Source organism: Vibrio neptunius (assembly GCA_019339365.1).
Taxonomy (GTDB): domain Bacteria; phylum Pseudomonadota; class Gammaproteobacteria; order Enterobacterales; family Vibrionaceae; genus Vibrio; species Vibrio neptunius.
This window is the reverse complement of the sequence record CP079859.1, coordinates 2018504-2076174: the sequence shown is the minus strand read 5'-3', so window position 1 is coordinate 2076174 and position 57671 is coordinate 2018504. Positions and strand designations below refer to the sequence as shown.

General features: G+C 45.4%; 30 protein-coding genes, 2 tRNA genes and 8 pseudogenes (1 of these 40 cut by a window edge). 22 read left to right on the top strand and 18 right to left on the bottom strand.

The features are described 5' to 3' along the window. The 18 genes and pseudogenes from KW548_09820 to KW548_09735 all read left to right on the top strand — a co-directional run. Positions 1–1110 (top strand): annotated as a pseudogene (locus KW548_09820) (SLBB domain-containing protein) (it extends 997 nt beyond the left edge of the window). Continuing rightward, complete coding sequence (locus tag KW548_09815) at positions 1110–1805, top strand: chromosome partitioning protein ParA (protein QXX05531.1); 696 nt, start codon at positions 1110–1112, stop codon at positions 1803–1805. The pseudogene KW548_09820 and the gene KW548_09815 overlap by 1 nt, the downstream one beginning before the upstream one ends. 9 nt (positions 1806–1814) lie before the next feature. Further along, positions 1815–2614: pseudogene (locus KW548_09810) on the top strand (phosphate/phosphite/phosphonate ABC transporter substrate-binding protein). Between the two features lie 17 nt (positions 2615–2631). Then, complete coding sequence (locus KW548_09805; GenBank protein QXX05530.1) at positions 2632–4932, top strand: response regulator; 2301 nt, start codon at positions 2632–2634, stop codon at positions 4930–4932. A 20-nt stretch (positions 4933–4952) separates the two neighbouring features. Beyond that, complete coding sequence (locus KW548_09800) at positions 4953–6437, top strand: sigma-54 dependent transcriptional regulator (protein ID QXX05529.1); 1485 nt, start codon at positions 4953–4955, stop codon at positions 6435–6437. Next, a complete protein-coding gene (locus KW548_09795) occupies positions 6415–7476 on the top strand; it encodes a glycosyltransferase family 4 protein (GenBank protein ID QXX05528.1) in 1062 nt (353 codons plus the stop codon). Before KW548_09800 ends, KW548_09795 begins: the two co-directional genes overlap by 23 nt. Positions 7477–7594: 118 nt before the next feature. Further along, positions 7595–8786: pseudogene (locus KW548_09790) on the top strand (glycosyltransferase). Next, positions 8779–9975, top strand: a complete 1197-nt coding sequence (locus tag KW548_09785) for a glycosyltransferase family 4 protein (protein QXX05527.1) — start codon at positions 8779–8781, stop codon at positions 9973–9975. Before KW548_09790 ends, KW548_09785 begins: the two are co-directional and overlap by 8 nt. Positions 9976–9985: 10 nt before the next feature. Then, the gene (locus KW548_09780; protein QXX05526.1) at positions 9986–11437 is read left to right on the top strand and encodes a lipopolysaccharide biosynthesis protein; all 1452 of its coding nucleotides are present in this window, start codon (positions 9986–9988) and stop codon (positions 11435–11437) included. After that, the gene (locus KW548_09775) at positions 11434–12813 is read left to right on the top strand and encodes an O-antigen ligase family protein (GenBank protein ID QXX05525.1); all 1380 of its coding nucleotides are present in this window, start codon (positions 11434–11436) and stop codon (positions 12811–12813) included. Before KW548_09780 ends, KW548_09775 begins: the two co-directional genes overlap by 4 nt. A 92-nt stretch (positions 12814–12905) precedes the next feature. Next, positions 12906–13632 (top strand): annotated as a pseudogene (locus tag KW548_09770) (acyltransferase). Further along, positions 13632–14746 (top strand): annotated as a pseudogene (locus KW548_09765) (glycosyltransferase). The pseudogenes KW548_09770 and KW548_09765 overlap by 1 nt, the downstream one beginning before the upstream one ends. Beyond that, positions 14743–16179 carry a chain-length determining protein gene (locus KW548_09760; GenBank protein ID QXX05524.1) on the top strand — a complete coding sequence of 479 codons (1437 nt, stop codon included), beginning with the start codon at positions 14743–14745 and terminating at the stop codon, positions 16177–16179. Before KW548_09765 ends, KW548_09760 begins: the two are co-directional and overlap by 4 nt. A 118-nt stretch (positions 16180–16297) precedes the next feature. Continuing rightward, positions 16298–17389 (top strand): glycosyltransferase, encoded by a 1092-nt coding sequence (locus KW548_09755; protein ID QXX05523.1) that lies wholly within the window; start codon positions 16298–16300, stop codon positions 17387–17389. Further along, complete coding sequence (locus KW548_09750) at positions 17386–18570, top strand: glycosyltransferase family 2 protein (protein QXX05522.1); 1185 nt, start codon at positions 17386–17388, stop codon at positions 18568–18570. Before KW548_09755 ends, KW548_09750 begins: the two co-directional genes overlap by 4 nt. Before the next feature lie 13 nt (positions 18571–18583). After that, entirely contained in the window at positions 18584–19222 is a 639-nt protein-coding gene (locus KW548_09745) for a sugar transferase (GenBank protein QXX05521.1), read from the top strand. Positions 19223–19381: 159 nt separating this feature from the next. Then, positions 19382–19458: transfer RNA gene (locus KW548_09740), tRNA-Val, on the top strand. Between the two features lie 33 nt (positions 19459–19491). Further along, positions 19492–19568, top strand: a tRNA-Val gene (locus KW548_09735). A gap of 70 nt (positions 19569–19638) precedes the next feature. On the opposite strand, the gene KW548_09730 is transcribed toward KW548_09735, so the two are convergent. From KW548_09730 to KW548_09670, 13 genes and pseudogenes are all read right to left on the bottom strand, one after another. Continuing rightward, positions 19639–19815 (bottom strand): hypothetical protein, encoded by a 177-nt coding sequence (locus tag KW548_09730; protein ID QXX05520.1) that lies wholly within the window; start codon positions 19813–19815, stop codon positions 19639–19641. 183 nt (positions 19816–19998) lie between these two features. Further along, positions 19999–20469 (bottom strand): DUF2127 domain-containing protein, encoded by a 471-nt coding sequence (locus tag KW548_09725; GenBank protein QXX05519.1) that lies wholly within the window; start codon positions 20467–20469, stop codon positions 19999–20001. 174 nt (positions 20470–20643) lie between these two features. Further along, on the bottom strand, positions 20644–21435 hold the full coding sequence (locus KW548_09720) for an NPP1 family protein (protein ID QXX05518.1): 792 nt from the start codon (positions 21433–21435) through the stop codon (positions 20644–20646). A 220-nt stretch (positions 21436–21655) separates the two neighbouring features. Continuing rightward, entirely contained in the window at positions 21656–22948 is a 1293-nt protein-coding gene (locus KW548_09715; protein ID QXX05517.1) for a lysine N(6)-hydroxylase/L-ornithine N(5)-oxygenase family protein, read from the bottom strand. 76 nt (positions 22949–23024) lie between these two features. After that, positions 23025–23993 carry an acetyltransferase gene (locus tag KW548_09710; protein ID QXX05516.1) on the bottom strand — a complete coding sequence of 323 codons (969 nt, stop codon included), beginning with the start codon at positions 23991–23993 and terminating at the stop codon, positions 23025–23027. Then, complete coding sequence (locus tag KW548_09705) at positions 23983–26193, bottom strand: TonB-dependent siderophore receptor (protein QXX08028.1); 2211 nt, start codon at positions 26191–26193, stop codon at positions 23983–23985. Before KW548_09705 ends, KW548_09710 begins: the two co-directional genes overlap by 11 nt. Before the next feature lie 152 nt (positions 26194–26345). Further along, positions 26346–31766, bottom strand: a complete 5421-nt coding sequence (locus KW548_09700; GenBank protein QXX05515.1) for an amino acid adenylation domain-containing protein — start codon at positions 31764–31766, stop codon at positions 26346–26348. Beyond that, positions 31763–42647: pseudogene (locus KW548_09695) on the bottom strand (amino acid adenylation domain-containing protein). Before KW548_09695 ends, KW548_09700 begins: the two are co-directional and overlap by 4 nt. Positions 42648–42720: 73 nt before the next feature. Beyond that, a complete protein-coding gene (locus KW548_09690) occupies positions 42721–42924 on the bottom strand; it encodes an MbtH family NRPS accessory protein (GenBank protein QXX05514.1) in 204 nt (67 codons plus the stop codon). A 57-nt stretch (positions 42925–42981) separates the two neighbouring features. Beyond that, complete coding sequence (locus KW548_09685; protein QXX05513.1) at positions 42982–44637, bottom strand: multidrug ABC transporter permease/ATP-binding protein; 1656 nt, start codon at positions 44635–44637, stop codon at positions 42982–42984. A gap of 99 nt (positions 44638–44736) precedes the next feature. Then, positions 44737–46713: pseudogene (gene fhuB, locus KW548_09680) on the bottom strand (Fe(3+)-hydroxamate ABC transporter permease FhuB). Further along, on the bottom strand, positions 46710–47591 hold the full coding sequence (locus KW548_09675) for an ABC transporter substrate-binding protein (protein QXX05512.1): 882 nt from the start codon (positions 47589–47591) through the stop codon (positions 46710–46712). The pseudogene fhuB and the gene KW548_09675 overlap by 4 nt, the downstream one beginning before the upstream one ends. Beyond that, positions 47585–48349 (bottom strand): ABC transporter ATP-binding protein, encoded by a 765-nt coding sequence (locus KW548_09670; protein QXX05511.1) that lies wholly within the window; start codon positions 48347–48349, stop codon positions 47585–47587. The genes KW548_09675 and KW548_09670 overlap by 7 nt, the downstream gene beginning before the upstream one ends. A 190-nt stretch (positions 48350–48539) precedes the next feature. Between KW548_09670 and KW548_09665 the strand changes: the two genes are divergently transcribed. Continuing rightward, entirely contained in the window at positions 48540–49262 is a 723-nt protein-coding gene (locus tag KW548_09665; protein ID QXX05510.1) for a 4'-phosphopantetheinyl transferase superfamily protein, read from the top strand. Positions 49263–49298: 36 nt separating this feature from the next. On the opposite strand, the gene KW548_09660 is transcribed toward KW548_09665, so the two are convergent. Beyond that, complete coding sequence (locus tag KW548_09660) at positions 49299–50435, bottom strand: glycerate kinase (GenBank protein QXX05509.1); 1137 nt, start codon at positions 50433–50435, stop codon at positions 49299–49301. Between the two features lie 122 nt (positions 50436–50557). Beyond that, positions 50558–51661, bottom strand: coding sequence for a helix-turn-helix domain-containing protein (locus tag KW548_09655; protein QXX05508.1), 1104 nt, complete (start codon positions 51659–51661; stop codon positions 50558–50560). A gap of 777 nt (positions 51662–52438) precedes the next feature. On the opposite strand from KW548_09655, the gene KW548_09650 reads away from it, so the two are divergent. Together KW548_09650 and KW548_09645 are read left to right on the top strand one after the other, a co-directional pair. Continuing rightward, on the top strand, positions 52439–53077 hold the full coding sequence (locus tag KW548_09650; GenBank protein QXX05507.1) for a winged helix-turn-helix domain-containing protein: 639 nt from the start codon (positions 52439–52441) through the stop codon (positions 53075–53077). Further along, entirely contained in the window at positions 53070–53525 is a 456-nt protein-coding gene (locus KW548_09645; GenBank protein ID QXX05506.1) for a hypothetical protein, read from the top strand. Before KW548_09650 ends, KW548_09645 begins: the two co-directional genes overlap by 8 nt. A 27-nt stretch (positions 53526–53552) precedes the next feature. On the opposite strand, the gene KW548_09640 is transcribed toward KW548_09645, so the two are convergent. Continuing rightward, a complete protein-coding gene (locus KW548_09640; protein QXX05505.1) occupies positions 53553–54479 on the bottom strand; it encodes a LysR family transcriptional regulator in 927 nt (308 codons plus the stop codon). 146 nt (positions 54480–54625) lie between these two features. Here KW548_09640 and KW548_09635 point away from each other — a divergent pair. Beyond that, positions 54626–55002, top strand: a pseudogene (locus tag KW548_09635) (MFS transporter). Between the two features lie 43 nt (positions 55003–55045). Here KW548_09635 and tnaA read toward each other — a convergent pair. Together tnaA and KW548_09625 are read right to left on the bottom strand one after the other, a co-directional pair. Further along, a complete protein-coding gene (gene tnaA, locus KW548_09630; protein ID QXX08027.1) occupies positions 55046–56452 on the bottom strand; it encodes a tryptophanase in 1407 nt (468 codons plus the stop codon). 265 nt (positions 56453–56717) lie between these two features. Beyond that, positions 56718–57629 carry a VirK/YbjX family protein gene (locus KW548_09625; GenBank protein ID QXX05504.1) on the bottom strand — a complete coding sequence of 304 codons (912 nt, stop codon included), beginning with the start codon at positions 57627–57629 and terminating at the stop codon, positions 56718–56720. Positions 57630–57671: the final 42 nt, after the last annotated feature.

The window sequence follows — 57671 nt, the reverse complement described above, 5'->3', positions numbered from 1 at the left end:
ACGCAGAATCCCGTCAAATTCGCCTCATCAAGGCGAACGGGCAAGTCATCAAGTTTGATTTAACGGCTTACACAGAAGGTTTAACCACCAAAGCGCCACCTCAAATCAACCCAGGTGACGCGATATTTGTGCCTGAAAAAAACCGACATGAACGAGAAATCGTGGTTAAAGATCTCACCAGATCGCGCTGTCAATGTCATCGGTGAAGTCGTTCGGCCAGGACGTATAGAGTGGTCTGATGAAATGGACATGATGCACCTTCTGGCACATGTAGGTGGGCCAACTCTGCGGGCCGACACATCAAAAATAGAGGTGGTGACACCCAACGGCAAAATGGAGACATTCAACCTAGATGAGTTTATCATCAACGGAGCACCGATGTCGGAACTGCCTACTATCAGCGCCGGCACCATCATTCGCATCCACGATTTACCACAAGATCCTTCTGACAACAAATCACAATGGGTACGCCAAAGCTCTGATGCCTCCATATATGTCTTCGGTCAAGTCAACGCTCCGGGTCGCTATCGTTTTACAAAAGACATGCATTTTCTAGATATTCTATCTGCAGCCGATGGCCCAACCAAAGATGCCGACATTCATAACATCAAAATCACTCACAGAGACAAAACCTACTCAAAGGTCAGCAAACTTAATCTGTCCCTTTATTTCGAAACTGGAGATGAGAGCCTACTACCCAAAGTGACTATGGGTGACACAATCTACATCCCAGAGAAAGACAAAATTTGGCTGGATACCAGTAAAGAGTCAACAGTTCGCGTGCTTGGCGCAGTGAACAGCCCTGGGCGCTATGTGTTTGATGACAACATGACCATTCTTGACATTCTTGCAGAAGCTGGAGGGCCGTCGGAACGAGCCTATTTAGAAAAAATTTCAATCGTCAATATGTCCTGTTGCCAAGGTCAAGCTCGCACTTTTGACCTCGTAGACTTCAGCAAAACAGCCAACATTTACCAACTTCCCGTGCTACGTGCAGGTGACACAATTTACATTCCAGACCGTAGCGAGAGCATCCTTGAAAGAGCGCGAGTAGGCCTTGAAGACATCCTACGATTGACAACCACCATTGTATTGATAGGAGCGTTGTAATGATTATTCCTGCTACATTGACCGAGGTAGAGCAGATCTACCTCGCGGCTGAGTTGGCCGAGGCACGTTCTGTGTGTCTCACGGGTTGCAACTCAGGTGACGGCGTCACGTCCATTGCTTCTGCGTTGGCTGAGCGCTACTTACTCGGCGGACATAAAACCCTCCTGGTGGATCTGAACTTGTTTCATCCAGCGTTTGAGCCCGCACTCGACGTTACCGCTCAAGGCGATGATATAGGTGTGTTGCTGGAACACAAATCTTCCCACCAGCTTTTCACAGGTTTACCCGTACCGGAGCAAACGTCGACTCTCCTCGCTTACAAAGATCCGAGTGTGTTGAGTGGCTCCGTTGATAAATGGCTACAGCACTACGATAGAGTCATTTGTGACACCTCACCTTTACTTCATGTAAACCGTGGAAACATTCCCGCTCAGGTCGTTGCAAGTGCGTGTGACCAAACCGTATTGGTCGTCATGGGTGGGAAAACATCGACTGGTCAAATTCAGAAATCGCAACAACTGCTCCAAAGCCCAAAGATCTCACTGTTAGGTTCCATTTTGAACTTAAAGAACCAAGCGACATTGGGGCAGGAAATGGCGAGAGAAGTCCGAAGATTAAGGTTTATCCCCCAATCATGGAGAGAAAAGTGGGCACAAAAACTGGTTACTAACGAGTTTCTCGCACACTCTGGCTAAGGATTGATTATGAAAAACTTTTCTTACTTTGCTCTATTAACATTCCTTTGTGTGCCCTTGCATGCTGAGCCCATTACTTTCGGTGTTGTTCCCCAGCACTCTGCGAGCAAGCTTGCTAAACAATGGGCGCCCATCATCGAATACCTCTCCGAGACAACAGGAAAAAAGATTCTATTTAGCACAGCATCGGACATTCCAACGTTCGAAAAACGTTTGAAAAATGGTGAGTATGATATCGCTTATATGAACCCCTACCATTACACCGTATTCAGCGAAACGACAGGGTATAGCGCGATTGCAAAAGCCAAAGACAAACAACTCAAAGGCATCATTGTTGTCCGCACAGACAGCGATATTTCCCAACCTGAACACCTGAATAATGCTCAACTGGCCTTCCCCTCACCGGCAGCTTTTGCAGCGACTGTATTGACTCAAGCTTATCTACAACAGAACAACATAACGTTTGAACCATCTTACGTATCATCTCATGATTCAGTTTACTTGGCTGTTGCCAAAGGCTTCTTCCCTGCGGGGGAGGAATATTAAGAACCTACATGGCGTTACCCGAGGAAACTCGGCAAAAACTGACTCCAATTTGGACCACCAAAGGCTATACCCCTCATGCCATCGCCGTTCATCCCAATCTCAATAACAAGGTAAAAGACAAACTTCAGCAAGCGCTTATGGAATTTGGCGCATCCCCGGAACGGTTAGCACATCTAGAGACACTTAAACTCAAAGGTTTTGTACCCGCACAAGATAGCGATTGGAACGACGTTAGAGCGCTCAACATTAGATTATTAGATTAGTCACGGGAGTACCCGCTATGTCATTTAGAATGAAAACCATACTTGGGATCGCCTTTATTGAGATCGTTATGCTCGTAGTACTCACGGTCAGTGCGATGAGCTTTCTCTCCAACTCTAATGAAAAACAACTCATCCAACGAGCAAGTTCGACTGCTTCCATGTTTGCCCATGCAGCAAAGGATGCAATGATCGCCACCGACCTTGCGACCTTGGATGACTTGGTAAAAGAGTTTATGACCATAGAGGACATCGCGTATATAAGGGTGATGCGTGATGATAAAGAGCTCTCATGTGACGGTGATAAAGCCCTGCTACAAAGAATGATGTCCGTTGATTACACTCTAGATTCCGTCAATGATGGCATCTTCGACACTCAGGTTCAGGTTATAAACGGAGGGACAAGCTACGGCACGATAGACATTGGTTTTGAAATTTCCGCAATCAACTCCATGTTGACCAGCGCTCAAAAGGCAATAATAGGCATTGCCTCTATCGAAGTCGTATTGGTCGCCATCTTCTCGTTCTTCCTGGGGACCTATCTGACCAGAAGCTTAGTGAAACTCATTGAGGCAGCCAATACGGTCAGTGAACAAGGGCCAGGATTCCGACTTAACGATCAATCAAAAGACGAGCTAGGGGACGTCGCACGAGCCTTTGACGATATGTCTGTAAAACTCGAAAGAAGCTATCATGATCTTAAAAACGCTCGATTCGAAGCCGAACAGGCAAACGTCTCGAAAAGCCGTTTCTTAGCGTCGATGTCACATGAAATCCGCACACCGATGAACGGCGTTTTAGGCATTTTGAACATTCTTGAAGAGTCTCGACTCACTCGAGAGCAAAAGAAACTGGTCAACACAGCCACAGAGTCAGGTCAGTTTCTCCTCAGTATCATCAATGACATTTTGGATTTCACAAGAATGGAGTCCAACACACTGCGGTTAGAGCACAAGCCATTCAATTTTCGTCAATGCGTCGAAAATGTTGTTGAAACCTTTCAACCCTCTGCAAAAATTCGTTCTCTTGATTTGAACTGTATTCTTGATGGCTCTGTGCCCGCGAATGTTCAAGGCGATGAAAACCGCGTTAAACAAATCCTTCACAACTTGATTGGCAACGCACTGAAGTTTACCAAGGAAGGTAGCGTTACAATTCAAGTCAGCACTGAGATCGTCGAAGGGAATCAAGTCAAGATCGTGTGCAAAGTCATTGATACAGGCGTTGGAATAAACCGTAGCGCAATGGATTATCTATTTGACGAATTCACTATGGTCGATCAAACCTATTCAAGGAGCCAAGAAGGCTCAGGATTGGGTCTCGCGATATGCAAGCGTCTGTGTGAGCTCATGGACGGGAGCATTGAGGCCGAGAGCACACCATTAATGGGCAGCACTTTCTCCTTTTCAATCAAACTTGAACTCGCAGACCAGCTTATTTGTTCCACTCACCACAATCAAAGGCACAACGAATTACAGGTATCAGATGTCAGTATTCTAGTGGCAGAAGACAACAAAGCGAATCAATTGGTGATAAGCGAAATGTTTAAGCGCATGGGTCTCTCGATGGACATCGCTGAAAATGGCCTGCGCGCTTTAGAGATGGTCGAACAGTACCATTACGACCTTATTTTTATGGATATATCGATGCCAGAAATGGACGGCATGGAAACCTGCAGAACCATACGCTCAATGGATGACGAAAAAGTTCGTCACATACCCATCATTGCATTGACAGCCCATTCTCTATCTGGAGACAAAGAGCAGTTCCTCAATGCAGGGATGGACGACTATTTGTCAAAACCGATTCGTTTGTCACAACTAATTGAAAAAATTAATCTATTCTTAAGTGATGGTGCGAACAACTCTGATGAAAAATCTGATAATTTAGAGCAGGAATCGCAAATTCTCGAACAAACCGTTAGCAATCATCCTATGAATCAGGACACACAAGTGGATTTAGAACTCGTCGACGAACAAGTTTTAGAGCAAATGATAGAAGACACCAGTGCTGATGTTCTCCCAATGCTGATCGATCATTACATACAGGAGTCTAACGCACGCTTGGTTAAGATATATCAAGCAATGGAAGAGCGAGATAAAGAAACCCTCGAGTTTGAAAGCCATACATTGGGCAGTTCTTCTCTGGCACTGGGGAATCGAGTATTGTCTAATCTTGCACGAAAGATTGAGTGCATGTGTTTAGAGAATCATGAACAACAAGCATTTGAACTCTCTGAAGAACTCAAAGAGCTGGCTGAAAAATCACTGACGGCTCTTGAATACAGAAAAACGCTGGGCTTCATCGAACCAGCTGGCTAGATACAACAAGGTAACGTCACATGAGAGCAAAAGTACTACTTATTGAAGACTCCACTTCTCTGGCAGTCCTTTACAAACAGTACGTTAAAGATGAAGCGTTTGACCTGTTTCATGTTGAAACGGGTCGTGATGCTAAAGCATTCATAGAACGAAACGTACCCCAGCTTGTGATTTTGGACCTCAAGCTTCCGGACATGAATGGCGAAGATATCTTGGACTGGATCAACGAGCACCAAGTGCCGACCTCTGTCGTCGTTGCAACCGCACACGGCTCAGTAGATATCGCGGTAAGCTTGCTCCAGAAGGGGGCGAAAGACTTTCTCGAAAAGCCAATTCAGGCTGACCGACTCAAAACGTCGATAAACCTTCACTTACAACAAGCCAAACTCGAGCACCTAGTCGAAGATATCGAAGCGAAATTCGATAGAAATCGTTTCCATGGATTCATTGGTTCCTGCCTGCCCATGCAGGGGGTTTACAAAATCATCGACTCTGTTGCTCCAACATCAGCGAGCGTCTTTATCATAGGAGAAAGCGGTACCGGTAAAGAAGTGTGCGCGGAAGCGATCCACAAAGAAAGTAAACGAAACGATAAGCCTTTTATTGCCATCAATTGTGGTGCCATCCCTAAAGATCTGATGGAAAGCGAAATTTTTGGCCATGTCAAAGGGGCATTCACAGGTGCGACTACCGACAGAAAGGGAGCGGCATCGTTAGCGCATGGTGGCACACTTTTTCTTGATGAACTATGCGAGATGGAACTCGAAATGCAGAAAAAACTGCTGCGATTCTTGCAAACGGGTACTTTTACTCCACTTGGTGGTTCAAAAGAAATGAAGGTCGACGTGCGTATCATTTGTGCGACCAACCGTGACCCACTGTTAGAAGTCGAAGAAGGACGATTCCGCGAAGACTTGTACTACCGTGTTCATGTCGTGCCGATTGAGATGCCACCATTAAGAGAGCGTGGAACTGATGTCGCCACGCTTGCAACGCATTTCCTTAAGTTGTTCGCCAAAGAAGATGGTAAGAAGTTTAATGGTATCAACCGCGATGCAGAGTCTTTGCTTAAGCACTATTCCTGGCCAGGTAATGTGAGACAACTGCAGAACGTCATTCGTAACATCGTCGTTCTCAATGACGAAACAAAGCTCTCTGTGGCTCATCTACCTGAACAGATATCCAAGAGTAATAAAACCACTAAGCCCAAAGTGCAAGCCTCAAACAGCTACAAAACCCCTGCGCCAACTGAACCAGTTACAGCGATAGACACGCCTATACCTGTTTCCAATGCACAGCCTGAAAATCTCGACACACAAAGTGCCACGCCAGTAACGATACGCCCGATGTGGCAGATCGAAAGAGAAACCATTCAGCAGGCAATTGATTTTTGCGATGGTAACGTCCTCAATGCCGCGGTGTTACTCGAGTTAAGTCCATCAACTGTATATCGTAAAAAGCAAGCATGGGAAGCAGAAGAAGATGAGCAGCAATACGCCGATTAACGTATGGCTTGTCATTGATAGTCTAACGTTTGGAGGGATCGAAACCTATGTGCTTGAGCTTGCTAAGGGGCTCAAGCAACACGAAGTGAACGTCGAGGTACTCCTAGTAAAACGTTATCATCGACATTCTGCCCTTGTCGAAAAGTTGGATAAAGAAGCCATTCCCTTCCGTTACTTATCTGACCTATCTTTTCTGCCTTTGCTCGCTCTTATCCAAAAAATCAGGCGATCGCCACCGACGCTTATTCATGCGCATGGGTATAAAGCGAGCTTACTGTCTAAATGTGCACGTGTTTTTACAGGCGTGAAACAAGTCACCACTTACCACGCAGGTGAAACACCTACAGGTAAAGTATGGTTCTATGATTTTGTCGACCGATACACCGCTTTTGTTTCTACACTATCACTTGCCGTGAGTGAGAAAGTAAGTCACAAAATTCCCACAACTACCCTTATGGTCAACAATTTCATGGACGATTCAAAATCCAGTCTCAGCAACGGAGAACAAATCGCTTTTGTCGGTCGATTGAGTCATGAAAAAGGACCAGATAGGTTCCTTCAGTGTGCGAAAAGTCACCCAGAGTTATCCTTTCATATCTACGGCTCTGGCCCTTTAGAATCAGAAATATCCCAATTAGCGCCACAAAATGTTCAACTGCACGGCCATCAAGATGATATGGACGTCGTATGGGAACAAATACATGTGCTCATTATTTGTTCTCGATTTGAAGGCTTACCCATGGCAGCTCTTGAAGCTATGTCAAGAGGGTGTATTGTCATAGCGTTAGACGTTGGCGACCTACCAAAGCTTATTATCAACGGAAAAAATGGTTTTTTAGTCGAGAAAACCGAGCAAATCACTCATGTACTACACGATTTAGAGCAGCTAACCAACGAAGAAAAACTGAAAATGTCCGAACAAGCCATTTACACTGTTCGAAACCGATACTCCTCCTCTGCCATCATTCCTACATTGCTAAAACTCTATAAGGAATCTGGTCGTCAATCTGCTTCTCATATTGAGAAAAGTCCCTTTTAAAAATAGTACTCTTTATTTTTCTCGCTTATTCATATAGTTAGATTACCTTAGATCTTGGCATCTCAATTGCGTTATCCCTTATTAAAATGGCATAGGGGAAGAGCAATGAAGAAAAAAAATACTGTTTGTTCACTACGGTAATGACTGGATTCGTGGCAGTGAACAATGCCTCATTGACCTTATGGAACAATGTTCCAACCTAGGGTTTGCGGTACACCTTTGGACCAATAATTCTTCATTACACCATTACGCTTTACGCAATAGCATCGCATCCGAAACCGACACATTCCCTATTCTACTCGGGTGGCTTGCCCCCAGATTCGACTTTCTTGGTTGGGGCTACTTAGTTCGTAAAGCCTGCAAAATCCTTACAAGAGAACGTATCGACATCGTTCATGTCAATAGCGGGGCCCCTTGTCAATGGATGGTCCTAGCGGCTCGAATCAAACAAGTACCTATGGTGACCCAGCTCCACAGCCCCTACCCGGCGAGAGATCGAATGACATTAGGGTTGCACTTGTCACCACATATCATCTCAGTGAGTGCGTATGTCGCCAGTCAACTCAAATCAGAAGGGTACCCAAATGCACATTTGTCAGTGGTTCACAATGGACTGCACGTTGACAAGCTTGGCCAACAACCGATGATTGAAACAAAAAAAAGTGCTGGGGATCAGTGACAATGATTTCTTGTACGCGACCGTTGGTTCTCTCATTCATCGTAAAGGCATCGACCGGATTCTTGTCGCTTTGAAACATCTGAACTTCGAATATCCTAACACCCATCTTGTAGTGATTGGAGACGGCCCATTAAGAAACGAACTTGAGAAGCACGCCAAACATTTATACCTAGAAAACAGAGTGCATTTTGTCGGTGAACAACGCAATGTTGTGGGTTGGTTGAAAGGTTGTGATGCCTTCGTCAGTGGAGCGAGAAGTGAAGCTTTTGGACTTGTTATTGCCGAAGCAGCTATTGCTCAAATTCCTGTTGTCGCACCTTTTGAAGGTGGTATCCCAGAGTTTGTTCAACACGGCAAGACTGGAATTCTCTACCCAAACAGCGGGGTGGGTCCGTTGAGTAAGGCCATGCGAGTATTAGTGGACAACCCTGACTTTGGACAACAGCTCGCCAGTCATGCCAGTCAACACATTGCAACCAAATTTAATGTTTCGCTCTCAAGCCGTCGCATCATCGGTGTTTACAAGAAAATTATGCTATCCCACCAACCCTCATTCTCTTTCTGGCGCACATTTATCCCGCTAAAAACCTATTTGGCCAAGCGCATTGCGATGGGAGGTCAGCATGGCTAATTCAAACGTGACTAAAACACTTGTCTTCGACCCAATAACATTCAAGGGCGGTTCAAAAATTGCCACTGTAGAGGCGTTAAGTTTGTGCAGAGCAGATATCAACCAATTCGTTATCGTCACAGCAGATGCCGATTACTGGAATAGCACGAAACTTGTAGCATCGCACTCAGTTGATATCGTTGCATTACCGCTGATAAAACCTTTGGCTAAGCAGCATTATGGGCTCTTATATTGGCTAAACCAGTGTTATATTGCCCTTTGCCTTCTCTTTATCTTAGTCAAGTATAAGGGCATTGAAAGAGCCATCGGTGCATCTGGCCCTGGTATGGACATGGCACTTTACATTGTAAAGTGTTTAAAAAACATTGAAATAGTTCAATTTATCCATGGCCATATTGGCAATTCAAGATCTATTGGCTATTGCTTAACCGTAGCTGACAACGTGTTTTACTTACCGTCCTGCAGACCGAGTATTTCTTCAGCGCTGAGCACTTACTTGGAAAATAAAACGTCCATAAAAGACTCTGGTTCTGTTGTGGAAATGTACCTGATGTCCCCCAAATACCATACCTTCGTTAACGGTCTACCCGTAGACAGATGGCCAACACGCTGCCAAATAGATTTTCCCGTCTGCTTTTGGGCAGCATCTCTGCTCAAATGGAAAGGACTGGATTTGTTTGTTGAGGCACTTAAACACGCTGCAACCATAAAGCCAATCGCATCTAACATCTGCTACATCAGACCCGTTGATACTGCGATTCCGACAAGTACCGCACCGGTTGTGCTCAAACACACCAACTGGTACCAAGATCCTCAAGAGCTTGATACGATTCGAAGCCAATCCAACATTTTTGTTTCCACCAGCCATCAAGAGCCGTTTGGTTTGTCCATTCTAGAAGCGTTGGCTGCAGGAATGTGCGTGGTAATTCCTCAAGATGGTTCGTACTGGGACGAACAGTTGACACACAATCTCAACTGTATCAAGTATGTAGCTGGTGACGCTGCTTCGTTATCTGACGCCCTGATATATGCCGTAAAAAATCGCGACATTTTCAAACGCTGTATAGAGAATGGATTAAAGATAGCCCAAGAGTACAGAGCCGAACAACACTACTTCGACTTCGTCAAGATCATCGATCCTAATCCCTATCTCAAACTATCTCGTGACCCTAACCCTCAGAGCCACTAAGGAAGTTGTTATGCGACATAAAATTTTGCAGTGGTTGAAACAAGACAAGGTCACCAGCATCATGCTTTATGCTGTAAGCCTACTTATGATGAAAGGCGCATCACTCTTCATGCTGCCCCTGATGACCAGTTACTTAACACCATCGCAATTTGGCCACCTTGAACTACTGTCTATTACTACGGTTTTTTTTAGTCTGATGGTTGGTTTAGCAATGCACGAAAATCTGTATCGATTCATCGGTACCGAAAAGAATGAAGCACTTCGTTTCTCTAGAGCGCGCGAATTGTACTCAAGCTCTCTGTTCACATCCTTTGTAATAGTCGGGTTATTGGCAGCTGGTTATTTGGCAATATCCCCAACGGCTTGGACCATCAATACCGAACAAATGGTGCTGCTTGCGGTAGTGATAACCATCGAGGCTCCCCTCGCAATTTGCTTAGCGTGGTTAAGACTAAACAACAAAGCCGTCACCTTTTTTAAGATAAGCTGTGTCACTTTGTTGATCCAAGTCTCACTGGTCATTTTGATACTCACCAGCAAGCCAGATGTCACCTTACTCTTTAGTGTTGGCGTTCTATGTGCCTTAATTCAGATAACGTACCTCCATTGTCACAACAAGTTTTCTTTTAAGCTGCCAACCCTGACCCAGTACAAAGGCTATATCCGATACTCGTTGCCATTGATGCTATCAGCAGCGGTCGCATTTGGGCTTTCTGGTGCCGAACGATGGATCATCGCTGAAGCACACTCTTTGGAGAGCTTAGGTATCTATGCGGTTGCTGCTAAGTTTTCCCTTGCTTTAGGGATACTGATTCAGCCATTCCACATGTGGTGGATGCCAAAGCGCTTTGAAGTCCTAGAGACTCATGGCAAAGAAACCGCCGCCAAAAACACCCAACTTGGTATCATCGGTTTGTGCATGTTGAGTGTCATTGTTATGTGGGTCAGTCAATGTTTTATCGTTCTCACTGTGCCAACGAGTTATCAATCAGCGGGTCAACTTGTTGTTCTGTGTATTGTGATTATGTTGCTCAAAGAAATGGTAGAAATGCTCAATATCGGTATCTTGTATGCTAAGCAGACAAGTAAACTTTTTGCCATCAACGCAGCTGCGACAACAGTAGCACTGATCATCGCTTGGCTGAGTAGAGAGGCGGGTGTTGCCGCTATCTTACTCAGTTTGTGTATGGGCCAGCTTATTCGCCTTGCTCTCATCTACCGCCTAAGCCAGTCACTGTGCCATGTTCCCTATCGACATGGCGCATTGTTAAGTTTTGTTCTAATTAGTGCTCTATTCACGATCAGCGGGTGGTTCAATCATTCTTTGGAAACAGCAGGACTCATGCTTGTGCTTCAACCTGTAGCGCTTATCGCACTACTCCACAAGCTAAAATTCATTGCTTTGACTGCAAACGTTGCACAAAAGGTTCGTCGCCACAATCAGTTGGAGCGACCGTTATGATACAAGCAGATAAGCTCTTTCCAGCCGTTATCACCTCAGGGGTGTGTCTATTTGTCGCACTTATCTGGAAGCTCATCCCTCACCCTGCCTTAGCCATTGTGCTCTGCATGATGCCTCTTGGAATACTGTTCGTTCTCAACCAGACTTTTTGGTTGGTCAGTTTGTTCGTCCTATTTTCATTTTTCAGAATTCACGAAGCCATTCCAGCCCTTTACTCACTCAAGATCCCTTTACTACTTTCAGTTGGCGCATTGAGTGCTCTGTTGTGGCACAGCTTAATCAGCAAAAGTCTTCAGATGTTCTGGCATCAGAGCTTAACTTGGTTTGCAGTGTTTTGGCTATTGGTCCTCGTCGGTGCAATCTTGTCCTCCAACCCCGGATTGGCCATTACCTACTTCAAATCAATCTATTGGAAAATTATCGTCATGACTCTGGCCATCGCATGGCTCGTGAATAGCGTTCTAAATGTCAAACGCATCAGTATCCTCATTGTGTTAGCAGGAAGCCTAATCGCCCTTGTTGCGCTATCGAATTCGATCAACGGTATAGGCCTAGTCGAAGGAACACGTGTCACCATTGGTCGCCAGCTTGGCTCAGTTTTAGGTGACCCAAATGACTTGTCACTAGTACTTATGTTTCCCCTAGCCTTTGCCATCAGTTTAATGACCACAAAAAATCTTGGCAGCGTTCGAATTCTCGGTTTAGTCGCGACGATCTTGGCATTGAGTGCTGTTATCGCCACCCAAAGCCGAGGTGGATTGCTCGGTTCAATCGCGGTATTTGGAATATTCGGCTTACGTATTATACGTTCCAAGTTTCTGCTCGCTTTGATTGGAACTGTCGGCTTACTTATTCTGTTTGCAGCTGCGGGGATTTCGGACAGACAATCAGGCGGTGCTGCTGAAGAAGGCATTGATGCTTCCGCCATGGGCAGACTCTATGCTTGGGAAGCCGCTTTCGGTATGGCTGTCGCCAACCCGTTAACAGGCGTTGGACTGAACAACTTTTACGCCAATTACTTTTTCTATAGCCCTCATTGGGACGGACTAAATCATGCCGTGCATTCTACCTGGTTTGGTGTACTTGCAGAAACAGGCTTCCTTGGCCTGATTGTATTTATTGGGTGTATCTATTCACTGGTAAAGACAAGCAAACAAACGCTATCACTTTTAGATGCTGTGCCAGATAAATACTCCCCTTACCTTCATGCGACGGCAGCAGCCGTATATGCTGGCATCATGGGAACCATAGTATCAGGCACATTCCTCACTCAAGGCTTTACCTGGCCAATTTACATCCTTGCCGCTCTATGTATCGCCCTGAATCGTATTGTTCAAAACCATTCTCAAAATGAGAATACGCCAAAAACTGAATAAATTAATATCTAAGCTTCTGTTTTACAATAAGTTAATTTTTGGCACGTTCCGTGTAACACCTCCAAGGTAAACATTCAAAGTTGGAGGCCGTTATGCTGGCGACACACATTAACGAAGTCAAAATTTGGCTCAAAGAGAATCCAAACCCCATTTATCGCAAATTGTTTGTCATTTTGAAAAACATTCGCGCCTGCGATCTCCCAACCCCAACTCTCTTCAACAAGACTATCCGTTTTCTATACACAGGCGCTCAATCCCTTTTTGCCAATGTGATGCGAGTATTAATTCATACTCCTGCCTTTAAAGGGCGTCTGACTCAATTTGGCAAGCGACTTTATCTGTTTGGTGGTGTACCACTCGTCACTGGCCCCCTGAAGATTTATTTAGGTAACGATTGTAGGATTTCAGGCCACAGCACCTTTAGCGGCCGCACTCAATCATTAGAGACAGAACTTATCATCGGCAGTAACGTCGATATCGGTTGGCAAACCACCATTGCGGTGGGTCGGCGCATCGTCATCGGCGATAATGTGAGAATGGCCGGAAGAGCGTTTCTTTTTGGGTACTCAGGCCATTCGCTACACGCCGAAAAAAAGGGCATTGGGTGCAGGCGACAGCGAAAAGGACGTGGGCAACATCACTTTACATAGAGATGTTTGGCTAGGTACAAATGTCACTGTTTGCCCAAACGTTACAATCGGCCAAGGTACCATTGTGGCGGCTGGTAGTGTCGTAACGAAAAGCCTTCCTCCCTTCGTTGTTGCTGCTGGCAACCCCGCCAAAGTGGTGCGTAAACTCTCGCGTAAGGAGATGGCATAATGCGTGACTTAATCGTATTTGGCGAAGACTTCGGGGCTTGCCTTCAAGTACACAGCATATTGTTTCTCGACTCGCCACTGATCGGAAAGTGCTGTGGGTTAACTCAATCGGCCTGCGTCAGCCTAAGTTTAATAAAAAAGACTTAGTTCGTGCTTTCACAAAGCTCCTCGGCCAAGGCAAGCAAGGCTACTCGTCTAGCAACGAGCGACTAAGTACTAATATTACGGTCGTGAACTTAAAAACCATCCCTGCTCCAAAATCTTCGTGGGCAAGGGAAATAGCAAAGTCCATGCTACTCACTCAACTCAAACCTATTATCGAAAAGCTGAGGCTAACCAAACCAATCTTGTGGACTTCTCTTCCGACTGCAGCAGATTTATGTGGCAACCTAGATGAAGCTGCAGTTGTGTATTATTGTGGCGATGATTTCAACTCTCTTGCTGGTGTTGATCATGAGACAGTGAGTAGTCATGAGAGAAAACTGGCTGAGAAAGCGCATCTTATCTTGGGTGCAAGCAAGGAAATCTGCAAAAAGTTCGACGCGACAAAGACCGCTTACATCCCTCATGGCGTAGACTACGAATTGTTTAACACCTCAATAAGCCGTGCCCGAGACCTCCCCTTAGATGGCAAGCCTATCGCTGGTTTTTACGGCAGTATATCCCAATGGCTGGACTATACATTGATCGCTCAAGTCTGTTTGGATAACCCACACTGGAACTTCGTTTTTATCGGACCGTTGGAGCTAAACCACAATCCTCTGCCGAATTTCCCAAATGTATTTTATTTAGGCCCAAAACCACACTGTGAGTTACCTAGCTATAGCCAACACTGGGATGCTAGCATGCTGCCTTTCTTGTTCAATGATCAGATTCAAGCTTGTAGTCCATTAAAATTGATGGAGTATCTTGCAACTGGAACACCGGTTGTCACGACACCGTTTCCAGCGCTTGAACCTTATCGTTCACACGTCAGAATTGCCAACAACGCAACGGAATTTAGTCAATCACTCAATAAGGTTCTCAGTCAAGGTAATACTGATACCGAGATTGTTCGTCGCGACAGCTGGGATGCTCGAAGTCAAGTTGTTAACCAGCTTCTGGAGTCACTATGAATGAACTGAAACTGCGCTTTATCATTATACTTAATGCCGCTTGGAGACAAAGGTACGTGATTGTTTTACCGATGTTGCTCATGCCTTTTGCTGGGTATTTCGTCGGTAAAATGGCGCCAGAGAAATACGTATCTCACACCAGTATGCTGATTCAGGAAACGGCAAAAATGAATCCTTTTCTGGAGGATATCGCGGTTTCCACCATGCTAAAAGAGCGTTTAGCCGCCCTGAGTACCTTACTCAAAAGTAGGCACATTTTAAAATCCGTCGCCAAAGAGCGCGGGATGATTAACGACTCAATGTCCCCTTTTCAAGTCGATCAAGTCATCGCCGAACTTGCAGCGAGTTTAACGGTAACCCAGCCAGGCAAAGACTTTCTTAAAATTCAACTATCGTCTAAACAACCTCTAGGTATGAAAGAGCTATTAGAATCGGTCAGCGAACACTTTATAGAGCAAATGTTGGCTCCAGAACGCTCATCTATCAAAGATTCAAGCGAGTTTCTTACCATGCATATTGATAAGCGAAGGGAGGAGCTCGATTTAGCAGAAACAGCACTTGCTGATTTTAAGAACAGAAATGCTTCCGCAACACCTGAAATGCAGGGCCAAAGTCTGGCAAGACTAGCCAGCCTCAAGCAAAACCTAGCCGAGAAAGAGGCAGAACTTTCTGGCGTCGAGCGTAGTCTGGGCTCGCTCGATCAACAACTCTCTAAAACCAACCCTGTGGTTGGCAAAATTGAAGACCAAATCATTGAGATTCGCAGTGAACTGACTTTGCTAAGGGCAAAATACACGGATAGCCACAGCGCTGTACTCGGTAAACAGAGGGAGCTTCGCCGACTCGAGAACGAACGTTCAGAACTGCTCAAAGTTGAGCAACCAAACATCAGTAGCGAACAACTATGGGATATTGCAAGTAGCAATACTTTGTCTGACATTGGTGATATTCAGCCTTTACTCGTTACCCAGCTACATAGTCTTCAGTTAGTGCGAGGTAGATTTGAATCCTTGAGTGAAGAAACCAAAAGCTTACGCAAAATGATTGAAGAGCTTGAGCAGCAAGCCAATTACTTCGGCGATAAAGCAAAAGATATGTTCCAGTTGCAAAGAGATGTTCAAATCAAGAGACAACTCTATGATGAGCTGGTTCAAAGGTATGAAATGGCTCAGCTTACTGGCTCACTGGGCATCTTTGAGCAAAACAAGCGAGTCAAGATCATTGATTTACCTTATACACCAAGCTCACCTGCCAACCTTCCCATCATCATATTTATCATCGCTGGGTTCGTCGCTGGTATTGGCCTTGGCTGCGGTATCGCGACAATTATTGAGCTTTTTGACACCTCCGTTCGAAGCGCGAGTGAGTTGCAGTCGCTAACAGGCAAGCAAGTGATCACAGCAATTCCCAAAATAAAACCATTTCAATCATAACGAATCTCAAATTAAAACACCTCACACATAAAAACTTAACACGCTGTTATATAAGAACATTTTTTTGGCACAGGTTATGCAGATTCTAATTTAAACCATCGCACACCAAGGAAATCGCATGATCAGTCAACCGAAAACAACCATTCATGTTGTTCAGCATTTGGCACCAGGCGGATTAGAAACATTGGCTATCAACATGCTCAAGTTCGCTCAATCAGACGAAGACGTTTTCCTGATAAGTCTCGAAGGAAATCGCAGAGAAACATTGGCAAACTGGCCCAGCTTAAAGCAAGTTGAAGATAAACTTATCTTTCTAACTAAGAGGCCTGGTTTTGATTTCGAGGCGATATCTAAACTGCGTAAACTTTTCAAACAGATGAAACCGAGAGTCGTTCACACTCACCACATTGGACCTCTAATTTATGGAGCGACTGCAGCTAAACTTGCAGGTGTTCAGCACATAGTCCACACAGAACACGACGCTTGGCATCTTAACAACCCAAAACATCTTATTTTGCAGAGACTTGCCTTAAAACTATCCCGACCCAATCTGGTAGCAGATGCAGGGCTAGTTAAAGAGCAATTAGATGAGAAGCTTAACTATGCCAATATCACTTTAATAAAAAACGGCATAGACTGTGAAAGATTCAAGCCGGGATCTCAGGCACAGGCACGCTGTGAGCTTGGACTACCTGCGCATGGAAAAATCATAGGTTCCGCTGGGCGCCTCGAAAAAGTAAAAGGCCATGATATTCTTCTCAAGGCACTCCCTCTCATTAATAGCAATGTGACTCTCGCTATTGCTGGCATAGGAAGCCAAAAAGACGCATTAACACGACTGGCTGAAGACTTATCTATATCTCATCAAGTGCAATTTCTCGATTTGGTGGACGACATGCCAACCTTTTATCGGGCTCTCGATGTGTTTTGTATGCCATCAAGATGTGAGGGTTTCCCCCTCGCACCACTGGAAGCACAAGCGTGTGGCGTTCCTACCGTCGCGACAAACGTTGGTGGTACCAATGAAACGTTATGCCCTATAACAAGTCAGCTTGCCCGAGCAGAAAATAGTAGTGAGCTTGCTTTGAAGCTATCCCAAATGCTGCTTGAGTCCCCTCAATCCTCACCACGCCAGTTTGTTGTCAACAATAATGACATTCGGAAAATGGTGGATGCCTATAGAGCAATAACACAGGAGGAATACGCATGATTGATCTGACTATTGGAATTTTCTTCACAATATGTGCAGGGCTCATTGTCTATCACCATGTCGGCTACCCGCTTGTGCTTGCTTGGTACTCTAAACGTCACCCTGTGGAAGAAGTAAAACAAATTGAACGAGGCTACAAGAGCGCTCGTTCAGATAGACAATGTGCTGACATTACTATTCTTGTTCCTGCATATAACGAGGAACAGTGGATCGCAGACAAAATCCGCAACTTAGCTTGTCTGGATTACCCAAAAGAGCACTACAACGTCATTATCGCTTGCGATGGGTGCACAGATAATACTGCTCAAGTGGCTCAGGACACGATTCAAGAAGCCTTTTGCTGTGATACACATTTCGAAATTCGAGTCTTCGAACAGAACCGCGGCAAGGTCGCACTAGTGAATGAACAGATGTTAACAATATCAAGTGACATTACTGCATTGAGCGATGTGTCAGCTCTGATTTCTGTCGATGCCCTGCTGGTCGCCAACCAGCACTTCAAAGATAAAACTGTTGGTGCTGTAAACGGACATTACCAGTTACTCTCTAATGGCAGTGAAGGTGAAAGCAAATACTGGCAATACCAAAGCAGAATGAAACTGCATGAGGCGAGTTTAGGTAGCACACTTGGCGCTCATGGTGCTTTCTATTTGTTCAGAACTCACTTGTTTGAACCGCTCAAGCAAAACGTTATCAACGACGATTTCATTATTCCGATGGAGATTATTCGTAAAGGATACCGAGTCGATTACGACAAGGACATGATTGCATTAGAGCTTGAAGCAACCAATACCGACAACGATTTTAAACGTCGACTCAGAATTTCTGCTGGCAACATGCAACAAGCACTGCATTTGGCGGAATTGTTTTTGCCACGATACAAAGGCGTCGCTTTTGCCTTCTTTTCAGGCAAAGGTTTAAGGCTGATAACACCGTACCTCATGATTGTGTGTCTGGTGCTTTCTGCCGTACTTATTCACCACCCAATATTTTTCATCGGAACCATTGCACAACTCGCTGTTTACTCAATTGCGATTATGGGGCATGTGTTCCCACACATATTTAGCCATAAATACTGTCAGTTAATCGCATACATAGTAGCAGGACACTTTGCCAACCTAATTGGTGGCTTACGCTATTTGTTCGGTTTCGAAGCCACTCGTTGGACAAGAATTCAATGATAAGGAGCATCTTATGAGCAACGTATCTTCTTTATATTCAATCTGGTTAGCAAAACGTATCTTCGATTTTCTATGCGCTGTAATCGGGCTTTTGATGCTGTCACCTATCTTGCCCGCAATTGCCTTAGCCATAAAAATCGACTCCAAAGGACCCATTTTCTATAAGCAGCTGCGTGTGGGTAAATCAACACCAGAACAAATGATGTTCTTTGAAATCATTAAGTTTCGTACCATGTATGTCGATGCAGAAACGCGTACAGGTGCAGTCTGGGCGACACAGAACGATCCAAGAATTACTCCAGTCGGTCGTTTCCTGAGAAAGACACGCCTAGATGAGATCCCGCAGTTGTTTAATGTCATCCGCGGCGATATGTCATTAATTGGCCCACGCCCTGAACGCCCTAGCTTTTATAACAAGCTAGAAACGGCCATCCCTTACTTTGCTGACCGTACCTATGGAGTAATGCCAGGCATTACTGGGTTGGCGCAAGTTAATCAAGGTTATGACACCTGTATCGATGACGTTCGCAGAAAAGTCGGTTTTGACCATAGTTATGCCTTATCACTGCGTTCGCTAAAATCTTGGATTCTGATGGATATCAGCATCATTACCAAAACACTCATCGTCATGGTTGACGGACGGGGACGATAAATTAACCACTCACAGGAGAGCTTTCCCGCTCTCCTTTTCTCTTTCTGGTATAAAAAATCGCCAATTCGATTAGTTGTGAAGCAAACAGTTTAAAAACCAATAATTTGCTCTTGCACGACTCAAAAAGTCTCGGTAATATCCATCTCGTTCTTAAGGAATGGGTCCGTAGCTCAGTTGGTTAGAGTACTACCTTGACATGGTAGGGGTCGGCGATTCGAGTTCGCCCGGACCCACCACTCCCTGCTTAAATGCAATAAGAACAAAAATTTGGGTCCGTAGCTCAGTTGGTTAGAGTACTACCTTGACATGGTAGGGGTCGGCGATTCGAGTTCGCCCGGACCCACCAAATTTTATAACAAAGCCCGCTTATAGCGGGCTTTGTTGTTTTTGGAGATAGCGTATTAGATTGAGTTAATCTAATGCGCTTCTTCTAGCCTTTTTTCATTGTCGAGTAATGTAAACTCACGGCTAGAACGCTCAACCGTGTTCTGATATCCATCATAAGAACACTCTCCAATATCGTTTCTCGGACATATGGAAACATGATTCTTATCGATCATCTCTATTCCACAGTTCGGGCAATATCTATCCATGGCAACCTCCTGACGTTGTCTGCCTTGTACATACAGGTTCATAACCCTGCATTAGTCACTCTAGCTATTTTCAGATTCGAAACCAGCGATACCGCTCTCGGTTTTACAGCTTTTTATACTCTATTACAGTATCTGCTGTACTCATCATCATGTTTGCATAACAAACATGATTTAAAGCACAAGCTAACTTTCGATTGCAAATTCAGGCTTGGCTTGTAACGTTCTTGCAATATAGGCAATGATCAAGAGATTAACGATCAGTACTGCCACTCCAACTATCCCCGGGTGATAAATCAGACCATAGACTTCAAATGGCACGTAGATGACGCAACCGATCAATGCTAACCATTCCGTCCAACGAAGCCCTTTCCATAAGCCATAAGCCTCAACCCATCGAATAGTCGTGTATGCCAATGCACCCAGCATAAACCATTGAACATTGCCTTGCGGAAACCGCCCCATCGCTTCTATAAACACACCCGGTAAATGATGGGCAGGGTTTAAATGAGCATGCAATACCAGAGATTCAGCCCACTGCTGCAAATCTTTCCCGGCTAAAAGATGTAACCCCAATGCAACCACTAAAGACAATAGCCCTTTCAGCGCTTCGAGAATCGCAATCAGTTTTAACCCAGGCTTCACTTGTATTTGCATCTATCTCAACGTCCTCTCTTCATCCGCTCTCATACATTACCCAACAAAAAGTAACACGTTGATAAATTGCTTCATGAAGATTGTGTCAATTTTTCAATTTGACCGAACATGCTGGATCACGCATAGAAGAAGAGAAATGGCCTAATACGAATTAGGCCATTCGATTTACTACCTTTAATAAGGATTGGACGCTTCGACACTCTGCTGGGTAAATGGTGGGAATCCAGCGGGTCGCCATTGATTAATGTGAGTCAAAAATGAGCTGTCTTTCACTTTGATTGACGCTTTTCCATAGTCAAAACTATTAAGTTTATTGCGCATGGCTTCATTAGAAAGACCATCGCCGGCAAGTTCGTACCAAGAAGTAATTGTTGGGGTAACAAACCGTCCATAATGATTTTCTGCAATCTCGTTGTCTTTAGCGAAACGAATACAGTGCGTCAGAATACCATCTTTGTGGTAAACCACTTTAAGATGCTGGGCCTCCATTGGTAATTGCTCTCTTGGCCGAGTGTCCATATCGCCATGACAACTCACTGAGCCATACGCTACAGCGCCATCCATTGTCCAGACGATCACCGACTCCCAATCATGGCGATGGCCACCTAACCCAATCCCCGGAATTGCCTGATCTTTTTCATAATAGGTATCATAGGCATGAGCGCAATACTCCTGCCCATCATTTCCTTTCATGCACGCGTAACGGTGAAGAGTATTTGAGATATCGAGAAAACCGGCATCTCTGCAATTTCCATTGAGTGCACCAGATGGTTTCAGCCCTGGGTTCATTTCTCCATAACGACTGATACCCGCTGCGGGATAGCAGCCATCTCCATCCCAATCAAAAATAGGAACCTGACTCGATATATCCATTAAACTGGGCAGTGCTTCATCTAATCGCGGTAACTCCGCTGCATTAAGAGAAGTAGCAGCAATGAATAAAGCGATTGTTATGGTTTTTTTCATATAAGCCTCTGGAGCAACGTCGTGTAAAGTGGTGTTTTTGCAACCAGAACAAACATAGGCATGATAAGAGTTAATCGCCAGAGCTCTCTCTCAATTCTTTAATTCTTCATATTTGTGCAACAACTTCTAGTTCATAAGGTGGATTGTTATCTGTCAGCAGATCCATAAACAAAAAGGCCGTAACACGCAATGTTACGGCCTTTATCGTCAGTATGACGCTTTACGCCTCTTCAACGACTTTCTCTGTTTCGATGTTCGCATATAGTGAGTCCACTATCTCTTTAGAACGAACAGCAAGTACTGAAAGCAAAGTATCGCTCAGACCATGCGATGACTCGCAACAACCTTGAAGGAAAACATTCACTTTACATGATTCCTGCATAGGTAGACGATAATGGCGCTCAACCTGCTTGTCCGACATTAGTGGTTCTAGCTTGTTCAACATTTGATTGAACTGGTCATAACGATAGCCAGTGGCAAGGACAACCGCATCGTAATCGTGCCACTTTTGCTCGCTATGAATGCGATCATTAAAACGGAGTGCAATCTTACCTTCTTTCTGCCCGATTTCTTGAATATCATGACAGCGTAGATGTTGGTGCTTGCCCTCGCCAGTTACGCGCTGAAGATATAGACGCTCATAAATCGCGCTAAGCTCTTCTGTATCGACAACTGAATAGTTTGTGCCATTGAAACGAGAAAGGATGGTTTTACGCTCTTCATCCGTGCTCTTGTATACGTGATCGGTAAACTCAGGGTCAAAAATCTCGTTTACGAATGCACTGTCATCCGCTGGATGTAGGGCAAAGTTACGGTTGACTAAGTGTACTTCACCTTCTTCATAACGGTTTGTCAGATCAACGAAAATCTCGGCAGCACTTTGACCAGCACCCACAACCGCAATCTTAGGTGTCTCTGTACCCGCATTAAACTGTTCACGCCACACCTTATATTTCGAGGAATGGATCACCTTCTCGTCGTTCAAGCCATTAAACAGCTCAGGGAGTTTCGGCATCCCGCCCATACCAATCAATAGGTTTTTCGCCACTCTTACGGTTCGTTTACCGCTAATATCCGTTGAGACAACGCGAACTTTAGTAATTTCGCCATCGACTTCAATCGGTTCGATATCGACAACGCGTTGACCGTAGGTCACGACTGAATCAAACTGGTTTGCAACCCAAGTCAGATAGTCATTAAATTCCACACGTGAAGGATGAAGAGAACCCAAGTTGATAAATGAACTCAAGCGGTCGTGTGAATGTAGGTAGTTTACAAACGTATAAGGGCTGGTTGGATTGCGTAACGTCACCAGATCCTTAAGGCAAGAAATCTGCATTCGAGTGCCATCTAGCAACATACCACCATGCCATTCGAAATGAGATTTTTGCTCTAAGAAGCAATAGCTTAATTTTTGGTTCTGCGCCGTTTCTTCCAACGCAATCGCAATTGACAGGTTAGCAGGGCCAAAACCCACGCCAAGCACATCATATTCCTTAATCTGGTCTGTCATTTTCTGTAACCTCATGTTTTTCCATTGAGCTCTTTGGCTCTCTATCCCCGAGATACCCTAAAACTGGGTTGCGATACTAAAAGCAATCGGCAAAGAAGGTATCTCTCAACTGACACATTAGAGCCGCCCTCTTATGAGGGAAGTCGAATTCTTTTAATTTGGCGAAGCCGAATTTCTGTAGATAGCCAATCATCTTAGCGTTATCTGCTCTCGGCTCGCTGACGATTTTCTCTGTCCGTGGATCGGACAGATAAAGGAAGTGGCATACTGAAGGAAGCCAAGCCGCTACCTTATGGTTGCCACGGTGATGCTCTTCACCAACGAGCATGTGGATACCGCGATCGTAATCGCCTGCTGCATAATATGGCGCGATGCGATCTTCTTTTGTCCAGTAGGCTTCAATGTAGGCAAAGGGTTCGTTATTAAGGCATACAATCAATAGCTGGTTTTTATCATTGACCAACTGCTCTTCCAAATACGCTTTATGCTCTTCTAAAGTGCCTGTCTGCTCCCAAAACGCAGCCACACGTTGACTGTTTTGCCATTTTGAAAACAGCTCAGCATGTTGCTCTACATCAAGACCAATAAGAGACAATGTTTGCTCTAGCTCAGGAATGTAACGGCTGTACAACTCGCCTTTTTGCGGTCTTGGACGAAGAGGATGATAGCCATTAGAAGCAAGTATCTGCTTATGTGGAATCGCGCGGCGCTGCTGTTTTAGCCAAAGCTCTGGCAACTGCATTAACGCTTCTCGCCAAACCAAGCGAATACCTTCACGGGTGACATGAGTGATGTCGTTTAATGATGGGAAAACAAATTCACCAAGGTCAATACAACGAATATCCGTACGGTGCTCAAGCAAAACAACAAAAGCTTGAACCACTTCCATATCGTTGTTCTCACTGCTGGTCACGCGCCAATAACCGCCACTTTCCTTGCTCAGTGTTAACGGACCACTTGGCATTTCAACGCAACATGTATCCCCTTGCTGCTGAACACTCTGCCCAAAGGGCAGAGTGTTGAGGGTATAACGGTTACCAGTCATAGCTCAGGCTCGCGATAATATTGCGGCGGTCACCGTAGAAGCAATTGCTGCTAGTACAGGTGGCGATATATTCCTTGTCAAAGATGTTTTTTGCTGCAACTTGGAACTTATAGTCATCAAATCGGTAACTCACTGTTGCATCGTACAGTGTGTATGAAGGTACGGTATTCTGGCCATTATTGCTCGAATAAGTATCACCGGTATAACGCAGGCCGCCACCAACACTTAGTCCATCAAGAGCACCACCAAAAAACTGATATTTTGCCCACGCAGAAGCCAATTTGTCTGCGACTTGCTGTGGTTGCTTGCCAATGAGTGCAGCATTCTTGTCGTCTTTGATTTCAGAATCAACATACGACAAGTTCCCTATTAGGGTTAAAGCTTGAGTGACGTTCGCAACAGCTTCTAATTCCAAACCGCGATTACGGATTTCGCCAACTTGTTTGATGTCAGTACCATCAACTTGCACAACATCCTTCTTAGTGGCTTCATAAACAGCAACATTGAAGTAACCATCAAAGCTACGAGGTTGGTATTTAACACCGGCTTCGTACGCTTCACCACGTTCAGGTTTTGCTGGTTGGTTATTTACAGTCTGAAGCTTAGGCTCAAATGACTGCGCATAACTAACGTATGGTGTAAAGCCATTAGACATTACATAAGCAATACCCGCATTTGCTGTCCATTCTTCGTAATCCGCTTTATACGTCGCCATTGTTGATTGGTTGGTTTGCTCGTTAGAAGTATCATCATAGCGAGCACCTATCTGAACGACCCAATCTTGGTAACGAATTTGATCTTGAACATAAAGGCCAAACTGACTGTTATCGGTTACAGTCGTTTGCATATCCGCTTCACTTAGTTGACCCAAGGTCCCTGAGTTAGAATCGAGTAAAACAACATTGTTACTGTAACTAGGATTGAAAACGTTAAACGATGGATCAGCTCTCGGGCCTACAAGCGGAATGGTGACGCTACCGTTGCCGTCTGCAACCAAAGGATCACTAGCGTAGTCTTTACTGTCAATTTCGATCGCTTGGTAATCGATTCCAGCAAGCAAAGTATGACTCACTTCACCAGTGTTAAAATTGAATAGCAAACGGTTGTCTATGTTAAATGCATCAGAGTGACCTTGCTCTGTCGTCACCCCTCTCAAGATGGTCTGTCTTGAACTTGTTGGGTCCAGCAAAGCTCCTAGAGCACTATCTGCCGCGTAACCCGCAAAATATATATGACGCAGATCGATGTCCAGGCGACTATAACGGGCAGACTGAGCAAAACTTATTGCGTCACTAAACTGGTGTTCAAACTCGTAGCCAAAAGAAAGTTGTTCACGTTCAAACTTTTCCCAGTCTGGATTACCCACGGCTAGATTGTCACTTATCTGACCATTAGGATTGCTGGTCAATGTGCCTTCAATAGGCAAAAACTGCAGATAAGGGTTGGAATCGTCTTTCTGATAACTGGTCAAAAAGGTAATACTGTTACTATCGTTGATATTCCACGCTAATGATGGTGCAACTAGAATACGCTCTGCATCTACATTGTCGACTTTAGTACCATTCTTACGCCCCATAGCGACTAAACGGAAAGCAAAATCTTCATTTAGTTCACGGTTAACGTCCAAGCTAATCTGAGTTCTGTCATATGAGCCATACTCAACGGCCACTTGACCAGAACCACCATCAAACTGAGGGCGTTTACTTACTGTGTTGATAACGCCACCCGGTGGGTTTTGTCCATACAAAACCGAGGCTGGACCACGAAGAATTTCTACACGCTCCAAACCAAATGGATCAATCTGCCAGCTATAAAAACCTGCTGAATATAGGCGCGTACCATCTTGGTAAAGACCGTTATTCGCTTGCTGAAATCCACGTATAACAAACCAATCTTGCTTGTTGTCATCGCCGTAGAAATTGGTCTGAATGCCAGGGGTATATTGAAGCGCGTCTGAGATGCTGATTGACGCGCGATCATCCATTTGTTCGCGAGTAACGACCGAAACCGCTCGTGGCGTTTCATGGATGGCTAAATCTGTTTTGGTGGCTGTACGACTTTTTTGTCCTAAATAACTGAAATCTGGGCCAACGGCGCTATCGTGCTCCTGACCGACTACCACTACTGTTTCGTCTTCCGCTGCGTTAACTACGCCAGCAGACAGAGCGAACGCTACTGCCAAACAAGCTGGGCTCAGCATAAACTGCCGATTCATGTCTTTCTCCTTAACTTTCGGTTTTACCGAATATTATATTAATAATTATGATAACCATTATCATTAGCATTACGAACACGAGAGAATCTTAACGACTTTTATAGAAAAATGGAATCTATAAATTAGTCGTTATGGTTCTATAATGTATTAATTATTAATAAATGCCGTAATTTCTCGATCAGTACGCTGTCTTGCACTATCCCTAAATGATCCGTATCTAGCACTTCACTGCTTAACTGAGCGTTAACTTTGGAAAACTCCGAACTCAACAGTTTGTATCGGCCTTGAGGTTGTCCAGCCCAATATGCGGTTGGCTGGGTATTAATTTTAGGTAACTGATACTCGTGACACAGCGATCTCATGTGCTGCTCTACCGCCCAGCTGTACAGCATTTGCTGTGCACTTTCAGACAGATAGTGATCAAAGTTTTGTGACGCCAACCAAGATGAAAATACGCTTGGCCAATTGTCAGGAGTTGATTGGTCAAATCCTGCAAGACAGGTTTGCTTCTGCCCTTCCGATAACTTACCCAAGAGCAATTCTAAGTGCTCGATCAGCTTGGCTTTTGCTGTCGGTGATTGCCATTGATCTTCTGCGATTTCAGTACCTGGAACATAGCAGTCCAACAGCCCGAGGAAAGCAACACTTTCACCTGCCGCCTCGAGACGCGCTGCAACTTCTTGACAGAGCGCGCCGCCGAGCGACCAGCCAATCAATGTATAAGGCCCAGATGGCTGTATTTGACGAATAGTCGCACAATAAGTATCAGCCATTGCGCTAAACGAAGTGTCAAAGCGATTTGGATAAACGAAGCTCTGAGACTGAACACCATAAACGGTGCGTTTGCCCGCCAATGCTTGAGCTAATTTTTGATAACCAACTGTTCGACCTGTCACTGGGTGAATGCAGAATACAGGTGCAATCCCTTCAACATTAGCATTAAGCTTCTCGATCAGTCTGAGGTTAGCTTTGGCTGCTATCGCCTCGCCTTTTTGAGATTCGGGTGCCGAATGTATCGCTTCAAGCCTCTCTTTCCATGCATTGGCTTTGGTCTCGATATCTGATTGCGAATAATGACTGGTTGCATATTCAAAATCAGCGCTCAATACGCCATCGACAACTTGGGCATTGACGACCAAAGGCGTCAACATGGCGTTGTCATCGGCTTGATCACGCGAGTTTGACGACACTGGTTGACACCAATGAGCAAAACTATTGCCTTGATACTGCCCTAGGTAATTGAAGGTTAGTTGCGCAGTTTGTTCTTCAGGCTCAGCGTCTAAGTAGCGCAGTCCATAGCCAATACCCGAGTCTTGGCTCAATAGTGCCATACGCTTAGCGATATCGTCTCGAGAATCTGAGGCATTCAAAGTCATCGGATAGAGGCTCGTCATCCAGCCCACCATACGGCTGAGATCTAACCCTTCAAAGACAGAGTCGTCACGACCATGACTTTCTAGATACACGCTTTGACCATCTTCGTTGCTTCCCATAATTGCTGTCAAAGCAGAGACAAGTTCAACGGTGATATTTTTAGAACTCAATAAAGCCGACGTCACCTCTCGGCTTAGCTCAACCTTTTGCGAGCGCTTGTTGCCATAGATTGCTTTAGCCTGTGTATTTTCTGCGTGGAAAGCTTGTTCATCCCAAACGGCTCTCCTCGCGTTGCCTTGTTCTGTTAATGACCATTTGTTGAGGCTATCCACTGCCATATCCAAAGAGGTATAAACAGGCGGTAGCTCAACTGTTTTCGTTGAATTTTCGTCACTAGAAAGCGTTTGCTGATAAGCACGCCATAAGTCATCCATCAGGACTCGCCACGAAACGCCATCTACAGCCAGATGATGAATGACAATCATCAAGCGAGATTTCTGCCCCTCAATTCGAGCGTAGCCTGCCTGAATCAGTCGGCCTGCTTCGATATCAAGGCTTGTTTGCAACTCATGAGCAAACACTTCGAAAGCTTCTAAGCTATTTAGCTGAGTCTTCCATAGAAGATCATGGAAAACATGTTCAACGTATTGCTGCTGCCATTTACCTTCAGTTTGAGAAAACGACAATCTCAACGCGGGATGGTGCTCAATTAACACTTTGAGCGCAATATCCAGTGCCTGAATATCCATATCCTGCTTCAACTCAACGCACACGTGCTGGTTCCAGTGATTTGGCTGAGCAAAGTTTTGCGCCATGAAATGAGCCTGAATTGGCATCAGACCAAATGGTTGTTTTGGTAACTCTCTTTGCTCTTGCTCAACTGCTGCTTCAAGTACTTGTGCTAACTCGCTCAATACTGGCGCTTGGAATACTTGTTTTGGAGATACGTTGAGACCTGCCAGTTTTAATTTACTCACCAGCTGGAGGCTTAATATAGAATCCCCACCTAACGCAAAGAAGCTATCTTCTCGGCTGACAGAATTAATACCCAGTAGCTCTTGCCAAATCTCCGCAAGGAGAGTTTCTTTCTCACCCTCCGGTGGCAAACCTTGCGACAGCTCAGATTTGAATTCTGGTTCCGGCAGCGCTTTTCTATCTACCTTACCTGCTGGAGTTAACGGCAATTCATCTAGCACCACAAGATGCGCTGGCACCATATACTCAGGCAGGTGCTCAGCGAGCTCAGATAATATCGAAACGCTATCAGCCTTGTTTGCATCAGCGCCATGCAGATACCCCACAAGGTGGGTCATAGAACCGTGACGATGCGCCGCAACCACACAAGTCTCGACACCGGATATTTGCTGAAGCCTTGATTCGATCTCACCCAGCTCGATTCTGAATCCACGGATTTTTATCTGTTGATCAACACGGCCAAAATACTCCATGACACCATCTTCTCGCCAACGAACTAAATCACCAGTGCGATACATACGCTCGCCATTATTGGTAAATGGATCTGGCATAAATCGTTCTGAGGTCATATCCGGCTTACCCAGATACCCACGTGCGAGGCCGACTTCTTCACCAATGTACAACTCCCCGACTGCGCCTTCGGCAACTTGGTTAAGCAAACCATCTAACACATAAAGTCTACGAGCCCCAACAGGCTGACCGATAGGTGCATAGGCACTGGTCAGCTTATCGTGTGGGTAAGCACGCCATATCATTGGTGTCACCACGGTTTCCGTCGGCCCATAGCCGTTGATAATACGTGGTGGGTTTACAACAGATTGCAGGCGATCATAGGTTTCACGAGTAAAGGCTTCACCACCCAAAGTCCAAGAACGTACATTCAACTTAGGCTGAGTCGTCTCAATCCAGTCCAATAAAGGCCCGACATAACTTGGAGGGAAACAGGCTATCGTAATCCCTTCCTGCTTGAGCACTTCACAGGTCTTCTCCGCACTCCACAGTTGCTGATCGCGAATCACCAAGCGAGAACCAAACGCCAAAGGCACTGTCCAGCGTTCTACCGCCCCATCAAAACTGATTGACGCAAAGTGGAGTTCAACGTCATCTTGTGTCATCCCATACTGAGCTCCAATCGTCTGGACATGCATACTCAGGCCATCGTGGGCAATCGCGACACCTTTAGGTTTACCCGTCGACCCTGATGTGTAGATGATGTAAGCCAACTGCTCTGGCAAGAGTTTTACTTTTGGCTTGGCTTTTGAAAGCCCTTGCCAATCTAGCGCATCCATATAAAGCGGTGAAACTGAAGCCGCCTGATCCGAATGTGAGAGGACGTGTGAATCAATCTCTTCCCAACGTGAGCGCAATGATTGATCACTGATTACTAGACTCGCAGCAGAATCCTCGATCATGTAAGCCAGTCGGTCAGTCGGATAATCAGGATCAAGCGGTAGAAACGCCCCACCTGCCTTCATGATGGCGATCATCGCTATGATCATATCGTTGCCGCGCTCAAAAAGAACACCCACAGCGTGATCGCGAACGACACCCTGCTCTATCAACTGGTTCGCCAACTGGTTCGATTTTTCTTCCAGGTGTTTGAACGTAACACTTTGCTGGCCGTGTTTTAGTGCAATGGCTGACGGTTGCTCAATACCCTGAAGGTCGAACAACTCAGTGACGGGTTGATATCGCCACTCACCTTCTGGCTGCGATAGTTGCGATAATCTGGCGAGTTGAGCCTCATTCAGTGAGTTAAGCGCAGCCAATGGTGTATTCAGGTTTTCTTCTGCTTGTGAGACCAACAGGTTAAGAGTGCGAGTAAGCGAAGCCATCATCTCGGGGTCGATACGATCTTTTGCGTAAGTCAGCGTTACCTGAGTACCGCTCGAAGATTCCAACACATCCAAAGCGACATCAAACAATGCGAAGTTGCCTTTAAGCGCCAGCGGCTTTGCCGCCACACCCGGGGCAAACTCGACCGACTCGGTTTGATTGACCTGATGATTAAACAACACTTGAAAGTAAGGCGTTTCGCCAACCAACCTCTCCGCCAACAATGAAGAAACCACACGATCAAACGGCAATAGCTGATGTTGCTGAATCTCCAGCACTTTGCTGTGAGATTTAGTCATGATTTGACCAAAGCTCTGATCAGGTTTTACGTCTTGCGCAACCACATTAGTGTTTACGAAAAAGCCAATAACGTCAGACACTTCGGGTCGGGCGCGATTAGCCATTGGCATACCAATGTTGATATCGTTACGTCCTGTCAACTTGAACAGCGCTGCCTGCCAAATGGCTAGCCAAAAGCTCGAAGTGGTGACGTTATTTTGCCTTGCAAGGCGTGCAATGCGTTCAGAAACATTACCGTCAAATTTTAGGCTTACCTGCTGTGCTTCTCGACGCTGATTAGGTGCAATATCGCCCGTCCACTCAAACAGTTTTTGCGGCTGCTTCTCACCCAGCTCTTGCTGCCAGAATTGAAGATCCTCGTCCCCTTTGCCCGCTTTTAGTAGTGCGTCCTGCCAGACGGAAAAGTCACTGTACTGGATACTCAATGACTCTAGAGACTCACCCTGATAGGCGGTGACCAAGTCCCGCATAAACAATCCAATAGACCAGCCGTCAGACACAATATGGTGCATCACGATGATCACATGGGTTTTGCCTTCAGATGCACGAATACACGCCATTCGCACTGGCATCTCATGAAGCAAATCAAACGGCTTAGCGATAAATTCCGCTGTCCATTCGCCCAGCTGACTTTCCGTTAAGTGCCTAGCATCTTTATGCTCAACGTGAGCAATACAGTGCTGGTCAACATGTTGTCTCGGCTCACCTTGGTCCGAAACAACAAAGCGTGTTCTCAAAGCGTGGTGCTTGCTCATGACTTCAGCAAGCGCCAGTTCCATTTTGTCGGTAGAGAGATCACCAGTGAGCTCAAAACCACCACTGATATGGTAAGCACTATTACCAGCATCAAGCTGGTAGATGTCCCAAAGTCGTTTCTGCGCCGGAGAAAGAGGCGCATCACGCACCTCTTCTGCTGAGACAATCGGTAGCTTTTCAAAGCTCATTCCTTTGGCGTCAAGCAGAGCGATAAATTTTGCCTGCTCTTGCTCGCCAAGGTTTAGAAAACGTTTTGCTAATGCAAATTTGTCTATTTTTGGTTTTTGTTGTGCTTTTGAATTTGATTCTTGGGTCATAACAATTCCAACTCGTCCATTAGTGCTGCCATGGCGTCGATTTCATCCTGTTCTTGTTCATTGTTTGCCTGATACTGAGACTGAAGTGCATCCGTTAACGCCTGTAGCGTCCCAGCGGCAAAGAAGTCTTTTAATGAAATCGCTAAGTCGAGGTCTTTTTGCGCTTGAGCGACGATACGTGTAGCCAACAGAGAATGGCCTCCAAGCGCAAAGAAGTTATCGTCTAAGCCGACTTTTTCTGAGCCAAGGACTTGCTGCCATGTATTGGCAAACCAAATTTCCAATTCACTCTCTGGGGCGCGATATTCCACCTGACTCCACTCTGGAGAAGGCAGCGCTTTGCGGTCACGCTTGCCATTGGGTGAAAGAGGCATGTCATCCAGTGCAACGTAGATTGCAGGAACCATGTAGTCTGGAAGATGATCATTCAAGTGCGCTTTAACAGCGGTTTCTTTTTCTGAATTCCACTCACCACACACCACGTAGGCAACAAGCTGCGTGCCTGTTTGATGCTCATAAGCTATGACTGCAGACTCATCGACGTCATCATGTTGATTGAGAATATTTTCAATTTCTTCCAGCTCAATACGAAGTCCACGAATTTTTACCTGATGATCCAATCGGCCCAGATATTCAAGCCTGCCATCTGGCATGCGAACCACCTGGTCACCCGTACGATACATACGAGAACCAATGTTTCCATCTTGCTTTCCTGATGCAGTAGTGGCAAACGGATTTGGCACAAAGCGATCGGCTGTCAAGTCCGGTCTGGATAGGTACTCACGCGCGAGACCATCACCAGCAAGGTATAGCTCACCTGGGACACCGACTGGGACTGGATTCCAACAATCATCCAATACATGAAGTTGAGTGTTGCTAATCGCATGACCAATCGGGATGCGCTTACCGACAGGCAATTCACATTGCCAGTAAGTTACATCGATAGCCGCTTCAGTCGGGCCATAGAGATTATGCAGCTGGCAATCTGGCGCGCCCGTCAACACTTTTTCAGTCAACTCAGCAGGTAAAGCTTCACCGCTACAAATAATACGGCGCAGGCTGCTGCACTCTCTAATATCCGTCTCACTTTCAAAAGCATGAAGCATTGAAGGAACGAAATGGATCGTCGTTACGCCCTGCTCTCGAATGGTGTTATGCAATAGCTCAGGTTGTCGGTGGTGATCTGGCTCAGCAATCGCTAGTCTTGCACCGTACATAAGCGGCCAGAAGAACTCCCATACAGAGACATCAAAGCTAAAAGGTGTTTTCTGGAGAACACAATCACTGGCATCTAACTGATACTCGTTTTGCATCCAAGCCAAGCGGTTGTGCAGTGCCGACTGGGTATTTACCACGCCTTTTGGTAACCCTGTAGAACCGGAAGTAAAGATGACATACAGTGACTGTTCAGCCTGCCAATTTACCACTGGAGCCACACTGCTCTGCTCGTTGATTTGCTTTAAGATCTCAGCCTGATTTAACGCCACATACTGGCATTGAGGGTTTTCCGGCCAATGTGGCAAGGTCTCACTATCGGTCAGCAAGATGGATACGTCCGCAGACTCAAGAATGTAATTCAAACGTTCTGCTGGATAACTTGGGTCTAATGGCACATAAGCACCACCGGCACGAGTAATCGCGTGTAAGCCAATCACTAGTTCAAACGAGCGTGGTAAACCAAGGCCGACTCTGGTTTCTTCACCCACACCTTGTTGGCGTAGCCACTGAGCCAACTGATTCACTTTGCTGTCGAATTCAGCGTAAGTCATTGACTGCTGACCCATGGACAAAGCAATCGCCTCAGGTGTGCGCTTTGCTTGAGCTTCAACAGCGACTGGTGGAGGAAGCATTTCACCCCAAAATTTCTTCGTCCCGTTGAATGCTTCAATTTGTGCGAACTCGTCAGAATCAACCAACTTGAGTTCAGACAGCATCGCGTTAGGATTCAATGCAACTTGTTCAAGCAGCTTGAGCCAGTGACCAAGTAACGTTTCGACAAACGTTTGATCGAATACTGGTGCTGCATAGTTAACAAAACCACTCCATTCGCCGTCATCATAGGCCTGAACATCTAAGCTCAACTCTAACTGAGCCGCGACCACGCCCGGATCAAACGCTTGTGCTTGTAATCCTCCCCATTCAGCGAGAATTGAGCGCTCAATACGTTGGAAGTTGAAACTCGTCTGATACAACGGATGGTGCTGCAAATTACCCGTCACACCAAGTGACTCTACCAATACTTCAAATGGCACATCCTGATGGGTCAACGCCTGCTCGGTAAAACGCTTTATCTCATGGAGCAGATTGTCATAACTCATTGCCGCGTCGAGCTGCGCAGGGATCACCAAATTGTTGATGAAGCAACCTTGCATCTGCTGAGTATCTGGCTGTGTTCTGCCTGCGACAGGGATACCAACTCGAATTTCATCACGCCCAGAATACTTGTGTAGCAACAAGTGCCACAGGCTTAACATAACGCTAAACGGAGTAGTTGCGCTTTGTGCAGCAAGAGTCTCAATCGCGTTGACCTGCTGCTTGGTCAGAGTAAAATGATGGCGCTGACCGGTAGTTTCGAGCTGGTCTCTCGCGACATCGCTATGGAGAACAAGCGGCTCAATATCTTTCGCTAACGCCGCTTTCCACCATGACAGTGATTCTTTGGCATTATCTGACTTTAACCACTCTTGCTGCCAGCTAGCGTAATCGGCGTAATCCAGCGCGACAGTCTCTACGCTTGACTCAAAGTGTCCAGAATGACTGTACGACGAATAAACAGCCGACAGCTCTCGCATTAGGTTTTGAATCGAAATGCCATCAGAGACGATGTGATGGACAACCAGAAGTAACTCAAATTCCTGTTCTGAATGCTTGATTAAGTATGCTCTCAATAATGAAGGCGATGACAAATCAAAGGTTTCACCGATCCAGTTGAGGCGCTGAGCCTCTAGGTCGGAGAACTCATCAGCTGAGTATTCTTCTAATGCGAATTGACTTACATCGTCATCAGAATGGATAGACTGCATCAGCTCACCATCTACTTGCACGAAGCTGGTACGCAGAGCTTCATGGCGGCCTATCACAGTGCGCAACGAATGCTCTAACCACTCTCTATTCACTTCGCCTTTTAACTTAAGGCCAAGTGGCATGTGATACGCAGAGCTTTCAGGCATCAGCTGTTGAACAAACCATAAACGCTTCTGCGAAGCACTCACTGGCATGGTTTCCATGCGAGGCACTGGTTTGATAGTAACTGCGGGTTCTTTGAGTGATGTACACTGAGTTGCCATCACATCTAGTCTTGAAGAATCAAAAACACTCTGAAGTAAAAGACGAATCTGATGTTTTTGCTGCAAACGTCCAACGAGCTGTGTTGCGAGCAATGACTGACCACCCAGAGCGAAGAAATCATCATTACGACTCACCTTCTCTAGGCCAAACAAGGCTTGCCATTCTTGTGCAAGAAGCAGCTCAATCTCACCTTCTGGCGCTTGATAGGCTTTGTGCTGAACATGATGAGCAGGCTGCGGCAGTTTTTTCTTGTCGACTTTACTTGCTGGCGTCAACGGCATCGACTCCATAACCACAAGCTGTGAAGGCACCATATAGTCAGGCAGTGCTTTCGCCATTTGAGCGAGAATATCATCGCCGTTTATTAGGTCAGCCTGACCTTCTACGTAGCCGACCAAGTACTTTCCAGCTGAACCTTCAAAGGCGGTCACAGCACTCAGTTTACTGCCACTGATACTCTGTAATCGTGACTCGATTTCACCTAATTCGACACGGAAGCCGCGAATTTTTATTTGGTCATCTGCCCGACCCAGATACTCCATCACGCCATCTTCGCGCCAGCGCACTAAGTCGCCAGTGCGATACATTCGCTCTCCATTGTTTGCGAATGGGTCTGGAACGAAACGTTCGGCCGTTAAGTCTGGACGATCAAGATAACCGCGAGCTAAGCCAACTTCTTCACCAATGTACAATTCGCCACTAACACCAGATGGAACCGGACGAAGGTCGCTGTCCAATACATAGAGACTACGTGCACCGACAGCAGTACCGATAGGCGCATAAGCACTTTCTAGCGACGTTTCAGGATAAGCCTGCCAGATCATTGGCGTCACGACAGTTTCCGTTGGGCCGTATCCATTGATAATACGCTTCGGATTCAGTACCTGCTGAAGCTTGAAATAGGTCTCTCGTGTAAAGGCTTCACCGCCCAGAGTCCAAGAACGTACGGCTAATGTTGGCTGTTCAACCTCAATCCATTCAAGCAGTGGTCCAACATAGCTTGGCGGGAAGCAGGCGATGGTCACGGCTTCACGCTCAAGCACTTCACATGTTTCTTGTGCACTCCAAAGCTGCTGGTCTCGAATCACCAGTTTTGAGCCGAAGGCTAGAGGGACAGTCCATCTCTCAACGGCACCATCAAAACTGATTGAAGCAAAGTGCAGCTCGACGTCTTGTGGTGTCATACCATATCGTTGGCCAATAGTTTGAACGTGCATACTCAGACCTGAATGAGAAACACACACACCTTTAGGTTTGCCCGTAGAGCCCGAGGTATAGATCACATACGCCAGCTGCTCTTCTAAAATTTCAGGACGATTTAAAAGAGGTTGCTGAAGGTCGATTTCAGAATACGCAATGATGTTATCTCGCGGGCAAATCTCACTTGCCAGCTGTTGCGAACTGTCGTCTGAAATTAACCACTGCGCATCACTATCTTCAACCATGTAGGCCAGTCGGTCTTGAGGGTATGAAGGATCTAAAGGTAGGAATGCAGCTCCGGCTTTCAAGACACCGATCATTGCCACCAGCATGTCTGCGCCACGGGCAAACATCACACCAACTCGCTGGTCTCGTTGAATGCCGCGCGCAATTAGCTCAGCGGCTACGCCATCACTGAAGTTATCCAGCTGCTGGTATGTCAAAGCAAGCCTTTCCGAGCCATTAGTTGATAAGGCCATACTCCCAAGAGGATTCGCCACAAGCGCTTCGCTATCTGGTTGAGCAAGCACCTGCTCTTTTAGCAATTCAGTGAAGGGGTTGTAAGCCCAAGGTTCAGACGCTTTTACATGACCAGACAAACGAGACTGTTGTTCGGCGTCCAATACACCAATATCACTCAGGTTTTGCGTCAGCTTATCGACAAGCTGATCAAGATAATGAGACGTCGTAGCTGACAGCGCATCAATATCTGACTGTGAGAATTTCGCTGAATCGTACGCAAAAACAATACGTAAAGATTCACCTGGCAATACTGCCAGCGTTAATGGGTAATGCGTAAACTCATAACTGTCAGGCTCGCCAATTTTAAGGCCAGTTTCACTAAACAGGCTCTCATCCAATGGGTAGTTTTCAAACACCACCAACGAATCAAACAGATTCTCACCAGCCAGTGGAGATTGCGCTTGTACCTCTGACAAAGAGACATGGCTGAATTCACGCTGCGCGCTCGCCTGCTCTTGTATATCGGCAAGCCATTGATTGGTTCTCGCCTGCCAGTCCACCATCGATGTAACAGGCAAGGTATTAATGAAAAGCCCAACCATGGCTTCACTATTTGCCAGTGATGATGGTCGACCTGCAACCGTATTGCCGAAAACAGGCTGAGACTGACCCGTGTAACGTTGAAGCGTCAGTAGCCACGCGCCCTGAATAAGAGTGTTTAGCGTGATGCCAGATGACTTCAACTGAGACTGCCAACCACTTAGTACCTCAGCACTGAAGTCCACGTTGTGGCGCACATGCCCTAGTTTATCTGTGTTCGAACCGTATTGTTCAACCAAGATTGTTGGCGCTTCAACACCATTCAGATAACCACGCCAGTACTCTTGAGCACTTTCTGGTTCTTGCTGTACAACCCATTCCAAATAATCAGCAAAATCATGACTGACGACAGGCAGGCTCATGTTTTGATAGTGGGCAAACAGTTCGCTGAGCAAAACACCGGTACTCCAACCATCCATCAAAATGTGGTGGATGGTGAAGATACAAGCGATCTCATTGTCACCCGTTGTCACTAGATCGACTCGCCACAAAGGTTTTAGCTGCTGTGCGCTCGCATCCTGTTCCAGTTCGAACCCTTGTTCAATGAGTGAACGTTTATAGGACTCCAGTTCAAAGCCTACTTCCTCTCGCCCATCAAAGACTCTGCTCGTGATAGGAAGGTCATCCCATATATACAGGTGCGCCTGACCTTCTACTTGATGCAGCGTACTGCGTAGAATCGAATGACGCTTCATCAAGGCTTTCCAACCCTCTTCTAATTGAGCAGCATCAGCTCCCGATATAGGCAAGGTAATTTGGTTGACGTAGGTACTTGTGTCTTGCGATAGCTGAGCGTGGAAATACAAACCTTGCTGTAGCGTAGACAACGGTAGAATTTGATTCGGAAGTTGATGAGTACTACCACTTACATGGCTTAGCGTCACGAGACTCAGATTAGTGTTTGGGGCATCAGCTTGTGTCAAAACGGCGGAGTTAGACGTGCAATGTTCCGTCACTGCTTTGATTGCCGACTCTAAGTGATGAACATACGCATCACACTCAGATTCCGACAAAGCAGAAAGTGAAAACTCCAAATCGACGTCAAAGCCATCATCAGTTTCGCTGATATTCAGTACAATTGCGGCATCAGCTTTAGCGTCTTCTGGTCGCCATAGGCCAAACTCACCCAGTTCAACCCCTCTCACGTCAGCCTGAGCAGCTCGTCCTAGAAAGTTAAATAGCACATCAACATTGTCTTGATACTGCCATTGCTGCTGAACAACACCCGCTGAATAACTCAAACCGCCATCGGTGATTGCATGAGAGCCATCTTTTACACTCGCTAACAGTTCACTAATGCCGTCACTTAACACAATTTTTTGTGGGAACAGCGCAGTATGCCAGTTCACACTGCGTGAAAGATCCAATCCAAACGACTCACTGAATCGACCATGGCTTTCACGATGAACAATGATCTCGCTTGCTGAGGTTATTTCCTTGACTGAAAGCGCAGACAATGCCATCAACGTCTGTTCCTTGCTCATTCTGGCGAAGGCCTGAGTCGAGGCAAGTAGTGGCTCGGCGAGCTCTTTAGTTAAATGGTAACTGTGCTTATGAATTCCATTGCTTTCGCTTTCCTTATCAGTTCTTTCAGGAAAAGCAGGTTCTGCTCGCTGAGCAATCCAAAACTCGGACTGTTTATGGCCTATATGAAGATTCTCTAGTGCTTCATACCAATCAGCTTGATGGTGCGTTTTAGAAGCAAAGGCATAAGACTCAACACCCATTTCTTGCTGGTACCTCCCCAGCAAATCTTGAATAAGCACAGGCCAAGAAAGCGCATCAATGACAAGGTGGTGAACGGCAACCTGCATTTCACCTGTCTCAACGTTTAAACCGACCGACAATTGCTTACCAACAGCCGGATTAATCGCACGCTGAACAGCATCGATGTCTATCTGCTCTGCATAAAGGTGGAATGCAAAATCTGCGCTCGTCACATATTCAGCTAGATACTGTGCTTCGTCAGATGCTGTTGTATTAGGAGCCTCGAAACAAAGGCGCAAACTATCGTGATGCTGCACCACTTGCTTGAGTGCTCGAACAATCGCGTCTGCATTGACCGGAGCTGGCAAGTTGAGTTTTGCGTACTGGTTACACAGTTCTAGATGACCATTCTTATCTAAATAGTTCTCAATGAATCGCTTCTGCATTGGCAGCAAGGATACTTTTGCCACTCAGCTGACCTTGTTCAGCTGGTTTGATTTGGCTATCGAGAACACATAACGCCATCTCAGCGAGTACTGGATGGTCAAACACTTGCTTTGGTGTCAGCATCAAACCTCGTTGACGTAGCTTACCTACCATTTGCAAAGCGGTAATTGAATCTCCGCCAAGTGCAAAGAAATGGCTGTCAGAACCAATAGATTCTAGTTTAAGGAGCTCACACCATATTTCAGCCAGCTGATGTTCGATGTCCCCTTCCAGCGGTGCACCCGCTTTCTGTTCTTCATCCCAATCCGGTACGGCAAGTTGCTTGCGATCCACCTTGCCCGCAGGGGTCAGAGGAAGTGTCTGGCTAACAATGATGCGTGACGGGACCATATAATCTGGCAACTGGGAGGCTAACTCAATACGCCATTGCGATTCAGAACTTTGCTCTGTTTCACTCAATTGAACATAACCGACTAGGCGCTTTCCTGTCGGCGACTCGTGTGCGACAACGGCACAAAACTCAGCATTAGCAAGCGTCTGTAGGCGAGATTCAATCTCTCCAAGCTCAATACGGAAACCACGAATTTTTACTTGTTGATCGGCACGGCCAAGGTATTCAACCACACCATCTTGTCTAAATCGAACCAAATCACCAGTGCGATACATACGCTCGCCGTTAGCGGCAAATGGATCCGGAATAAAACGTTCAGCGGTCAAATCAGGTCGTTTCAAATAACCGCGCGCAAGGCCAGATTCCATGCCAATGTACAGCTCTCCAACCGACCCAAATGGTACCTGCTTAAGGTTCCCATCCAGCACATACAACTTACGGTCACCAACAGGCTGACCAATCGGCGCGTACGAGCTTTCCAGTTTATCTTCTGGATAAGCACGCCAGATCATCGGAGTAACGACCGTTTCTGTCGGGCCGTAACCATTGACGATACGAGGTGGATTGACCACCCGTTGAATTCGTTCAAACGTTTCTCGGGTAAATGCCTCACCCCCCAGTGTCAATGAGCGCAAAGATAAGTCTGGCTGAGTTTGTTCAACCCAATCTAGCCAAGGGCCTGCATAACTTGGCGGGAAACAAGCGATGGTGACTTTCTCGTCTACCAATACTTGAGTGGTTTTTTCTGGTGTCCACAACTGTTGGTCACGAATGATAAGTGTTGAGCCAAACGCCAGTGGCACAGTCCAACGTTCCACTGCACCATCAAAGCTGATAGAGGCAAAATGCAGCTCTGTGTCTTCAGGCGTCATGCCATACTGCTCACCAATCGTCTGGACGTGCATTGTCAGTCCGCGATGACTGACTGCCACGCCTTTAGGCTTACCTGTTGAGCCAGAGGTGTAAATCAAATACGCCAACTGGTCTAAGTGGATATCTGGATATGAAAACTCAGCAAGCTCAGATACTGGAGCCTCAGTTGCTAACAAAGATTCAATAGCAATACACTCTTGAGCACTTTCGGAGCAGATGAAAAGATCTTTCGCCTTACCCATCAAGTGCTGTTGAGTCAGTAACTGCTGAGCTTCGCTGTCTTCAAGCATAAAGCTAATGCGCTCAGCAGGATAATCCGGATCAAGTGGCAGGAATGCGCAGCCTGCTTTCATGATGCCCAGCATGGCGACCAGCATATCGGTGCCACGCTCCATCATCACACCGACAACACCTTCTGATTGAACCTTTCTTTGACGTAATGAGTGTGCGACTACATTCGATTGAGCCTCTAATTCAGCGTAAGTCAGCGTTTTATCGCCATGTTTTAAGGCAAGTTTTTCAGGACGCCGTTTTGCTTGCTCAGCCACCAGCGCCATAAAGGTCACTGAATCCCATATTTGTTGTACTGCTGAGTGTGTTTCCAAGGCCACTGTATCTGAGGTAGAAAGCACGTTCGTCTGTGCTAAAGACTGCTGAGGAGATTGGCAGATCTGGTTCAGAACGCTCTTGTATGTACTTAAAATGCTGTCAATTTGAGCTTGAGTGAACTTCTCTTTCGCATAGACAAGTCGCAGCGATAGTTGCTCACCCGTTACTGCATCCAACACCAATTCAAACGGTGTTTCAGCGAGAGGGAATTCAGTGAATGAACCCTGAATCTCTCTGGAAGTTACGACCAGCTTGTCACCATGACTGCGGTAGTTGAATGCGACAGTCGGTAGTGGAAGTTGCCCTGCTAATTTCTCTAGAGGTAAATGCTCGAACTTCATTGACTCTGTCAGGTTTGTTCGGACATTCTCAACCAATTTAGCAAGCGTATTTTCAGGAGCAACCTGCAAACCTAAAACAGCATTATTGACATAGAAACCAATGTTTCTGCGGTTTTTCGAGTTTCGGTTTAGGGCAGGTACAGTGATCGAAGGATGAGCATGATTAGAGTAGCTAGATAAAGTCAGTAATAGCGCCGTAGAAAGCACTTCAAAGCGTGTTACACCAAAAGATTTCGCAACTTCAGACACGCGCTCCGTTTCTTCCAGAGTCAATGACTCTTCAATATGTGTAGCCGTATAAGCACTGGCGTCGATCTGATTGGAAGCTGGCAATGTGCAAGGTTCATCGCTGATTAGATTCAATGCTTGCCATTGCAGCATCGCCTCCTCATGCTCTTCACTTCCTTGCATTGAAGCGAATTCGACGAAGCTTTGGCCTCGCAATTTGCTCTTTGGCTTGCCAGCGAGGCGATCAACCAGCGCGCGAACAAAAAGCTGTAAAGACCAGGCATCCGTTGTAATGTGGTGAGCGGCTACTCCCATTACAAATTCTTGGTCACTCACTTGATATAGGCACAACCTATTCAAAGATTCGCCGACCATGATGTAAGGCTCTCGAACCCGCTTTTCAGCATCTTTTAACACGAATGCTTCAGGGTCAGAACATTTCTGTGCGTCAACAAATTCCAATTTGGGGCCAGAATCAGAGACTCGTTGAAGAGGCACACCATCATGTTCTTTGAGTCTTAAACGAAGAACATCTTGTTGCTCTACCAGCGCCTCGAATGCCTCAAATATGGCTTCTTTACTGATACCTTCGCCAGACAAACGTAACAAGCCACCCGTATTGTAGGCAATACTTTCTGGCATGATCTGCTGGAACAACCATAGACGTTGCTGAGAATGAGAAAGTGGGCTCCAACCACCATTGGCGGGAGTCATCGTGATATCATCCACTGACATACATATACCTAAAAACTGTTAAATGTCAGGTACCTAAACAACAGGTACCAAAATCAAGCAAAAGCGAGTGTTCTTACTCGGCTAACGCTTCTCGCAGACTTTTCGGACGCATGTCACGCCACACCTCATTAATGTGGGCAAGGCAAGTTTCTTTGTTGCCAGTAACACCAACGGCTTTCCATCCATTTGGAATTGGATGATAAGTAGGCCAAATGCTGTACTGTTCTTGTGGGTTGATAACGACGGTAAATTCTGTGTTTGGGCTGTCAATACTCATAATATCCTCAACTAGATCGTTGTTCTTATTGTTTTGATTTTCTGGATTGTTGTTTGGTTAAGCGACGACACTTTCTACTGCTTGTTGAGCTTGTGATTTATCCGCAGTATCCAGTTCCGTCAGTTGCCCACTGTCCATTTTGAAAATGCGATCTGCCGCATCGAAGTAACGGTCATCGTGGGTAATAGCGATTACAGTCACGCCACGCTCCTTAAGCAGAGGCAGTAACTGTTGGTAAAAGACTTTTCTGAAGCGAGGGTCCTGATCTGCCGCCCATTCGTCGAGAAGCATGCAGCCTCGCTGCTCAGCAACGGCCATCAGTAACGCAAGACGCTTACGCTGTCCTTGTGAATAACGAACATCCGACAAGCGACCATTCTCTTGAGTCACTTTGTGGCTCATTTCCAGACGATCCATCCACTCTTTGATATCGGCCTCTGCAACATCTTGGCCTTGTCCATTGGTGATCTGGTGGAACAAATAGAAGTCACTGAATACGGTAGAAAATTGCTGGCGATAATGAGGCCAGTTGAGCTCAGTCATAGGTTGACCGTTCAAGAGAACATTACCTGTATGCGGCCGATAAAGACCTGTCAGCAAGCGAGCAAACGTTGATTTTCCACTTCCATTACCACCAATGATGAAGATCATCTCACCTTTCGAAGCTTTAAAATTGATTGGGCCAACTTTAAACGGACGGTCATCGCCATCAGCACGGTATTCATAAGTCACTTGCTGGAGATCGATAGCTTCAAATAGTTCTGGCTGCTCGTTAGCCTCAACAAGGTTTTCATTGTCACTTAGGTCGAGTGATTCAAGTTTACGCATAGAAATATTGGCGCTAATAAGACCCGGCAACGCACCGACCGCAGCCATAAGCGGCATGCGCATAAACAAGATGACCAGAGCAAAGGTAGAAGCAACGTCAAAACCAGCCCAGCCTAAACCCAGCGCCAGATAAAAGTTGAGACCAATCAGTGCCAGTACAATCGTGTTAGCCATGTTGGCAGCAAAACCGTTGTAGATGTCTGCTCTTGTGACTTCGTCTCGATAACCCGCGGCATTTGGACCAAACTCATCCTCGAAATAACGACGAGCGCGACTAGGGTTCAGTGATAGCTCTTTACGACCATCAATTAATGCCTGATAGTCGTGATAAAGCTTGTCTTCCAACTCACGAACCTGACGGACGTGGAAAGTGATACGAGTCACCAACCCATAGCCGATAACACCAGTCACCCCTAACATCAGCAGGCTTACTCCAAATAATGGTAGTGAGAGAAACGCGAGATAAGACAATGCCACTACGGTAAGTACTAAGCCGTAAATCATTTCCGGCAAGGTAACGAAGGCAATAGTAATGTTACGAATGTCGGTGTTTAGTGAGGCTAGCACCCCGGCACTACCAACATCTTCGATTTGTTCAATATCTGTGTTGATCAGTTGCTTAACTAATTGACAGCGCTTGGAATAGACAAATTGGTGGCCCAACTTGTGCAGTGACACCTGCGCAACAGTCGCTGTGATCAATAGCAGCACCAGCAATCCAGCAAATTGCCAAATGGCACTATGAACACTGGTTGTCTGGCTCAACAGTTCATATTGAATAAAAGCAATCACGCCAATACTGAGAAAGGCACTAGCCACGCTCAGCAAAATAACCAAAGCGAGTGCTTTATGTTGTTTATGGGCCAACTGAAAAAGTAATTTCATCTCAAATCCATGTGTTAATTATTATTGTGATTATCATTATCAACAAATTTTAAAGCAGTATTAAGGAAAGCTGAGCATTACCTCCCTCATTACTAAAATTTAGAGCCTGCGAAGCCCCCACATCAGGTACATGCCGCCAATCAAAGACGCCACCAAACCGGCTGGAATTTCTTGTGGATACAACATTTGTCGTCCAAGCCAATCAGCCAGAAGCATTAATCCCATACCAACAAGCGCTGAACAAAACAGATGTTCTCTAGCTCGGCTAAAACCAAAAAAACGAGCGAGATGCGGTGCCATCAAACCGATAAAACTCAATGGGCCAACAACGAGAGTGGCACTAACTGTCAGTAATGCCACCAGCAGCAATAGCAAACCTCTCGCCTGCCCTACTTTGACTCCAAGTGCGCGAGAGCTGGCCTCTCCCAAAGGCAAAATGTCTAGCCAGCGAGACGTTAAGAAACTGAAACCAACAAGCACGAAAGTCGCAACGGCTAAAGGAAGTAAGGTCGCCACTGTAACATAGTACGTTGAGCCAGAAAGCCAAGCTAGGACTTGGTAGCTCCTTGGGTCACCGCCCGCCAACACGAAGCTTTGTACCGCGCTCATCAGAGCAGTAATAGCGACACCGGTCAGCAGCACACGTTCTGGTTGGAAACCAGACTTGCGGTTCAAAAGAACAATAACAGACAGCGACGCCATCGCGCCCACTAGTCCACCTAAATACAAGCCAACGAGACTAACACCAATGCCAGAGAACATAGCAATGATCAAACCCAAAGCGGTACCAGAGCTGATGCCTATCACTTCAGGGCTCGCCATCGGGTTACCACTTAAACGCTGGATCGCCAGTACCTGCGGTAGCCAACATCACACCAGCTAAGGCGGCGGCAACAAGTCGGGGCCAACGCCACTCGAGTAAATCCCATTCGCCAGAGAACACTAGCCACTGCCAACCGGAGCTTTGAATGGAAGTGGTACTAAAGATAAATAGAGCCGCTGGAATAACGAGTGCAGCCAGTGCAATGGCATGACGATTGAGGCTCTTCACCCGCTCACTGTGACGCGTCATGACCGTTTGCGTCTCGGTTTGACTACGCATCGACAACCTTGGCAGCAACCACAATAAAAGAGGAGCACCTAATGCAGCAGTTGCGGCACCAGTTGGCACAATCATAGCGGCAATACCTGGCAGCTGCTGGATAAGCAGATCCGTAAGCGTTAATAGTAAACCACCTAACAGCATGGAGACGATTAACTTAGGCACAAGACGATGTACACCGGTTGCGCGAGCAATTGCTGGAGCAGCGAGGCCTACAAAGCCGATCACCCCGACTTTAGCAACCACCCATGATGTCAGTAAGACTGCGAGACCAAGACATATGACGCGCAGCTTCGCCAAAGACACGCCAAGACTTTTCGCGCCTTCTTCAGATAATTCCAACAAGGTTAACGGCTTAACAAATAGGAATGAAATACCAATCGCTAACCCGAGTCTTGGGGCGAGATAAGCAATATCAGACCATCCTGTCTGAACGAGAGAACCCGCCCCCAAATCATTAAGCCTGCCAGCTTATCCTGATTCATCATCAACAGGACAGTGCTGACAGCGCCGAAGTAGAGGTTAATGACTAGGCCCGAAACCACCACAACTGTCGGTGAAAGTGCACGACGCCATGACAGTGCAAATACCAGTACCATTGTTCCCACGCCACCAAGCAAAGCAATCAGTGATTTAGAAAACGTCAGTAACCAAGGGGCATACAAGGTTGCCATCATCAGGGCAAAACTGGCACCACTTGCCACACCCAAAGTGGATGGTGACGCCAAAGGGTTACGCAATACTTGCTGCATTAGTACACCAGCAGCAGCCAAAGCCGCACCCGCAATCAGGGTCGTAAAAAATCTAGGCCACCAAGTTAGGTGTAATCTAACCGATTCTGGCGACATCCAGTCCGCTTGGAAGAGGCTAGCTATCCCCGCGGAGAAATTGCCCGAAGCATTCAATTGGAAGCCTGCTATTGTCAGCATGAATACCGAGAGTATCGCAACAAGACTTAGAGATAAGATTCTCATCGGGTGACCTCCTCATTCAGTGCAGAGCTGACCAAATTAGCGAAACGCATCGCTGAAGGTAATCCACCAAAACTCCATGTTGGTTTTACGGTGATTACGGGACGACCCGTTTGCTCAATCAAATATTGCCAATACTGGTCTTGAGCTAAATGTTCAGTTACACCGGCAGGAAGAGGTTCTATGACGACAAATTGGGCATCGATACCCTGTAACTTATCAACGCCTGTGAGGGCAAAGCCCCATGCATTAGTAGCTTTGTCCCAAGCATTTTGAATGCCCAACTGATTCAATGCCACTTTATAGATGCTGTTCTCACCAAATACTCGAACATGCTTGGTATCCATGAACTGCACTAAAAGCACTGGAGGCAGATTGTCTGGCAGCGTTGCCTTGAGGTAATCCAATTGAGCTTCACTATTAGCGATAAGCTGTTCAGCTTGCTTATCAGCGTTAACCTCTTTTGCCATACGACGTGTAAAATCCGTTACGGCATCCCAGTTAACTTCACCCACTTTATACAAACCAAGAATTTTTACCGGCGCAATACGAGATAACTGATTCTCAAGCGAAGCGAAACGGGGAGACAGGAATATGGTATCGAGATTAAGCTCAGATAATCTTTCTAGGTTGGGCTGAGTACGCAGGCCAACATCCACGGTCTCATCTGGTATTTTCGGACTTCTCACCCAGTCGTTGTAATCAGATTGCTGGGCCGACGCAACTGGGTTAACTCCGAGAGCGATCATGGTTTCAGTCTGAGACCAGTCAATGGACATCACTCGCAACTTGTCTTGTGAGGGACTTGAGCCAGCCATTGCCGGCATTACGACAGTCAGTGCAGTAACACCTGCGATTATCGTTCGTTTAATGTTTAGCATGGCATGGCAACCGGATAGCCAGCAGCGTGATCGGTGATCTGCATTTCGATGCCATAAATATCGTTTAACTGCTGTTCGTTGAACACCTCAGATACCGGACCTTGCGCTATCATTTCCCCGCTGTGAAGGGCCACGATATGGTCGCAGAAACGAGCAGCCATATTGATATCGTGTATCACGATAAGAACGCCTAATTCGAGTTCAGTGGCCAATTTCTTTATTAGCTCAAGCATTTCTACTTGATGAGCAATATCTAGCGCTGACAAGGGTTCATCCAAAAGCAGATATTGAGTTCTTTGGGCCAAGAGCATAGCCAACCACACTCGCTGACGTTCTCCCCCTGACAAAGTATCCACTAAGCGATCTGCATACTTTTCGGTATCCGTCATCTGCATCGCTTGTTGAATGAATGCTTTATCTTGCGAACCCAAACGCCCAAGTAAGCCGTGCCATGGGTAGCGACCAAAACTCACTAGGTCTTTTCCTGATAGGCTATCCGTAGCAGGCAAATGTTGAGGAAGGTATGCAATTTTCTGGGCGAATTTCTTATCAGACCACTTCGAAACTGATTTTCCTTGCAGCAAAACATCACCACTGGTGGACTGTTGCTGCTGTGCAAGAAGCTTAAGTAGCGTTGATTTACCTGAACCGTTGTGACCAACAAGAGCGTAAATCTTGCCTGGTTCAAAATTCATATCAAAATCTGACAACAAATCTCTGCCGCCAACGCTAAATGCTAGTTTTCTAGCTTCGAGCATATCCTTTCCCTTAAACTCTCTTTTTACATAGGGTTAATCAATAAAAAACGACTGATTAACAAGACGGAAGTTATATAACAGTAAATAGACAAATGCAAACCATTTTCATTTGCAATTATATCCACAGTTGGTAAGGTATTCGGCCGATATATAAGGTCGGATATTGGTTTAAGAGCTGCAGATTTAAGAAATGAACACGCTGATTGAAAAGACTAAAAGTAAACCAAGCTGGCTTCAAAGGCTCTCAAACATACCCTTTACGGTTAATCAAATGGAGCTGATTGTCTTCATCGTAGCCTATGACAAGTCACTCTTCCCTAAGTCAGGTTACCCAGTTGAGACGCTGCCCTACTCCATCCAGAAGGCGAATGTTTCACGACAAGCTGAGTTTGTCGCAGGCCGCGTGGCCACCCAAAATGCTCTCACTCGTCTTGGGGAGTCACATAAAATAGGCATAAACTTAGACCGTTCTCCTGATTTTCCAGATCATCTTCACGGCTCAATTTCCCACTGTGAAAACTACGCGGTTGCAGTGGTAGAGAGGAAAGAAAAGCTGGCGGATCATCATATTGGCGTCGATATCCAACGTCTCCTTTCAAGTCAAGAAGTGCAAGATACCCACTCATTTATTGCACGAGAACAAGAGATAAACTTGCTCATTCAAACGGGCCTGAGTCGCAATGAAGCGGTCACTTTATTGTTTTCAGCGAAAGAAGCACTCTACAAGGCGATCTACCCTCAAGTTGAGGAGATCCTTGAGTTCGATGTTGTTCGATTAGTGAAAAGTGGTGAGCACTGTTTAATGTTCGAATCGAACCAGTATTTGATTTCGAAGGGAGTTTCTAGGACTTTGGAAAGTCGTTATACATGGTTTCAACAGTGTGTGATTTGTCTATCTAAAGTAGCGGCATAAATACGGCAGTGCTAACCACTGCCGTATTCGCTGAACCTAGTGACTTATCTGATAAGTCCGAGCCACATTTTCTGCAACGTTGGCTAGATTACTTGCCGCTTCATGAAACGCCTCTTGCAGTGACATTGGTCTAGGTAAACAGGCATAAACAGCATCAATACCATGCTCGTAGACCGCTTGAAAATGACTTCCGGTACATCCTGCAATGGCGATAACGGGAAGATTAAATTGCTTAGCGAGTTTCGCTACCCCCACGGGAGTTTTTCCATGAACCGTTTGGTCGTCAATTTTGCCTTCACCAGTGATCACTAAGTTTGCGCCAATCAATTTCGATTCTAGCTTAACCGTATCTAAAACAATCTCTATGCCGGGTTTTAAAACCGCATTTGCGTAGCCAAGCAAAGCCGCGCCCATTCCACCAGCGGCACCAGCACCAGCGGCAGTAAGCACATCAACACCAACATTTTTTTCTGTTACTTGGCCAAAAATCTCTAAAGATTGATCCAGCAAGGTCACATCTTGCTCAGTTGCCCCTTTTTGTGGCCCAAAGACAGCGGATGCACCTAGAGCACCGCAAAGAGGGTTGTCTACATCACATGCGACGACGACTTCACATTGGTGTAGTCGCGGCTCCAGCTTGGAAGTATCAACCCTTGCTAGGTTCGCTAGGCTTGCACCGCCAACAGGCACAAACTCTTCACCTGTTTTATCTATAAAGGTAACGCCTAATGCAGCAAGCATTCCTGCACCAGCATCATTAGTCGCACTGCCACCCAATCCGACAATTAGTCTACTAATACCTTGACTTAACGCATGCTTAATCAGTTCACCGGTACCAAAGCTAGATGTAATTTTAGGGTCTCGCTTTTCTGCAGGAACAAGGTGTAAGCCACTTGCCTCTGCAATTTCGATTACCGCGGTTTTGCCGTCACCCAGCACACCATAACAAGCTTGCACTGTTTCACCCAATGGTCCTGTTATCTCAGTGAACACTTTTTGTCCTGATGTAGCGTCTATTAAAGATTGAACCGTTCCTTCACCGCCATCTGCCACTGGCACTTGTAAAAACTCAGCATCAGGCCATACTCTTTCCAATCCCATCTGTATTGATTGAGCCACTTCTACTGCGGTCAAACTTTCTTTAAATGAGTCTGGTGCAATAACAATCTTCATACTGGCTTAATCCTTTCTACTACCGACGACAGAAATTATGTAACAAAGCCAGCGCTGAGTCATTGTGCAAATGCACAACAAAATAAATTAATTTAAACTTATTTATGGTTAAAATGCACAATTCAATTAAGTTTACCAAGTTGAATGGCCAGATACAGCTGCGCCATATGAGAGAAATCTGTTGTTTCAAATCCTGTGATTTCAGTGATCTTGTCTAAACGGTATTTCAGAGTATTTCGATGGATAAACAATTTAGATGCCGTACCATTTGCGCTGCCATTAGCATCAAAGTAGGCCTCCAAGGTCGCGGTAAGCTGGCCTGATTTATCATGTTCGGCCAACATCTCCGTCATTTGTGACAGTTGTTTTCCCTGCCAGGTTCCATGCAATGGCGCCAACAAAACAGGCAATTGATAGTCATCGAGAAGGTACACTGTGTCCTTAGGACGCGCCGCTTTCCCTATTTTCATTACCTGAAGCGCGGACTGGTAAGCAGTTTGCCATTCCTCAAGACTGTGAGCAAATTTACCCGTTGATACCTTTAAATTTCGACATGGTGTTTGCTCTAACCAGTGAAACCACTCATTCACGCTATCCGAGCTCAAAGGCTGTTCTGTTGGAACAAAGATGATTAAATGGCGTGCTGACAAATCTGCACAAAGGTGATGACCCGGCTTTTGATAAAGACGTTCTATGAGTGTTACTGTAGAACTGTCTTGAGTAGGCATTTCGACAAGGAGCAGATCCCATGAGCTACTCGGATTCACCGAGATTTGTTCAGCCCCATCTCGCATTTCGCAAGGAGAAAGGCGCCCTGCAAGACAGGCTAATATGAACTCATCTCTATATCGTCTATCACGTTGAACTTTCTCCAACAAGTCCGCTTGGTCGATGATAAGTTCAGCCGTCATTGCTACAAGTTCAGCCATACCACGAACCTGATTGGGTTCCCCAGTGATACCAACCACACCGAGAATAGTATTTTTATGTTTGAGCAGAAGGTTAACACCGGGTCTAACGCCAGAGAGGAGTTTGCAATCTTCAGTGGTCACTTCGACTGAAGCTTTTCTGCTTAATGCCAACAATGCCCCATCATGTGTCTGACCAATACGCGAGCTTTCTCCACTTGCGACCACAAGACCTGCATTGTTCATCACATTAATGTTGTAGCCAATAATCGGCATTGTGCGATCAACAATTCGTTGAGCGAGTTGAGCATCTAGCATGATCTTCCCTGAACTCTCTTATATTTGTATTTGAGAGAGTCTGACAGATCTATAACTTTGCTCCTACAAGATTTTTATTGTTTTGCAAAAAGTGACAAACGCCCCCCTATCGGCGATTGTACTGGTTTGCGTTCCTACCAAGACGAAGATTCATCAGTTTTGATTGCCTGCTTTACGACATAATCTTGGTGTTTAAAGACCTCAACAAAGCTAAATACATATAAATTAACCATATTTTAATAACAATAACGCCCTCAAAAATTAGTATATCGACATTGATTTTTAAATAGGTAAAGAAATTGAAAACTCTTATATGCCGTTCAACTCAGTCATTTTTGGATATGTGTGATAATAAACTCGTTGCAGGTGCAAATGTACACTGCACGTTTAAATTGTTAAAAGATGATGCAGCATGGATGCAAGACTATTTAATTGAAAAAGGAGGAAAGACGCTTTCTGTAACATCATTTCTTCAAGACGTTTAAATAGTTAAAATAGTTAAAATATGTATGATTTTTAAGGGGCTTCACTTCTTCCCCCATTTCCGAAGCCCTATTTTTAATCAGTTTGTCGTAAATAAGTCAGAAATACTAAAAATTTGTTCTACATATCCTTACAAAGCCCATCTAAGTATTTCGCTATTATTGTGTATTAGATCACTAAACCAGTAAATAATTATTATAATTTAGATATAATTTACTACTCATTTATCAATATAATAATTAAAAACTATAATTATAAATTAGATAAATACATGTTACTTAAAAAGGAAATAATATGACAAAACAATATATAGACAGTTTTCGTATTCCTATTGGTAACTGCATTCTCTGTCGAAACGATACAGGTGCAGAAATAGTGTTTGATACAAAAAAATCCTTTTCTATCACTCTTCCAGAGAGTAGCGTATTAAAGAAACTGATAACTGAAAAAGATAGCGTCGTAAGCAAAGATGACTTAATTTCTGAAGCATGGGGAAGACCAGATATTATTGGTCCCAATTCTCTACCCGTTGCCATCACAAACTTAAGAAAAGTTCTGGAGATGGACAACATAAAAATCGTCAATGTTCCAAGAAAAGGTTATCGGTTAGACTTATCTGAACATGAATCGACATTGGAACCTATTGAAAAAGAAAGTAAGATTATTAACCTTGGAATCTTAGAGAGCAACCTTATTTCAGGGTCTATATCAAAGGTCAAACTGTATCTATGCTTTATATCCTCTATGGTTACTCTTTATAGCGTTTTCTATATCGTTTTCTCATGGGTGAACCTTGATTGCTATACAGACAGTCAAAGCACTGTATGTACTATCGAGGGTGAGGAATTCAATCCTCAAATAATAAACAACAAATCAGGTCACTATTTTTACTCGTCACATTCTGGCCTTATGGAGGTAGAGCAAGGTGGTTAAAAAGCTCGTATCTATCTCTTTCATCGCTCTTGGTGCACTGTTACTCGTTATTTCATACGCTTTCTTGAACGGCTCGACCTGCCAATATTCAATCAGTCTGCATGTTCCAGACGATGAAAGAGACGTATTTATGACCTGCTACCGAGGCAAGGTCGTCGCTCTACAAACCAAGCAAGACCAGCAAGGTAACTTCTTATCCAAATGGAAAGTGGAAGCGAGACACTTGAGAATTGGTGAGCAAACTATCTATTTCGTTTACTCGAGGACAAAACTCATTGATGATCAACAAGAGGATTCCAATGACCACTTCAATCAAATATCCTCCGGTTATCGTTTTTTATTCTACCGCTTGATACGCCAAGGTAATGATATTTATATATTTCAGTCTTTTCCACGCTTCTACATTCACAAAGGGCAGATAGAAGGAAAACTGGATATTTGGGAGTAGCTTTCGCTTGTTAAGCAGGGTGGCTGATTACCCTGCTTCTCCAGAAAAAGCGACCATCAAGTGTTCGAGAAACAATGTGAGGCGTTTAGGTTGATAATTGCGGTCACGATATACAGCATAAAGTTCAGAGTCATTCGCAGACGAGATGGGTTTAAAGTCGACGCGAAAATCTGGTAACAGTACGCGCAATCTCCCCGCACTAACATCAGCTTCAATATCTAATCTCGATTTTAGCGCAATACCCGCGCCTTCCCTAGCCCAGCAACGTATCACCTCACCATCATCCGAGCAACGAAAGCTCGATATTTGCTGGGACAAACTCGAATTGGACTCTCTATGCTGAAAGTACCACAGCTTCATTTCCTGTTCGTTGCGCAGTAAAGATAAACATTGGTGTAACTGAAGTTGTTTAGGGTCACTCAGCAAACCGAAACGGTTAATATAAGCAGGAGAAGCGACTAAGACACGCTCACTCACGGCCAGTTTTCTCGCAATCATGCCACTATCTGGAGGAGAACCATAACGAATCTGGACATCAACGTTGCTTTCCGACAAGCTAGATAAATTATCATGTAACAATAGATGAGGTACAACTTTGGGATATAGGCGCTGAAAGGTATCGATAGCGGGCATCACAAACTGCTTTCCAATATCTTTGGGGGCTGAAATTCGGATTAGTCCTTCCACCTGAACCGTGGTGTTTTGCAATTTTGCTTCCGCTTCACGAACACTTTCTAATATCTGCAAGCAAGAGTCATAATAGCTGTGACCAGAATCTGTTAAAGCAACATGGCGAGTGCTACGGTTGATAAGCTTTACGCCATGTCTCTCTTCAAGGGCTTGAAGCCTTGCTGTTACACTTGCCGGCGACAATCCCATCTCCCTGCCTGCACTTGCCAACCCTTGATGTTTGACGATCAGAGTGAACAATTCCATATCCGCGAATTTATCCATTATCTTCTCTTTATCACTATTCAGTACGGCTGAATTATGATTTCAATCTTCACTCAATTATCAACAATTTTCAAATACATAAAATGAACTTATTGACTTCATTACGGAGATACATTTATTACGAATTAAAGAATGCCATTGCAAGTATCGTCGGTTTTAGCCTGATTATCGGCAACCATCTTGGCGGGCGCTGATCAGATAAGGACTTAGCAAAGGCATCACTATTTTGGTCTGTTGCCATGGTTCTATCACTTATCGTTGTTGGTCTGGTATCAGAGAATCAATGGCTGTTCGTTGTTGCAAGTTTCATTTTCGGCATCGCTTCTTTCGCCAATATTCCAGCAATGCAACTGCAAATATCTCTGCTTTTAACTTGGCTAACGCATTTCGAGGGTTTATTGGAGGAACTATTTTGGACAGCCAACTGGGAGCCAGTATGATCCCTTACGCAGACATTATCGCCCTCATTGTTAACATGTTAATCATTAAGGCCACAAATAAGCGTGACATGCTCATCCAGTAACATAAAAAATAAAAAAGCCGACTCGTTGTCGGCTTTTCTCGTTTTATACTGGCTCGAACTCTGCGTTAAAGTGCCTCAAAACAGGAGGCTCATAGGTAAACTTCAGACCGGTCATACTCGGCGCTCTCTCTTTCACTTCTTTGAAGGCATCAATCACATAATCGAGATGTGCTTGAGTATATGTCGCCCTCGGTACAGCAAGCCGCAGTAGTTCCGTTGGACAAGGTAATTGCTCTCCAGTTTCTGGGTCTCTACCCAGCAGTAGCGAACCAATTTCAGCACCACGTATTCCTGCGATCTTGAATAGCTCACACGCTAAAACATGTCCGGGGAATTGATCCGACGGAATATGAGGTAGGATCTTACTCGCATTAATAAAAGCAGCATGTCCCCCAGCTTGTTGGCACTCAATCCCCAGACTTTCCAGTCCATCAACCAAATAACGAATTTGCTGTAATCGAGACGCCAGCCATTCTTCACGCATACCGTCATAGAGACCCACAGCCAAGCGCTCCATTGCTCCGCCTTCAAGACCGCCATATGTCGGAAATCCTTCTTGTAGGACGCATAACGTCCGACATTCTTGGAAAACATCGGACAGCCTATCGTCTTTAAAGCCCAACAAACCGCCCATTGGAACCATAGCGTCTTTCTTTGCCGACATTGACAAGATGTCCGCGTATTGAAACGATTCACGCGTGATCTCCTCGATTGTCCAATCTTTGAATTTTGGTTCACGCTGTTTTACAAAGTAGGCATTCTCTGCGAACCTTGCACAGTCAATCACAACAGGTATGTCATAACTTTTTGCAATCTCATACACGGCTTTTAGGTTTGCGACAGAGACGGGCTGCCCGCCCGCGGAGTTACAGGTAATAGTGCTCACAATGTAGGGCACATTTTTGGCACCAATTTCCTCTATAGAAAAAACGAGTTTTTCAATATCAAAGTTGCCTTTAAAATCCGCTTCTACCGATGTATCAAACGCTTGTTCCGTCGGAACATTGACCACTCTACAGCCATGTCGTTGGGTATGACCTTGAGTGGTATCGAAGAAATAGTTTGAGATCGCAGCCATATGCTGCCGCTCTAAACCTTTATCTCGCTCACGTTTGTTTATTAATGCAGGCACATAAAGCTGCTCAGAGCCCCGTCCTTGGTGAGTTGGAATTGTATGTCGATATCCAAAAATATCCGCTACTGCTTCCTTTAACACAAAATAGCTTCGGCTTCCGCTGTATGCTTCATCACCTTTCAGTGTTGCTGCCTGCATGTTTTGGGTGACAGAGCCAGTCCCACTATCAGTGAGGAGATCAATAAATACGTAGTCGCTATCCAGTAAAAAGGGGTTGTAGCCAACTCTTTTTAATGCTTCTTCTCGTTCGTGGCGCGTTGTTTTACGTACAGGCTCTACCACTCGGATTCGATAGGGTTCAGGCATGTAATCCATACGTTGGTCAATGCTCTTTACAAACTGCGCTTTACAAGATTCTAATCGATTTGGCATAAGATTTACCTTCTGTTTATGTTTTAGTTATTGAAGCGACTAAGTTGCATATAGCCGCTAATACCAAACATAGGGTCGGAAGCTAAATCAGAAGAGTAAGTTATATGTAAATAATTCTTAAATCATTGAAATTTCGATGCCTGACTGAAACTAATATCAGTTATTAGTGAGCCCGATATTCACTTGGCCTTGTACGCTATTTCTCTAATCAGCACACTAACCTACCAAGACGTTCCTGAATTGCTACTTGGGTTTCTTCAAGCCATGCATAGCGTTTAGTATATAAGCGTCGCTTAGCTTTCTTCAGTGTGCTTGGATCCTTACGGGCAGGGCACAAAGGTAGCTGATACAAGTACTTTGAGACCTCTACTCCACCATATTCTGCCCATAATTCAGAATAGTTGTACGTGATACTGGAACGCTTAGAGCCTATATATCTCAATGCTTGATATACATGGCCTTTATTTGTAATGCCGTACACCGATTCAACACCCCATTCCCGTGCTAGTATCAAAAGCACTTCAAGCATAAGCGCTTTTGGACGCAACCCATACATTCCTTTCGTCAAGTCCTTAATAATTTCACTACGATAGGTAATGTGGTCTCCAGGACCTTGCAAGGCTCCGATATGAATCTCACGTTTTGGTGAAGACGAAATATTAAAGGCTAGAGTGAATAGGTCATGTTTGTTTTCATCGACCAATTTTAACGCCAAAGAGCCCTCCCTTTCGGGACCCGCACACAGCATTAATCTGCAATTATTTACCTCCATCAAACACCACCCCTCTTCAGAATAAAAGTCGAGGAATGCACTTCCATACATTAGGTGCAGCGTCTGAAAATGCTCATAGATTTTTGCCGCCCTTTGATTAGGGCGCCACTTTAGACAAACAAATGGCTTTAAAGGCTTTTCAAACATCCTCGGGTTGGTCTCTTTGATCGGACGAAATTCAGGCTGTTCAAACAACTGCTGCATTTGTTTAAGCACATTGGGTTTAAACATTGACCACAAACAAAAACGACCGTTATAACGAAGTTTTTTTAACCCACGAATTTCTGGGTACACACTCTCAGCAACGCCAGGGAGGGATTTAAGGAAATGGAAATAGTTTACAGACATAAATTCACTAATACTGAGAAGCATCGATTAAAAACAGAGTAG

Bases quoted from the DNA above. Each gene is read 5' to 3' on its own strand.
- KW548_09775 (QXX05525.1), top strand. From the start codon at position 11,434: ATGATACAAGCAGATAAGCTCTTTCCAGCCGTTATCACCTCAGGGGTG.
- KW548_09800 (QXX05529.1), top strand. From the start codon at position 4,953: ATGAGAGCAAAAGTACTACTTATTGAAGACTCCACTTCTCTGGCAGTC.
- KW548_09745 (QXX05521.1), top strand. From the start codon at position 18,584: ATGAGCAACGTATCTTCTTTATATTCAATCTGGTTAGCAAAACGTATC.
- KW548_09760 (QXX05524.1), top strand. From the start codon at position 14,743: ATGAATGAACTGAAACTGCGCTTTATCATTATACTTAATGCCGCTTGG.
- KW548_09730 (QXX05520.1), bottom strand. From the start codon at position 19,815: ATGGATAGATATTGCCCGAACTGTGGAATAGAGATGATCGATAAGAAT.
- KW548_09705 (QXX08028.1), bottom strand. From the start codon at position 26,193: ATGCTGAGCCCAGCTTGTTTGGCAGTAGCGTTCGCTCTGTCTGCTGGC.
- KW548_09750 (QXX05522.1), top strand. From the start codon at position 17,386: ATGATTGATCTGACTATTGGAATTTTCTTCACAATATGTGCAGGGCTC.
- KW548_09755 (QXX05523.1), top strand. From the start codon at position 16,298: ATGATCAGTCAACCGAAAACAACCATTCATGTTGTTCAGCATTTGGCA.
- KW548_09690 (QXX05514.1), bottom strand. From the start codon at position 42,924: ATGAGTATTGACAGCCCAAACACAGAATTTACCGTCGTTATCAACCCA.
- KW548_09815 (QXX05531.1), top strand. From the start codon at position 1,110: ATGATTATTCCTGCTACATTGACCGAGGTAGAGCAGATCTACCTCGCG.
- KW548_09625 (QXX05504.1), bottom strand. From the start codon at position 57,629: ATGTCTGTAAACTATTTCCATTTCCTTAAATCCCTCCCTGGCGTTGCT.
- KW548_09795 (QXX05528.1), top strand. From the start codon at position 6,415: ATGAGCAGCAATACGCCGATTAACGTATGGCTTGTCATTGATAGTCTA.
- KW548_09665 (QXX05510.1), top strand. From the start codon at position 48,540: ATGAACACGCTGATTGAAAAGACTAAAAGTAAACCAAGCTGGCTTCAA.
- KW548_09780 (QXX05526.1), top strand. From the start codon at position 9,986: ATGCGACATAAAATTTTGCAGTGGTTGAAACAAGACAAGGTCACCAGC.
- KW548_09660 (QXX05509.1), bottom strand. From the start codon at position 50,435: ATGAAGATTGTTATTGCACCAGACTCATTTAAAGAAAGTTTGACCGCA.
- KW548_09715 (QXX05517.1), bottom strand. From the start codon at position 22,948: ATGACAGACCAGATTAAGGAATATGATGTGCTTGGCGTGGGTTTTGGC.
- KW548_09785 (QXX05527.1), top strand. From the start codon at position 8,779: ATGGCTAATTCAAACGTGACTAAAACACTTGTCTTCGACCCAATAACA.
- KW548_09670 (QXX05511.1), bottom strand. From the start codon at position 48,349: ATGCTCGAAGCTAGAAAACTAGCATTTAGCGTTGGCGGCAGAGATTTG.
- KW548_09720 (QXX05518.1), bottom strand. From the start codon at position 21,435: ATGAAAAAAACCATAACAATCGCTTTATTCATTGCTGCTACTTCTCTT.
- KW548_09710 (QXX05516.1), bottom strand. From the start codon at position 23,993: ATGACTGGTAACCGTTATACCCTCAACACTCTGCCCTTTGGGCAGAGT.
- KW548_09675 (QXX05512.1), bottom strand. From the start codon at position 47,591: ATGCTAAACATTAAACGAACGATAATCGCAGGTGTTACTGCACTGACT.
- tnaA (QXX08027.1), bottom strand. From the start codon at position 56,452: ATGGATTACATGCCTGAACCCTATCGAATCCGAGTGGTAGAGCCTGTA.
- KW548_09725 (QXX05519.1), bottom strand. From the start codon at position 20,469: ATGCAAATACAAGTGAAGCCTGGGTTAAAACTGATTGCGATTCTCGAA.
- KW548_09650 (QXX05507.1), top strand. From the start codon at position 52,439: ATGACAAAACAATATATAGACAGTTTTCGTATTCCTATTGGTAACTGC.
- KW548_09805 (QXX05530.1), top strand. From the start codon at position 2,632: ATGTCATTTAGAATGAAAACCATACTTGGGATCGCCTTTATTGAGATC.
- KW548_09655 (QXX05508.1), bottom strand. From the start codon at position 51,661: ATGCTAGATGCTCAACTCGCTCAACGAATTGTTGATCGCACAATGCCG.
- KW548_09685 (QXX05513.1), bottom strand. From the start codon at position 44,637: ATGAAATTACTTTTTCAGTTGGCCCATAAACAACATAAAGCACTCGCT.
- KW548_09640 (QXX05505.1), bottom strand. From the start codon at position 54,479: ATGGATAAATTCGCGGATATGGAATTGTTCACTCTGATCGTCAAACAT.
- KW548_09700 (QXX05515.1), bottom strand. From the start codon at position 31,766: ATGACCCAAGAATCAAATTCAAAAGCACAACAAAAACCAAAAATAGAC.